Below are 55779 nucleotides of genomic sequence, written 5' to 3' on the forward strand. Positions count from 1 at the left end.
GCCAAGGTCCGGGCGGCCGCCCGGACCTTGGCTCAATCGCTCTAATCCCACGAAATCTCTCTCGTGTAGATACAAGGTGGCGCCGCGCAGCGGGGACGGAGTGGGGGAAGCCGTTCATGAAACGCGCAGCCGCCGAAAAACAGGCACAACTCGGCGAGCGAGAAAACTCAGGCAAGGCGACAATCAAGCCGAAGCGCTGCTTTGGCTTGAGTTAAAAGCCCGCAAGCTTGGCGGTTACAAGTTCACGCGACAGTTCTCTATCGAACCATACTACGCTGACTTCGCTTGCCGCGAAAATTGGCTTGTCGTGGAAATCGACGGGCACCAACACGCCGGCAGTTCATATGACCGCCACCGCGACGACTTCATGCGCGCTCAAGGCTATTCGATCCTGCGTGTTTGGAACCATGACGTCCTGAAACATCGCACGTCGGTCTGTGAAACCATCCTCGCCGCGCTTGATGGCAGGCTGGCCGAGAACATCGCTGCATCCGATCTCCGCTTTGTCTTCACACCCCGCTCACCCGATTCAATCTCTTCAAAAACGGACCTATCTAGATGAAATCTCACGTAAAAGCGGTTGTCATCGGCGGCGGCGTCGTCGGCTGCTCGGTTCTCTATCATCTGGCCAAGGCCGGCTGGACCGACATCATGCTGATCGAGCGCTCGGAGCTCACCTCCGGCTCGTCCTGGCATGCGGCGGGAGGCTTCCACACGCTGAACGGCGACCCCAACGTCGCCAAACTGCAGGCCTATACGGTGCAGCTCTACAAGGAGATCGAGGAAATATCCGGCCAGTCCTGCTCGCTGCATTTGACCGGCGGCGTGATGATGGCCGACACGCCGGAGCGCATGGATTTCCTGCGCCTTGCCCATGCCAAGGGCCGCTATCTCGGCATGGACACAGAGCTGATCACCCCGTCCGAAGCCAAGGCTATGTTCCCACTGATGGACGAGACCAATTTCGTCGGCGCCATGTGGGATCCGGTGGAAGGCCATCTTGATCCGTCGGGCACCACCATCGCCTACTCCAAGGCGGCAAAAAAACTCGGCGCCGAGATCGTGCTGCGCAACCGCGTCGTCGAACTTACGCAGGAGGTCGACGGCACCTGGAACGTCGTCACCGAACAGGGCACGGTGAAGGCCGAGCATGTCGTCAATTGCGGCGGCCTGTGGGCGCGCGAGATCGGCCGCATGGTCGGCGTCGAGCTGCCGGTTCTGGCCATGGAGCACATGTATCTCTTGACCGAGCCGATGCCGGAGGTCGAGGAGTTCAACAAGTCGACCGGCCGCGAAATGATCGGCGTGCTCGACTTCAAGGGCGAGATCTACACCCGCCAGGAGCGCAACGGCATCCTGCTCGGCACCTATGAGAAGGCCTGCAAGCCGTGGTCGCCGGTCAACACGCCGTGGGATTTCGGCCATGAATTGCTGCCGCCCGACCTCGACCGCATCGCGCCGTCGCTGGAAATCGGCTTCAAGCATTTCCCCGGCATCGAGAAGGCCGGCATCAAGCAGATCATCAACGGCCCCTTCACCTTCGCGCTCGACGGCAACCCGCTGGTCGGCCCGGTGCAGGGCCTGACCAATTTCTGGTGCGCCTGCGCCGTGATGGCCGGCTTCAGCCAGGGCGGCGGCGTCGGCTTGGCGCTGTCGAACTGGATGGTCCATGGCGATCCCGGCTTCGACGTCTGGGGCATGGATGTCACCCGCTTCGGCGAATGGGCTGGCCTGCGCTACACCAACGCCAAGGTGCGCGAAAACTATTCGCGCCGCTTCTCCATCCGCTTCCCCAATGAGGAACTGCCGGCAGCACGCCCGGCGCAGACGACGCCGCTCTACGACACCATGCTGGCCAACAACGCCGTCATGGGCGACTCCTGGGGCCTCGAAACGCCGCTCTGGTTCGCACCTGAAGGCAGGGAACCCAGGGATATCATCTCCTTCCACCGCTCCAACGATTTTGGGCCGATCGGCGAGGAAGTGCGCGCCACGCGTGAGCGTGTCGGTGTCACCGAGATCGCCAATTTTGCCAAATACGAAGTCTCGGGACCCGCGGCCGAGGATTTCCTCAACCGGCTGATGACCAACCGCATGCCGAAGACCCGCCGCATCGTGTTGACGCCGATGCTCAACGAGTTCGGCAAGCTGATCGGCGACTTCACCATCGCCAAGGCGGCAGAAGACCGCTTCATGATCTGGGGCTCGTCGGCGGCGCAGAAATACCACATGCGCTGGTTCGAGAAGCACCTGCCGAAGGACGGAACGGTGCGCATCCACCGCTTCGACCAGACCCTGGTCGGCCTGTCGATCGCCGGGCCGAAATCACGGGACTTGCTGCAGAAACTGGTCGATGTCGACGTCTCGACAAAAGCCTTCCGCTTCATGGATTTCCGCGAGATGGCGGTTGGCGGGGCGCCCTGCATGGTCAACCGCATCACCTACACCGGCGACCTCGGCTATGAAATCTGGATGGCGCCGGCCTACGAGCGCCTGGTTTACAAAGCGATCAAGGACGCCGGCGAGGAATTCGGCCTTGTCGATTTCGGCATGCGCGCTCTGCTCTCCATGCGCCTCGAAAAGAATTTTCCGACTTGGTTCCGCGAGTTGCGGCCGATCTACGGACCGTTCGAAGGCGCGATGGACCGCTTTATCAAGCTCGAGAAGAACGACTTTATCGGCCGCGAGGCCGCCGCCAAGGAACAGGCCGAGGGGCCAAAGCTGCGCCGCGTCTCCTTCATCGTCGATGCCGCCGACGCCGATGTCATGGGCGACGAGCCGATCTGGGCCAAGGTCAGCAAGGACTATGGCACGGTGGAAAGGCCGCATGGCTATGGCGCGCCGCGCTTCGACAAGGGCGGCAAGGAAATACGTGGCTCCAAGGCTACCGAAGGCGCTTCCGCCGTGCGGGGTATCGTCGATGGCGACTGGCGCGTGGTCGGCTGGGTCACGTCAGGCGGCTATGCGCATTATGTGCAGAAGTCGATGGCGCAGGGCTACGTCCCCGCAGCGCTTGCCGAGGACGAAAGTGCCGGGCTGTTCGAGATCGAGATCCTCGGTCACCGGCGCCCGGCCCGCATCAACGTCGAAGCGCCTTTCGACCCGAGCGGCGAGAAGATGCGGACCTGAGGTTCGACCATGGACAGCGCGGGGCCGAAGGGCAGCTTTGGCCGGCATCGCAAGATCATGCCGTTCGAAGCCGACTCGATCGAAGCCTTGCGCGACGCCTCCCGCCAGAAGGCGGCTTCGCTCAACCAGCATGTGCTGGGCTACGGTGCGCAGGCCGAGGCTGAATGGGCCGCGGCAGGCATTGCCGCTCCCGACCTCCCCGCGATGCGCCACTACCGGCTGGAGCGTATCCGCGCCGAGCTGAAGCGGCGCGGCTATGCCGGCGCCCTGCTCTACGACCCCGTCAACATCCGCTACGCCACCGACTCGACCAACATGCAGCTGTGGGTGGCGCACAACCCGACGCGGCATTGCTTTGTCGCCACCGACGGCCCGGTGGTGCTGTTCGACTATTTTTCCTGCGAGCACCTGTCCGATCATTCCGGCGTCGTCGACGAGGTGCGGCCGGCGGTGTCGTGGATGTACCTCTATAGCGGCGAGTTGACCGAGCAAAAAGTCCGCCGCTGGGCCGCAGGAATAGCCGATCTGGTGAAAGAGCATGGCGGCGGCAACAGCCGCATCGCCGTCGATCACATCAACCCGGAAGGCGTCGAGGAACTGGCGCGGCTTGGTATCTCCATCGGCAATGGCGAAGCGGTGATGGAAAATGCGCGGCTGATCAAGTCGCCTGACGAAATCCTCGCCATGCGCCGCGCCATCGTCGCCTGCGAGGCGGCGATGGGCGAAATGGAACAGGCGCTGAAGCCTGGCATTTCCGAAAATGAGTTGTGGGCGGAACTGCATCGCGGCAACATCGCGCGCGGCGGCGAATGGATCGAGACCCGGCTGCTGACGTCAGGCCCGCGCACCAATCCGTGGTTCCAGGAATGCTCGTCACGCAAGATTGTATCAGGCGACCTCGTCGCCTTCGACACCGACCTGATCGGCCCCTACGGCTTCTGCGCCGACCTGTCGCGGACATGGCTGTGCGGCGATGCAAAGCCGACCAATGAACAGCGCGACCTGTTCCGTATCGCCGCCGATCAGATCGAGCACAACACGGCACTGATGCAGCCGGGCATCTCGTTTCGCGACCTCGTCGAGCGCTCGGCCGTGCCACCGGGAGACTGCTTCCCGACGCGATACGGCGTGCTCTATCATGGCGTCGGCCTGGCCGACGAGTATCCGACACTACCGCATGCCAGCGACTGGACATCGGACACGCCGGACGGCGTGCTGGAACCGGGCATGGTCCTGTGCGTGGAAAGCTATATCGGCCGGCTTGGCGGGCGCGAAGGCGTCAAGATCGAGGAACAGATCCTGATCACCGAGACCGGCAACGAACAGCTCTCAACCTACCCGTTGGATGCGAGGCTGCTCGGCTAGCCCGGCAAGGGCCTCGCGCAACGCCCCAACCGTCTTTTCCGGTGTCACCGCGGCGGTGATGTAAGGCAGGCCTTTGCGCCGCCCGGTCCAGCCGATGACCACCACCTTTTTCGCCGCCGGCTCGAAACGCTGCGCCAGTGCCCAGCTCTCGCAGTCGATGGCCGCTATATCGGCCTTGCCCTCGGCAATTGCCACGATCGAGGAACGGTGCCCACCGCTTTCGCTGCGCGAGGCAAAGAGGTCAAGGCTCTCGCCCATCGCCTCCAGGTCGCGCGTCAAACCGAGGAACCCCGACATCGAATCGAGGCTGTTGAAGGTGAAGCGCTTGCCACGGATGCGATCGAGTGGGACCAGCGGGCTGCCGTCGTTGGGCGAGGCTACCGACGGCGCGCCATCCGCCAGCATGACGATAGCGCTGGAATAGAGCTCGCCCTGCCCGCCTTCGTAGGCGTCGTAGCTTGGCTGGGCGACCACCTGCACATGCATGGACAGGCCGAGTTCCATCGGCCCCCAGCAGGTCTGCGCGAACAGCAGCGCCGGGTGCAGCCACAGTCTGTGAAAATCGAGTTCGTCCGGCGGCAATGTCGCTGGATCGGGTGCGATCAATGCACCGGCAGCATCACGAATTCCGCCCGGCACCGGCGGCAGGTCACCATTGCGACGCGCGATGGTTTCCGGCGCGTCAATGCCCTTTCCCCGGAAAGCATCGCGCAGCAGCACCCATTGCGCGTCGACCTCGCCGCGCACTTCGGGCCAATCATACATCGGCAACGCCGCAACCAATTCACTCATGCCGATATCAAATCATCATGTCTGGAAAAAGGATCGCAAAAACGCGGCGTCCAATCAGAATTGGCCGACACGGACCCCCGGATAGGCCGGATTATTCCTTGGGCGGCTCGGCGGGAACCGGCGCACTGCCAAGCCCGCTGATGCTGCGCGCCCTGATGCGCGGCTTGAAGGCCCTGCCCGGCTCGGCTTGACGCCGCAGCACCGGGTGCACGATCGGCTCTTTTGCCTTGAAGGCGTAAGCCTTGATCAGCGCGAAATAGTTCGGATAGGCATAGCCATTGTTCATCCGCAGCCATTCCTCACGGCGGTCACGAAACAGCTTGGGCAGCTTGTACCAGGCCACGGTCGGGGTCTTGTGGTGGACGAAGTGCAGATTGTTGTTGAGGAACAGGAACGACAGCGGCGAACGCTCGACGATCACCGTGCGACCTTCCGGATGTTCCGACCATTGATGCTCGGCGAACGTGCGGATCGAGATCAGCGACTGGCCGAGCCAGACCGGCACGAGAATGTAAAGCCACAGCGGGATGCCGAAGCCGAACTGGACGATCGGCAGCACGACGGCAAGGCCGATCGCGTGCAGCAGCCACGCCTTGCGGATCGCCTTGTCGCCGGCGAACATCTGCTTGGCGTCGTCGATGAAGAAGCCGACGCAGGACAGCCACGGGCCGAGCACGAAGCGGCCGGCCATGGTGTTGTTGATCTTGAGCAGGAATTTCATCGTCGGCGGCAGCTCGTCATGCTGCCAGAGCGCCTGGTAATAACTCTCTGGATCGTCCAACGGGTCGGTCAGCCGCTCGTCGGCGTGGTGGCGCAGATGGATGGTCTTGAAGCGGCGGAACGGCCAGACCAGACCGATCGGCAGGAACACGAAGGCTTCGTTCACCCGCGCGTTGCGTGTCGGATGACCGTGCAGCACTTCGTGCATGATCGACGATTGCAGTGCAGCGGTGAAAGCCAGCACGGCGAGCGCCAGGACGGGATAGGATGGCCAGAGCAGAAAACCGGTGGCGAGCCATGTTGCGTAGCAGAAGAAGGCGAGTATCACGGTCGGCCACTCGATGGCCGGTACGCTGTGTCGCCTGATGCTCTTGCTCGTCATGCTATCGACCACTGTCCCTCAGTCGCCGGAACCCCAATTGGTTCCTGACAGCATTGTGTCAGGAGAAATGATTCCACTCAACGAGACAAGGTACACAAACTGTTGCGATTGCGCATTTTTGACCGCACATGTTATACATTGTAAACAGTTCTAGAGATTCATTTACGCCTGAGGCGCGCTCGGAAGCGATTCGGCGCAAATTTTTCCTCAATCGAGGTGGAGCACGCACATGGACAAGCGCGACCTGTCGACGATCTTCCGCGAACGCCTGAAAATGCTCTTGACACGCTCCGACCTGAACCAGTCGGCCTTCGCGACCGCGGTCGGCATCGACCGCTCGGCGCTGTCGCAGCTGCTGTCCGGCGCCTCGACCCGCCTGCCCCGCGCCGAAACGCTGCTCAACATCGCCGCCGAGTTCAAAGTGTCGCTGGACTGGCTACTCGGTCTCAGCCAGGACGAGGGCCTCACCGGCGAAATCCGCGAGAGCCTGGAGATCGAGGAGGCACCCGACGGCTTCGACCGCACCCTGCTGGCCAAATGGCATGCCGAGGCGGCCGGCACCAAGATCCGCTACGTGCCTGCCGGCATTCCCGATCTTCTGCGCACCGAAGCGCTGGTCGACTACGAAGCCGGCATCACCAACAAGAGCCGCCTGGCGCAGGCCGGAGAAACGCAATACCGCATCGACTACAACAGGCGCCCGGAAACCGACATGGAAGTCTGCATGCCGCGCCACACGCTGGAGATCTTCGCCCGCGGGCTGGGTGTCTGGGACCGTTTCCCCGAAGCCGACCGGCGCGCCCAGTTGCTGCACATGGCGACGCTGCTCGACGACCTCTACCCGACCTTCCGGCTGTTTCTCTATGATGGGCGGATGCGCTATTCGATCCCCTACACCATCTTCGGCCCCTATCGTGCCGCCATCTATGTCGGCGACATGTATCTGGTGCTCAACGCCACCCAGCCGATCCAGACGCTGATCCAGCATTTCGACAATCTGATCCGGGCTGCCGACATCAATGCGCACGAGGCGTCCGGCTTTGCGCACAGGCTGGCCGGCATGTCGTTCCCAACAGGCACTGTCTGATTTTCGGCAGCCAAGATCACCACCGCGCCATGGCTCAAGGCGCCGCATGGGCGAACTCCGTCCTAGCTATTCATTGACTACACATAAAGACTTCTTTATATCCTTATCCGACTTCGAACATGAAAGCCAATCCGATGACGACCACCAACCCGATCGATGCGCTGCTGGCTGAAAAGGGCGTGCTGCTGGCCGATGGCGCCACCGGCACCAATCTATTCGCCATGGGTCTGGAGGCCGGCGAGGCGCCCGAACTGCTGAACGAGACGGCGCCCGACACCATCACCAGCCTGCACCAGAATTTCGTCGATGCCGGCGCAGACATCATCCTCACCAATTCGTTCGGCGGCACCCGTCACCGTTTGAAGCTTCACCATGCGCAGGACCGCGCGCATGCGCTGAACAAGCGCGCCGCCGAGCTTGCTCGTGCCGTCGCCGACAGAGCCGGCCGCAAGGTGATCGTCGCCGGTTCGGTCGGCCCGACCGGCGAATTGCTGGTGCCGCTGGGCGCCATGACCTATCACGAGGCGGTCGACGCCTTCGCCGAACAGATCGAGGGTCTCAAGGCCGGCGGCGCCGAAGTTGCCTGGATCGAGACGATGTCGGCTCCCGACGAGATCCGCGCCGCCGCCGAGGCGGCCATCCGCGTCGGCTTGCCCTACACCTACACCGGTTCCTTCGACACCGCCGGCCGCACCATGATGGGTCTGCTGCCGAAGGATATCCACGGCGTCACCGACGGGCTGTCGCAGGCGCCGCTCGGCGTTGGCGCCAATTGCGGCGTCGGCGCCTCCGACATCCTGGCCTCGCTGCTCGACATGATCGAGGCGAAGCCGGAAGCGACGGTGATCGTCAAGGGGAATTGCGGCATTCCCGAATTCCGCGGCACCGAGATCCATTATTCCGGCACACCCGAACTGATGGCCGACTATGTCAGGCTCGCCGTCGATGGCGGCGCCAAAATTATCGGCGGCTGCTGCGGCACCTCGTTCCAGCACCTCGCCGCCATGCGCAAGGCGCTCGACGCGCACACCAGGGCGGATCGTCCGACGGTTGCCGCGATCGTCGAACGCATCGGTCCGATGCGCAACAAGGTGGCGACGGAAAACACCGCCGAGACCAGCGAAGCCCGCCGCGAGCGCCGCCGCAGCCGGGCCTGACCCATCGGTTTTCGACTATTCGCTGTTGTCGGCGTAGCTCGACTGCGCCGACTTGAAGTCGACCACATTGTCGCCGCGCATCGTCATCAGCGCGCCTGAAGCGCTGGGGTCGGTGATCTGTTCCAGCATGATGCGGAACCGGTCGTTGGTCAGTGCCGACAGGGCGGTATGGCGCGCCTGCGCGACATCGTCACTGATACGCCTGGATTCCGATGATGGGGCCGATGAAACCGCCGAGGCGTCTGGCGCTGGGGGTATCGAGTTGGCGATAGTCCTGATCTGCAATTTCGGCTCCCTCAAGCCCAGTACACCTGTCCTGCGTAACAAGGAGAGGGTTGCCATCCAGTACCGGAAATGCCGCGCAATTTAACGACCCGGAAAATCCGCGAAAAAAGGCCGGCAAGATTTCCCTCGCCGGCCTGCCTCACCCGCCCGTAGGTCGGTTTCCCCTGTCAGAACGATCCCATCTGAAAGAAACCGGCCGTCATCACCACTACCGGTTACCGCCCAGCGCCGAGGCAAGGCGCACAAGTGAAAGGAACTCGGACCTGTACCCAAACGGGTCGGCTCCTCGAGCGGCAGTGGCGATCTCCATGATCTTGTCGTAGCCGAACTTCGCGGTCGCATCCTCGTCGCGCAGCTTCTGGCCGAAGGCGGCAACCGCGACGGAGAAGCGCTGATCGGCGCTGGCCTGGTCGAAGGACGAAATCTCGTTGGCCGAGGTCACCGGCGTGGTGATCAGCTTCGAGACGTCTTCATTCGGCAGCTTGTAGCGGATCTTGACGAAGGCATATTCGTCCGCGTTGGCGACGCCGCCATTGTCCACCGACGCCTGGCCGTAGCGCAGCGGATCGATCTGCTCGCCGCCGCTGCCGTTTGGCGTGATTTCATAGATCGCGGTAACGGAATGGCCCGAACCAATGTCGCCGGCATCGACGCGGTCATTGTTGAAATCCTCGCGGTTCAAGGCGCGGGTCTCGTAGCCGATCAGGCGATATTCCGAGACCTTGTTCGGGTTGAACTCGACCTGGATCTTCACGTCCTTTGCGATAGTGAACAACGTCGACGAAGCATCCTCGACCAGCACCTTTTCGGCCTCGGCCAGCGTATCGATATAGGCGGCGGTGCCGTTGCCGTTCTGCGCGATGGTCTGCATCATCTGGTCGTTCAGATTGCCGCGGCCGAAGCCGAACACCGACAGGAAGACACCGCTCTTGCGCTCGCTTTCGATCAGCCGCTTAAGGTCGTCGTCATCGGTCTGGCCGACATTGAAGTCGCCGTCGGTGGCGAGCATCACCCGGTTGACGCCGTCCTTGACGAAGGATTTTTGCGCCAGCCTGTAGGCTTCCTTGATGCCCGCCTCGCCGGCCGTGCTGCCGCCGGGCGTCAGATTGTCGATGGCGCTGAGGATCTTGTCCTTTTCGGACGCCTTGGTCGGCTCCAGGACTGTGCCGGCGTCACCGGCATAGGTGACGATCGAAATGGTGTCGTCGGCCTTCAGCTTGCTGACCAGCAGCCGGAAGGCCGATTTGAGCAGCGGCAGCTTGTCCGGCTCGTCCATCGAGCCCGAGACATCGATCAGGAACACCAGATTGGCCTTCGGCTGCTCGGTCGGCTTGACGTCAAAACCCTTGATGGCGACATGCATCAGCCTGGTCTGCGTGTTCCACGGCGTCGGCATGACGCTGACGGTCGAGTTGAACGGCGTCGAGGCGGAGTCCGGCCCCTTCCAGTCATAGGGGAAGTAATTGATCATCTCCTCGACGCGAACAGTATCGGCTTGCGGCAGAGTGCCTTGCTTCAGCGAACTGCGCACGAAGGAATAGGAGGCCGTGTCGACGTCGATCGAGAAGGTCGAGACCGGGTCCTCGAGTGCCGCATGCACCGGATTGGTCTTGAAATCCTCGATACGGTCGCGATTTTCCTCCTGCGGCAGCATCTGGTCGGCCGGCGCCATGGCCGGCTGTTGCGGCGCCATCAGCTTCGACTCCGCCGCCATGCGGGCTCGCGAGGTGCTGGGTACACTTGCAGCGCCATCCAGTGCGAATTCACCTGTCGGTGCCGGTGGCGCAGGCTCGGCCAGCACACCGCGCTCCAGCGCATTTTGTTGTGCAGCGCCCCCAGCAACGGTCGATTCGGATTTCTGCGGCGAGGCCGGCGCCACAAGCGCATCGGTGGCGTCGGGGCTTTCCACATCGGCGTCCGACTTCTTGTCCTTCTCCAACTCGCCGCGAGCCGGCTTCGGCTCGGCGGTCGTCGGCTTCACCGTCGTCGGCTTGTCGGCCAGCGTCTCGCTGATCTTCTCGTCGCCGCCGAATTTGGGCGGCTGTTCCCTCAGCAAATGGAAGGTGGCGTATCCGGCGATCGGCAGGGCGACGAGCCCGGCAAGGGCCGGCGTGGCAATAAGTTTCTTTTGCATGATCTCGCTCCAGAGCTTTTGTGCTCGCTCTGTGAGACGAAGCCCGCCAACCGATCCTTGGGAGACAGCAGAAATATTTTCCTGATCATAGGCGCGCAGGGCGGCCTCGAAGGCACGTGCCTTGGCATCCTTGGCGGGCGCCAGTGCTGCGATATCGCGCAGTCTGTTGAGTTCATTGTCGTCGACCATGGTCACACTTCCCCGGCCGCGCGCATCAGCGTCTTCAGCCGTTTCTTCGCTTCATGGATGTGCCAGGAAACCGTCGTCTCCGAGATCGCCATCGCCTCAGCGGCGGCCGCATGGCTCAGGCCCTCGCCATAGACCAAAAGCACGGCGTCGCGCTGCTTGTCCGGCAATCGCCGGACGGCTGCCCACAGCGCTTCGGCAGGGTCTTCCGGTTCGACCGACGCCTCGCCCGAGATCAATGCATGGACGCCATAGGCCTCGGTCTTGACGGTCTCGCGGGCGGACTTTCGCATCATGTCGCGCGCGGCGTTCATCGTCACGGAATAGAGCCATGTCGTGAAAGCGCCGCCGCCGCGATAGTCGCGGATCGCCTTGCCCAGCCTGACGCAGACTTCCTGGGCGATGTCTTCGGCATCGGCCTTCCTGCCGCACCAGCGATAGGCGGCGCGATAGACGAAGTCATAGTGCCTTTCCAGCAATGTGCTGAAGGCCCCTCTGTCTCCGCCCTTCGCCCGCCCGATCAGTTCGGCGTCGGAGGCTTCGCTCTCATCCAGCATCATAGCCATCATTTGCCTGTTGGACGAAGGCTAATGGCTAATCCTTGGGGCAATGGAAAGATTTTTTTGGAAACCGCCGGATCGTGACCGCCGACACCCCGCTTGACACATCCATATCTCGGCGGTTATACGTCAATCAATAGCCACAGGGTTATCGATCCCAGATGACGAACGCTCACGATGTCCTCTTCAGAACGCTCTCCGATCCGACGCGTCGGGCAATCTTCGAGCGCCTGTGCCGGCAAGGCGAGCAGACGGTCGGTGCCCTGACGGCTCAGTCGGGGGTCTCGCAGCCGGCGGTGTCGAAGCATCTCGGCGTGCTCAGGCAGGCCGGGCTCGTGCGTGACCGCCATCAAGGACGGCAGACCCATTACAGCGCCCAGCTCGCAGCACTTTCCCCGCTGACCGACTGGACGAACCAGATGAATGCGTTCTGGCAGAGCCGGTTCGATGATCTCGAAAATTTGCTCAAAAGAATGGACCAATGACCAACATCGCGACCGAAACGCGCTCCGTCATCGTCGAACGTGAGATCCCCTATCCGCCGGAGAAAATCTGGCGCGCGCTGACCCAGCCGCATCTCATCGAGGAATGGCTGATGAAGAACGACTTCCAGCCAGTCGTGGACCACCGTTTCAAGCTGCGAAAGGAACCGCAACCTGACGTGAGCATCGTTGTCGACTGTCAGGTAACAGCCGTCGAGCTGAACAAGACACTGTCCTACACGTGGCAGGCCTATGGCCTTGAGAGTGTCGTCACCTGGACTCTCCTGCCGACCAGCACGGGCACCCGGTTGCGCATGGAACAGTCCGGCTTCCGGCCGGATCAGGAGCAGGCGTATCGGGGCGCGACGAGCGGGTGGCGGCAGTACTTTACGAATCTGAGTCAGGTCCTGGCGCGGATAGATTGAAACCCGCCGGTGCGGATCGGTGGTTCGCGTCGGCTGTTTTGACAGGAGGAACTATTGGACTGGAACATGTGGGTTCGGCAAATTCATCGCTGGCTGTCGATCATCTTTACGCTGACCGTCATCACCAACTTCGCCACCATGGCATTCGGGCAGCCTCCCGCCTGGGTGGTCTACTCGCCGCTCCTGCCGCTCTTCCTGCTGCTGTTCAGCGGCCTGTACATGTTCGTGCTGCCCTATGCCGCCAAGGGCCGCGGCGCGCAGTGTGTCGGCGGATAGGAGTGGGGCAGAATGGCCAAGACGCAGCGGCAATCGACCAAGGCCAAGGCTGCGCCAGTGCTGCTCTCGGGCGGCAACCCGCAAATCGCCAAGGGCGATGGTGACGCCCCGGTGCAGGCCTATATCGCTGCGATGCCGGGTTGGAAGCGCGGCCTGGGCGAACGCCTCGACGCGCTCATCGAGCGCAACGTGCCGGACGTCCGCAAAGCCGTGCGATGGAACTCGCCCTTCTACGGCATCGAAGGCCAGGGCTGGTTCGTGTCGTTTCATGTCCTCACCCACTATTTGAAGGTGACCTTCTTCAGTGGCATCTCATTGCAGCCGATCCCACCTGGCGGCACGGCCAAGAGCAAGGATGTGCGCTGGATCGACATCCGCGAAGACCAGTTCGACGAGGCGCGGATGGCGGACTGGGTGAAGCAGGCCGCCGCCCTGCCCGGCTGGATCCCGTAGCGGCCGCAACGACGACTGCGACAGAAATTCGAATTCTTTCCTGCCGAAAGGCGGGGCCAAAGACGACAGAGGAAAATGAGCGATGAAGATCAAGCTGACCAGCGTGTATGTGGACAACCAGGAAAACGCACTGCGCTTCTACACCGACGTGCTGGGCTTCACCAAAAAGGCCGATTTCAGCAATGGGCCTTATCGCTGGCTGACCGTGGCCTCGGCCGAAGAGCCTGATGGGACCGAACTGCAGCTCGCGCTCAACGACAACCCGGCCGCCAAGGCCTATCAAGAAGCCATTTTCAAGCAGGGTCAGCCCGCGATCATGTTCTTCACCGACGACGTCAAGGGCGACTACGAGCGCATCAAGGCGAAGGGCGGCGCGTTCACCATGCCGCCGACCGAAGTGACCGGTTCGACCATCGTCCAGATGAACGACAGCTGCGGCAATCTCGTTCAGATCACCCAACTGACGCGCTGGTGACAGGCAGCGGTTGAACGCGTCGAGGCACAGGAAGGCACCCAATGACCCCCTCGCAACAAATCGACCAATTGATCGCCGGCCTCTCGGACTGGCGCGGCGAGACGCTCGCCCGCATCCGCAAGACCATCCTTGCAGCCGACCCGGACATCGTCGAGGAGTGGAAGTGGATGGGCAGCCCGGTATGGTGTCTCGACGGCAACATCGTGGTCGGCAACGCCCACAAGGACAAGGTGAAGCTGACCTTTTCCCATGGCGCCAGCCTGCCGGACCCCGACAAGCTGTTCAACAACGGTTTCGGCGGCAAGGTGTGGCGGGCAATCGATATCCTTGAGGGCGATAGGCTCGATGAGCGTGCTTTGAAAGACCTCGTCCGCGCAGCGATCGATTACAACCAGGCCAAAAAGAAGAAGAAGGCGACTGCTGGGACGAAGCCACGGACGTAAGTCTAGGCCGCCTGCCCCGCCACCCAGCCCGATGACCATGCCCACTGGAAATTATAGCCGCCCAGCCAACCCGTGACATCGACGACTTCGCCGATGAAAAACAGGCCCGGCACGGATTTCGCCTGCATCGTCTTCTGGTCCAGCCCGTTGGTGTCGACTCCGCCCAGCGTCACTTCGGCGGTGCGGTAGCCCTCCGAGCCGGCAGGCTTGATGCGCCAGTCATTGACTGCGGCAGTTATGGTTTTCATCTGGGCGTCGGAAAGATCGGCAAGGTTGCCGTCGATCCCGGTGCGCTCGGCGATCGACTGCGCAAGCCGCTTCGGCAGATGATTTGCCAGCACCGTCTGTACCGCTTGCCGCCCATTGCTTCGCTTGGCCACCCGAATGAGGTCCGCCACGTCAACTCCCGGCAGCATGGCGATGCGGATTTCATCGCCCTCGCGCCAATAGGAAGAGATCTGCAGGATGGACGGTCCGCTGACGCCGCGATGCGTAAACAGCATCGCTTCGGAAAACCGCGTCTTGCCGCAGGCGACTTCCGCGTCGACGGCGTTGCCGGCCAGCGGCGCCAGCCGTTCGAGCGTGTTTGCGTCGAAGGTCAGCGGAACGAGCGCCGGCCGCGTTTCGACAACAGCAAGGCCGAACCGCTCGGCAAGCTCATAGCCGAAGCCGGTCGCCCCCATCTTGGGGATCGACTTGCCGCCGCAGGCCACGACCAGCGACTGGCAAGTGACCAAGCCTGTGGAGAGGGTGAGCGCAAACCCCTCCACGGTTTTGCGGACATCCTCAACGCTGGCCGAGAGCGCCAGCTCCACGCCCCTGCCCTGCATTTCCGAGACCAGCATGTCGATGATCTGGCGTGCGGAGCCATCGCAGAACAGCTGCCCAAGTGTCTTCTCGTGATAGGCAATGCGGTGGCGTTCGACGAGGGCGATGAAATCGCGCTGCGTGTAGCGGCTGAGCGCCGAAATGCAGAAATGCGGATTGCCCGACAGAAAATTCTTCGGGCTGGCATGGATGTTGGTGAAATTGCACCGGCCGCCGCCGGAGATGCGGATCTTTTCGCCAGGCATTGCCGCATGATCGAGGATCAGCACCGAACGGCCGCGCTTGGCCGCCTCCACGGCGCACATCATTCCAGCGGCACCCGCGCCGATGATCACGACATCATAGGATTGCATCAGGCTATTCGTTCCCGCTCGACCCACTCACATGGGGCCGCGCCACTTGTGCTGCCTGATACCGCGAACGGGACGGGCAGCCAACAGGCAAGAACAGCCGCGGAAGGCTTAGATCAGCGTCTCGGCGAACAACGTCGTCAGCCGCTTCCAATGACGTTCGGCACCCGCGGCGTTGAAAACGCTATGATCGGGCACGCACCAGCCATGCGCCATCCCGGCATAGTTCTCGATGACATGATCGACTTCAGCGACCCGCAGCGCTTCGGCCAGCCGCGCCGACTGTTCCGGCGGGAAACTCCTGTCGACGCCGGATGTGCCGACATAGACGCGCCCCTTGATGGAGGCTGCCTTGCGATGCGGGCTGTCGGCGGCGTCGCTGGCCAGATTGCCGCCATGGAAGCTTGCGGCCGCTTTTATCCGGTCGGGATAGGTTGCAGCCGCATTCAATGATCGACCGCCGCCCATGCAATAGCCGACGGTGCCGATCGGCCCGGTGATGCCCTCGGCAGCAAGCGCATCGAGGAACGCATCGCCGTCGCTGATGGTCATGTCCTGTGTCGTGCCGCTGACCAGCGCCATCAGCGGGATTTTGGTCTTTTCCTCGGCGAACGCGGTCTTGGCGTCGAACGGCCCGTAGGGCGCATTGCGGTAGAATAGGTCGGGCACCAGCACCGCATAGCCTTCATTCGCCAGGCGGTCGGCCATACTGTCGAGCGCCGGCCGCGGACCGAAGGCGTCCTGATAGAGAATGACGCCGGCCTTGGCAGGAGATGCGTTTGCCGAGCGGAAAAGCCCAGCATTGGCAACACCATCCCTGGTCTTGATCTGAAGGTCGTGTTTCGTCATCGCCCGCTCCGTTCGACTGATGCGCGATACATAGCCGCGCAAGCCTATACGGCAAGGCGTTCCCTGAACCCGGCAGTCAACATTTCGTGCAGGATTGCGTGACGCTATTGCTCGCCCTCGCGCACGGTCCGCGCGCCGACATGCAGCGCACGGCCGGCACCGAGCCCCATGATGGCTACGCCAAGCCCGAGCGCGACGAACAGGAACGCCGTCCCCGAAAAACTGCCGGTCCAATCGCGGATCAGGCCCACCAGCAGCGGGCCGAATGCCGCCAGTACATAGCCGACGCCTTGCGCCATGCCTGAAAGATGCGCGGCGACATGCGAATCCGGCGAACGCAGCACGATCAAGCTCATGGCAGCCGCGATCAGGCCACCCTGCCCGATGCCTTGCAGGACCGCCCAGAACAGCACCGTCGACGTCGGCGCAAAGAGAATGCCGAGCAGCGCGATCACCGCTATGGCAACGAGCGCCACATTGATGCCGCGCTGGTCCTTCAGCCGCATCGCAAAGGATGGCACGGCGAGGCACGTGATGACCTGCGCCATCACCGACACCGAAACCATCGCGCCGGCGGTGGCCGCGTCAAAGCCGCGCTCGCGCAGGATCGGCGCCAGCCAGCCGAAGATGCAATAGGCAAGTGCCGACTGCAGCCCCATGAACAGCGTCACCTGCCAAGCCAGGCGATCGCGCCAAAGCCCGACGACGTGAAAGCCGCGATGACTGACCTGCCGACGGCTGCCCAGCGCCTGCGGGATCCAGATCAGCAGCACGACCAGCGTCGGCACCGCCCAGGCAGCGAGCGCTCCCGACCATGAACCGGTGACAAAATGCTCGATCGGCAGCGTGAAGCCGGCAGCGGCAGCCGAGCCGGCGCAGAGCGCCATGGTGTAGAACCCGGTCATGATAGCGGCCCTGTCGGCGAAATCGCGCTTCACCAGGCCCGGCAGCAGCACATTGCCGATGGCAATCGCGCCACCGGCCAGGAATGTGGCGACAAACAGCAGGGGAACCGTACCGAACCAGCGCAGGCCGGTTCCCAGCACCAGCAAGGCGAGCGCCCCGAGCAAAGTGCGCTCGGCTCCATAGCGCTGCGCAAGCCTTGGCGCGAAGGGCGCGAACAGGCCGAGGCACAGGACGGGCAGCGTCGTCAGCAGGCTGGCGCCCGTCGTCGAAAGACCGGTTGCCTGCATCACCTCGGGCAACAGCACCGACAGGCTGGAAAACAGCGGCCTCAAGCTGAAGGCGATCAGCACAAGGCTTGCGCCAAGCATGATGCGCGCCGCACGGCTGCGCAGTTCAGGCGGCTGCGGCATGGGCAGGCTGTCGGCCTCGGCATCGACGAGTTCCAGACCCTCGACCTCGGCCTTCGGATCAGGCTGACGAAAACTCTGGTTCATTGCGAAAGCAGTCTTTCAAGTTGGGCAAGCACCGGCGCCATGAAGGCTCGGACGGCGGCAACGGCGCGCTCGGGATCGCTCGCGGCAATGGCGTCGACGATTGCCGCATGCGCCTGGTGGTCCGGTTCGGGCAGATCGCCGTCGATGGTGGCATGGATGGTCTCGGTGATGGCGGCGGTGAAGAAGTCATAGAGCTCCATCATCGCCCTGTTGCCGGACGCCGCGACGACGGATTTGTGGAAAGCAAGATCGCGCCGGATGAAGGCTTCGCTTCCGCCGTCGGCGACGGTGCCGCGCGCGGCAAGCAATTGCCGCATCCGCTCGAGGTCGGCTGGCGTGTGACGCAAGGCGGCGAGCCTCGCGGCCTCGAGGTCCAGCGCCGCCCGCGCCTCCCACTGATCGCGCAAGCCGCTGCGTTTGACCCGGTCAAGCGCGGCAGAAGTATCGACGGCGGAGCGCACATAGGTGCCCGAGCCCTGACGCGTATTCAGCAACCCCTGCGAGACCAGCACCCGCACCGCCTCGCGGACGGTGCCCCGACTGACCGACAGAAGGTCGGTCAGAGCTGCCTCGTTGGGGATACGCTCGCCGACACCCCAGCGGCCCCTGACGATTTCAGCCCGCAGGCTCTCGGTGGCGCTGTCGGTGAGATTGGTTCGGATAGCAGGTTGCATCGGCCTATTCATCAAGTCATCAGATGACTTGATGAATAGGCTTGGTTCTAACTGCCGTCAAGATGCTCGAAGCGAACGAGCACCACGCAATGGGAATGGATCAGTTGGTGGCGCGTGCGAAGCTCGCCATGTGGTAGGCCTGAACCTCCGGCGGATAGCGATACTCCGTGCCATAGGGGCACGCATTGCGATCAAGGCAGCCGCCGCTGCGGCAAGGCGAGCCGCCGGCTCCACGCACATGCGCCAGGCAGGATTGATAAGCAAATCCTTGCGCGGAATAAGCGTCGACCGGGCAGGATTTCAGGCAGGGTTTCTCGACGCAGCTATCGCAAAGATGGGCCCCCGGCTCAGCGGCTTGAACCGGAAGCTCGTCGTCGAACAGCAGCGCACCGCGATAGGCGTGCCAGAGCCCATAGTGCGGATGCATGAGGATGCCGAGCGGTGACGGCTTCAGCCCCTCCGCCCGCATCGCCCATTGCTGGAACGGCAGATAAGGCTTGTCCGACGGAGAAATCGCCCGTGCGCCAAAATCCTGCGCCACCGCGCCGATCACCTCACGCGACCAGGTGTCGAGCGGATTGGCGATTTGCTCCGGCTGGCTTTCGCGCCAACGCAGGAAATACGGCCAGGGTGCCGCGCCCGCCTGCCCTACCAGCAGGACGGCCGCTGCCGGCGCACCAGATGATCCCGTTGGCGGCGCATTGCCTGTTGTAAAATTGAAGCCGCCGCGAAGAACAAGGCCGTTGGCGTGAAGCGCCGCAGCAATGCGGTCAACGCTGCCGGCGGGCGCAATCATTCCTTCTTGACCGGATCGGAGAACGCGCTCCGCCAGACTTCCTTGTGGATGATGTTGGCGACTTTAGCCCCGCCTGACTCGGGCTCCTTTCAAGTGAAGGCGTCGGGCATCGACCCCTTCTTCTTGGCGATGAAGTCCTGCAACGCTTCGTCGATGCTCGGATCGAGATACGGCGCCTCGTAGCTTTCCAGCCAGCGGCGGGCAAGTTCGTTGGCACGCTGCGGCGCTGTCTTCTCGCCTTCGGCCAGCCACTGCTCGTAGGAATTGTTGTCGGCGATGTTGGAGCGGTAGAAGGCGGTCTGGAAATTGGCCTGGGTGTGGTCGCAGCCGAGATAGTGGCTGCCCGGGCCGACCTGGCGGATGGCGTCCATCGCCTGGCCGTTTTCCGACAGATCGACGCCCTCGGAAAACTTCTGCGTCATGCCGAGCTGGTCGATGTCCATCATGAATTTCTCGTAGCAGGACGCCAACCCGCCCTCGAGCCAGCCGGCCGAATGCAGCACGAAATTGGTGCCGGCCAGGATGGTCGAGTTCAGCGTGTTGGCGCTTTCATAGGCCGCCTGAGCATCCGGAACCTTGGACGCGCAGAGCGAGCCGCCGGTGCGGAACGGCAGGCCCAGCCGACGCGCCAGCTGCGCGGCGCCATAAGACACCAGCGACGGCTCCGGCGTGCCGAAGGTCGGCGCTCCCGACTGCATCGAAATCGACGAGGCGAAGGTGCCGAACAGCACCGGCGCGCCGGGACGGATCAACTGCGTGAACGAGGCGCCGGCCAGCACTTCGGCCAGGACCTGCGTTAGCGTGCCGGCCACCGTCACCGGGCTCATCGCGCCCGCAAGGATGAACGGCGTGACGATGCAGGCCTGGTTGTGGCGCGCATAGACTTTCAGCGCGCCGAGCATGGTCTCGTCGAACACCATCGGCGAGTTGGCGTTGATCAGGCTGGTCAGCACCGTGTTGTTCTCGACGAAATCGTCGCCGAACACGATCTTGGCCATGGCGACGGTGTCTTCGGCGCGTTCCGGCGCGGTCACCGAGCCCATGAACGGCTTGTCGGAATATTTGATGTGGCTGTAGATCATGTCGAGGTGGCGCTTGTTGACCGGCACGTCGACGGGCTCACACACCGTGCCGCCCGAATGGTGGATCGACGGCGCCATATAGGCGAGCTTCACGAAATTCTGGAAATCCTCGATCGTCGCATAACGCCTGACGCCATCGAGGTCACGCACGAAGGGCGGACCGTAGACCGGCGCAAAGACGGTGGCATTGCCGCCGATCTGCACCGAACGCTCGGAATTGCGCGCATGCTGGGTGTAGACGGACGGCGCGGTCTTGAGCAGCGAACGGCACAGCCCCTTCGGAAAGTGCACGCGCTCGCCCTTGACGTCGGCGCCGGCCTCTTTCCACAGTTGCAGCGCTTCCGCGTCATCACGGAAGATGATGCCGATCTCCTCGAGCACCGTGTCGGTGTTCTTTTCGATCAGCGCCAGGCCTTCCTCGTCCAGCACCTCGTAAACGTTGATCTTGCGTTTGATGTAGGTGAGCTGCGTACCCGGGCCACCGCCCGAACGTGCTGCCCGCCGGGCTGCAGCCCCGCCGCTGGCGCCACGCCCACGTCGCGCGTTTGACGCTTCCTGATCGACTGCCGCGTGTTCGCTCATGGTGGTTCTTCCCTGAATCTGTTCTTGTCTGGAATCCATAGCGGCTGCATCTCGCCGCTTCTTGCCAGATCGTAGCCATGCACCCTATTCGAAACGGCCCGCCAGCGCCAACGCCTGTCGCAAAATCGACAAGAATTCCAAGAGAGTTACGGTCGCTTTCCTTTTGCGGGAAGTCGCAAATCAGCTATGGATACATGCCCTCAGCGGGTTAGGTATGAACGCGAAGATGTGTGCCTTGCGACATGGTCGCGATGCCGGCAGGAGCTCGATACAAATGTCCGACGACGAGATCATCCTTTCCGAACTTTCCGACGACGAGTTGGTGCAGCAGATGCACGACGATCTCTATGACGGGCTGAAGGAAGAGATCGAGGAAGGCACCAACATCCTGCTCGAGCGCGGCTGGGTGCCCTACAAGGTGCTGACCGAGGCACTGGTCGAAGGCATGCGCATCGTCGGCGAGGATTTTCGCGACGGCATCCTGTTCGTGCCCGAAGTACTGTTGTCGGCCAATGCGATGAAGGCCGGCATGTTCATCCTGCGTCCGCTGCTCGCCGCCACCGGCGCGCCGAAGCAGGGCAAGATGGTCATCGGCACCGTCAAGGGCGACATCCACGACATCGGCAAGAATCTCGTCGGCATGATGATGGAAGGTGCTGGCTTCGACGTCATCGATCTCGGCATCAACAATGCGGTCGAGAAATATCTCGATGCGATCGAACAGCACCAGCCGGACATCATCGGCATGTCGGCACTGCTGACCACGACCATGCCTTACATGAAGGTCGTCATCGATACGATGAAGGAAAAGGGCATCCGCGACGATTATGTCGTGCTGGTCGGCGGCGCGCCGCTGAACGAGGAATTCGGCAAGGCCGTCGGCGCCGATGCCTATTGCCGCGACGCTGCGGTGGCCGTGGAGACCGCGAAGGACTACATGAAGCGCAAGCACAATTTGCGGGCTTCGGCCTGATTGGCCGTTTCGGCATGGATATCAAGAAAGCCGCGCCTTGCAGCGCGGCTTTTTTGTTCCCAGATGAAGAAGGCCGAGCGCGGATCAGGGATTGTTGACGGTGTCCTCGACCGCATTGGCAGTTGATTTGACGTCCTTGCCGACGCCGCGGACGGTGTTCGCACAGGCCGTGAGGGCCAGGGCGCAGGCCAGAATGGCAATTGGCGTGATGCGTAGCAGTTTCATGGACGGTGTCTCCCTCAATAGATAAATTAGCCCCACAGCAACGAAGGCCGGCTCGACTGGCTCCATGGTCAAGACGCAAAAAACGAAACCGAATCAAGACGACAGGCTGCTGGTTATCGCCTGTGGGATGATTGCGCGCGAAGTTCTGGCCGTCAAGGAACAGCTCGGACTGGATCACCTCGACCTGACCTGCCTGCCGGCGGAATTCCATTTCTATCCCGACCGCATCGCCCCGGCCATGGACAAGGCAATCGAAAAGGCCAAGGCGGAAGGCTACGTCAACATCTTCGTCGGCTATGCCGATTGCGGCACCGGCGGCCTGCTCGACCGTATATGCGAGAAGCACCGTGTCGAGCGCATGGCCGGGCCCCACTGCTTTGCCTTCTATCAAGGCATGGAAGCCTACGCGAAAATCGCCGACGACGACATGATGTCGTTCTACATGACCGACTTCCTCTGCCGGCAGTTCGACGCCTTCTTCATGAAGCCGCTTGGCCTCGACAAGCACCCGGAGTTGATCACGGACTATTTCGGCAACTACGAAAAGCTGATCTACCTGGCCCAGACCAACGATCCGGAACTCGACAAGGTCGCCGAAAAAGCCGCAAAAATGCTTGGTCTCGTCTATGAACGCCGCGCAACCGGCTACGGCGACCTGACGGCCGGAATGGCGCAGGCGGCTGCACACGCCTGAAGCAATTCTTGACCCGCCATGCTCCAACCCTGGATGACAGGCCATCGAGAACGGGTAAGTTGTGCGCCACAAGGCAACAGACCCTCCAGCCATTCGAACGTGGAAACGCACCGATGACACCTCGCCTCTTGATAGCCGCACTCGGTCTCCTCTGTTTCGCCCTGCCCGCTCATGCCGATGGCGAGATACAAAAACTGATCACCCCAGCCGACAAGGCACGGCTCGACAAATATGGCGAGACCCGCAAGGCAGCGCTCGCCGAGGCGAAGGCGGGCGACCCGGCCGAGGTCAAGCAACTCGACACCTTGCTGGCAAAACCGCTGGTGGCCTTCTCCGACAAGGACCTGACCGGCAGCTGGCGGTGCCGCACCATCAAGGCCGGCGGATCTCTGCCGCTCGTCATCTATGGCTGGTTCAAATGCAAAGTGACTGACGACGGTTCCGGCTGGCGGCTGGAAAAGATCAGCGGCTCGCAACGCACCAAGGGCCGTTTCTTCGACGATGGCGAGAAACGCGCGATCTATCTCGGCTCCTTCTATGTCAACAACGATCCGGCAAAGCCCTATGGCAGCGGCCCGCAAACCGACCAGGTCGGCTATGCCTTCCGTAACAGCGCCAAGGAATGGCGCATCGAATTCCCGGCGCCCTACTATGAATCGAAGCTCGATATCATCGAATTCAAGCGCTGACCGGGCATCGAAGAGCTGATCACCAAGGATTAACCCGGACGCCCTAGCATCCGCCCATTGTCGAGAACGGGTTGCTTGGAGGGGGCAAGATCCATGGCAGCATCAGAATCCAGTACGCGTCCGATCGTGGTCGTCACCGGCGGCGGCCAGCATGTCTGGGCTATGATCAATGCAATCGCCGATCGCGTCGGTCCTGTCAGCGTTGTCCTCGAAACACCTGAATCCAAAAAGCGATTGCTGCGTGGCCGGGCTCGCCGCCAGGGCTGGATCTCCGCCATGGGCCAGCTTGGCACGATGGTGCTGAGCAGGTTGGGCAAGCGATTCCTGGCCGGCCATAGCGCGCGATTGATTGCCGAGGAGAAGCTGGAGGTTGAGCCGCGACCAGGCCAGGAGATCATCCAAGTAGCCTCGGCCAATGGGCTTGAGTGCCTGCAGGCGATTCAGAAGATCCGGCCAGGCGTTGTGCTGCTCAACGGTTGCCGACTAATCTCGGCTGAGATGCTGAGCAAAATGCCCTGCCCGGTGCTCAACTACCATGCGGGCATCACGCCGAAATATCGCGGCATGAATGGCGGCTATTGGGCTCTGGTATCAGGCGATGCGCAGAATTTCGGCACGACTGTCCACCTCGTCGACGCTGGCGTCGACACTGGTGGCGTGCTGAAGCAGGCGCGCGGCAGATCTAAAAAAGGCGATACCATCTCAAGTCACGCGCTACGCCAGACGGCGTTCTCACGCGACATCTGCGTCGAGGCCGTCAGCGATGCACTGGCTGGAAAACTCACGACGATCGATCCCGGCCTGCCTTCGAAGCTGTGGTATCATCCGACGATCTGGTTCTACGTCTGGACGGGCCTCAGAACCGGCATCTGGTAGCGAGTTCCTCGCCCGTATCCGCATGCCGCACGCTGGCTCTTCCGGCGCGTCGAACCTGCCGCCAGCACACGCCGCAAACGAATAAACCCACCTTTCATTTTACGACATCCAAATGCGTCGCTTTTGAATGCGCGCGCGTCGTCCCATAACAAGCGGCCCCACTGCGCTTCCGGCAATGCTCGCAGATCGAGGAGTGAGAATTCATGGCCGATCTGATCGTCGTCTACTGGCGCGACATCCCAGCCCAAATCATCGTCAAGAAGGGCCGGCAGAACGCCAAGCGCGAACTGCCGCTGCGCTTCACCGAGGCGATCGACATGTGCGCGATGCGCACTGGCGCCGGCGGCACCGACGATTATCTGGCCGAATGGCGCAAGGCCGATCCCGTCCCGGTCGGCGACGACCTCGAAGCCGAGGTCGAGAAGGCATTCAACGATATCGACACGAAATACGACCGCGAGCGGCTGGTCGCCCTGGTCAAGGCAGGCGGCAAAGAAAATGTCTGAAACCATTCCTGCCAAGGATGGCCAAAGGGTTGTCCAGCCGGTTACCCAAGCCACTCTGGTCAAGAAGGCAGCGCCGAAATCCGACTACAAGCCGGCCGACGTGTCGCCGCAGCGGCGCGTGCAGCGTTCCTTTGCGGTTCGGCTGTGGTCGATCAGGCATTCGCGTCTGCTCGAATGGTTCTACGCCAAATTCGCCGACATGTTTCTGCTCCTCCATCCCCTCTGGAAGGGCATAGGCTACGGCCGCGTCGAAGGACCGATCAAATTCGTCGAGAAGCGCGTCAAGGGCTTCATGTTCGACTGCCGCATGTGCGGCCAGTGCATCTTGTCCTCGACCGGCATGTCGTGCCCGATGAACTGCCCCAAGCAATTGCGCAACGGCCCTTGCGGCGGCGTCCGCGCCAACGGCAATTGCGAGGTCGAGCCCGATATGCCCTGCGTCTGGGTCAAGGCCTGGGAAGGCTCGCAAAACATGGTGCACGGCGACAGGATCCTGACCGTGCAGAAGCCGGTCGACCAGTCACTGCGCGAAACCTCGGCCTGGCTGCGGGTGACCGCGCAGGCGGCCACCGCGCGCGAAGCGGCCGCTGCCGCCAAGAATGGGGCGGCAAACACCGGGGCATCGGCATGATCGGCCGCCAGCGCGACGAGAATCCGGCCGGCATCGATCTGCCGCTCGATCCCCTGCCCGGCCATACTTCGCGCGGCCGGCTGGAGCGCGTGCTTCGGCGCGGCGAGTTCGCGGTGACGACCGAGCTCAACCCGCCCGACAGCGCCGATCCGGAAGACGTCTACAACAGGGCAAAAATCTTCGACGGCTGGGTCGACGCCATCAACGCCGTCGACGCATCGGGCGCCAATTGCCACATGTCGTCAGTCGGCATCTGCGCGTTGCTGACCCGCATGGGCTATGCGCCGATCATGCAGATCGCCTGCCGCGACAAGAACCGCATCGCCATCCAGGGCGACGTGCTGGGCGGGGCCGCGATGGGCGTCGCCAACATGCTGTGCCTGACCGGAGACGGTGTGCAGGCTGGCGACCAGCCGGGCGCCAAGCCGGTATTCGATCTCGACTGCATGTCGCTCTTGGAAACCTGCCGCATCATGCGCGACAACGGCAAGTTCCTGTCCGGCCGCAAGCTGACGACGCCGCCGCAGCTTTTCCTGGGTGCTGCGATCAACCCGTTCGCGCCGCCGATCGATTTCCGGCCGCATCGCCTGGGCAAGAAGATCGCCGCCGGCGCGCAATTCGTACAGAGCCAATATTGCTTCGACGTGCCGATGTTCCGCACCTACATGCAAAAGGTGCGCGACCTCGGCTACACCGAAAAATGCTTCATCCTGGTTGGCGTCGGCCCGTTGGCCTCGGCCAAGACGGCCAAATGGATCCGCTCCAACGTGCCTGGCATCCATATCCCCGATTCTGTCATCAAGCGGCTGGAAGGCGCCCAGGACCAGAAGAAGGAAGGCAAGCAGCTCTGCATCGACATCATCAACGAGGTGAAGGAAATATCAGGCGTTTCCGGCGTCCATGTGATGGCCTACCGGCAGGAGGAATATGTCGCCGAGATCGTCGATGAATCGGGCGTGCTCAAGGGCCGCCAGCCGTGGAAGCGTGAGATTCGCCGCGACGACCAGATGGTCGCCGATCGGCTCGAGCACATACTGCACGACGACATTACCGAAACGCAGGTGGATATGGTGAAGACCGCGCACTGACGGCGCGGACGGCCACCCATTCGCTTGAACGAAAACAGACAACGATATAAAGAAATCTTTATATCACGGCGGAGAGACTTCATGACCCGTACCATTGTCGCCTCGGCGACACGAGAAATCATCATCGGCTTCGACCAGCCGTTCTGCGTGATCGGTGAACGCATCAATCCGACCGGCCGCAAGAAGCTGGCCGCCGAGATGATCGCGGGCAATTTCGAGACCGTCATCAGGGACGCATTGGAGCAGGCAGCCTGCGGCGCCACCATGCTCGACGTCAACGCGGGCGTCACCTCGGTCAATCCGAACGAGACCGAACCCGGCCTCTTGGTGCAGACGCTGGAGATCGTGCAAGGGCTTGTCGACCTGCCGCTGTCGATCGACAGCTCCGTCACCGCCGCGATCGAAGCCGCGTTGAAGGTCGCCAAGGGCCGCCCGCTGGTCAACTCCGTCACCGGCGAGGAAGAAAAGCTCGAAGCCATCCTGCCGCTGGTCAAGAAGTACAATGTGCCTGTCGTCGCCATCTCCAACGACGAGACCGGCATTTCGATGGACCCGGACGTGCGCTTTGCCGTCGCCAAGAAGATCGTGCAGCGCTGCGCCGATTTCGGCATCCCCGCGCATGACGTCGTCGTCGACCCGCTGGTCATGCCGATCGGCGCGCTGGGCGATGCCGGCCGCCAGGTCTTCGCGCTGCTGCGACGCCTGCGCGAAGAGCTCAAGGTCAACACCACCTGCGGCCTGTCCAACATCTCCTTCGGCCTGCCGCATCGCCACGGCATCAACGCCGCCTTCATCCCGATGGTGATCGGCGCCGGCATGACGTCAGCCATCATGAACCCGGTGCGTCCGCAGGAAATGGAAGCCGTGCGCGGCGCCAATGTGCTGAACGGCACCGACGAGAACTGCACCAACTGGATCCGTACCTACAAGGACTATAAGCCGGCAGAAGGCGGCCAGGCCGTTGCCGCCCCGACGCAGGTCAATGCGCCGGGCGACGGCGCCGGCAATGGCGGTCGCCGCCGTGGAGGTCGTGAAGCCCGGATGGGCCGAGGATAAGCGCGCAATCGTGAACTCACCTGCAAACATCACCGATCCGCTCGTGCTTTTCATGCCGTCCGGCAAGCGCGGGCGGTTTCCTGTCGGCACGCCGGTGCTTGATGCCGCGCGCCAGCTTGGTGTCTATGTCGAAAGTGTGTGCGGCGGACGCGCCACCTGCGGGCGCTGCCAAATCGAAGTGCAGGAAGGCAATTTCGCCAAGCACAAGATCACCTCCTCCAACGACCACATCACGCCCAAGGGTGCCAAGGAAGAGCGCTATGAGCGCGTCCGCGGCCTGCCCGAACGGCGCCGCCTCTCTTGCTCGGCGCAGATCCTCGGCGACCTCGTCATCGACGTGCCGCAGGATACGGTCATCAACGCGCAGACCATCCGCAAGGATGCCGACACCAGGGTGATCGCCCGCGATGCGGCGATCCGCATGTGCTATGTCGAGATCGAAGAACCCGACATGCACAAGCCGCTCGGCGATCTCGACCGGCTGAAGATCGCGCTGATGCACGACTGGGGCTTGAAAAGCCTTGATTTCGATTTTCATCTGCTGCCGCAGGTGCAAGGCATCCTGCGCAAGGGCAACTGGACGGCGACCGCCGCCATCTACAAGGATGCCGACTCAGAGACAGCGCGCGTCGTGGCGCTGTGGCCCGGCCTCAAGAACGAAGCCTATGGGCTGGCTTGCGACATCGGCTCGACCACCATCGCCATGCATCTGGTATCGCTGCTGTCGGGCCGCGTCGCCGCCTCGTCCGGCACGTCGAACCCGCAGATCCGCTTCGGCGAGGATCTGATGAGCCGCGTCTCCTATGTGATGATGAACCCGGATGGTCGCGAAGGCATGACGGTTGCCGTGCGTGAGGCGATCTCGGGCCTGGTCGACAAGGTCTGCGCCGAAGGCAATGTCCAGCGCAACGACATCCTGGACAGCGTCTTCGTCGGCAATCCGATCATGCACCATCTGTTCCTCGGCATCGATCCGACCGAGCTTGGCGGCGCGCCCTTTGCGCTGGCCGTTTCGGGCGCCGTGCATATCAAGGCATCCGACATCGGCTTGAAGCTCAACCAGGGCGCCAGGCTCTACATGCTGCCTTGCATCGCCGGCCATGTCGGAGCGGACGCGGCGGCGGTGACGCTGTCGGAAGGCCCGCATCGCCAGGACGAGATGATGCTGATCGTCGATGTCGGCACCAATGCCGAGATCGTACTCGGCAATCGCCAGCGGGTGGTTGCGGCTTCCTCGCCCACCGGCCCTGCCTTCGAGGGTGCCGAAATCTCCGGCGGCCAGCGGGCAGCACCCGGCGCCATCGAGCGCGTGCGCATCGACCCAGACACGCTGGAGCCGAAATACCGCGTCATCGGCTCGGAACTGTGGTCCGACGAACCGGGCTTCCTGGAGAGCGTCCAGGCAACCGGCGTCACCGGCATCTGCGGTTCCGGCATCATCGAGGTGGTGGCCGAGATGTATCTCGCCGGCATCATTTCCGAGGACGGCGTCATCGACGGCGGGCTTTCGGCCCGTTCGCCGCGCGTCACCGCCAACGGCCGCACCTTCTCCTATGTGCTGAAGGAAGGCTCCGCCGCATTGACGGAAGATGGGCCGAAGATCACCATCACCCAGACCGATGTGCGCGCCATTCAGCTTGCCAAGGCAGCGCTTTATGCCGGGACCAAGCTGTTGATGGAAAAGCAGAACACCGAGCATGTCGACCGCATCCATTTCGCCGGCGCCTTCGGCTCCTTCATCGATCCGAAATACGCCATGGTGCTCGGGCTGATCCCGGATTGCGACCTCGACAAGGTCTCGGCCGTCGGCAACGCCGCAGGTGCCGGCGCCCGCATGGCGCTGCTCAATCGCGGCTACCGCCGCGAGATCGAGGACACGGTCAGCAAGATCGAGAAGATCGAGACGGCGCTGGAACCGAAATTCCAGGAGCATTTCGTCTACGCCATGGCGCTGCCCAACAAGGTCGATCCGTTCCCAAAACTGTCGGCAGCGGTGAAACTGCCGCCGCGCAAGACGGTCAGCGAGGACGGTGTTGCCGGCGACGCTGCTCCGCGACGGCGTTCGCGCGAAGGCCACGCCGCCAGGCGTGGACGGGAATAAGCGGCCGCGCCCACCGCCTTTCCAAACTCATTTGCATGCAAATGTTTCCGGATCGCTTGATCCGGAAACCAAAACGCTGTTTTCGTGAAATTCGCCAGATACATGGCAGGCGCATTCAACCGGCATCGAATGGCAGGCTGGAGATATCTTTCAGCCGTCGCAACGCTCCAGAGGAGACAACGATGTCAATGCTCGAAAGCCTCGGCCGCTATGGCACGGCCATCAAGAATGCTCACGACCGCAGCAAGGCGCGGCGCTTGTTGAACAGCCTGCCGCCTGAGATTCAGAAGGACATCGGCTGGCCGGTGTCGCCGCGGTCCAGCGAAAAGGCAGCACTCATCAACACCATCTGGAGCGCCGCGCGCTGATGACCTTCGCCGACAAATGCAAATTGCTCGGCATGCGCCGGGGATCTCGCATGTCCCCGGCGACCACCAGCAACCGGCTGCGTGCCGCACTTTTGCCGCGCCGCTGAGCACCGCGGCGCGGATCACACCACCGTGTAGATACGGCGCGAATCTTGACATTTTCGGCCACGGCACGATCTTCGAAGATAGTGGGGGTTCTCTTAGTCGGCTTTGGCCGAAGTTCGCGTATCCGCATGCCAAGTTTGAAAAGCCATGTCGTGTCTTTTGTCCTGCGGCACAGCCGCAAGCAGGCATTTGCCAGTCCGGAAAATCTGCAGCGCTGGATCGCGGCCGCGCGCAAGACCGAGAACCACCGGCCGCCCGCCTCGCTGCACCAGCGTCTCGACATCGAGATGCATACGGTCGATGGCTTCCCCGTCTACGAAATCGCACCCAGGACCGGCGAAAAGAAGCGGATTCTCTACTTGCACGGTGGTGCCTATGTCTTTGAAATCACACCCTATCATTGGCACCTAATCGCCGAGATGGCGGATCGGCTGGGCTACGGGATCACGGTGCCGATCTATCCAATCGCTCCCGAACACGATTTCCATGCCATGTTCGGAATGGTTGGCGATGTCTACCGGCAGATGCTCACCGAGACGGAAGCCGAAGACATCGTCTTCATGGGCGATTCCGCCGGCGGCAATATGGCTGTGGTGTTGACCATGATGGCCGCCGAAGAAGGACTGCCCCTACCGTCGCGGCATGTGCTCATTTCGCCGGGTCTCGACGTGTCGCTCACCAATCCCGCAGTGTTCGAGGCGGAACGCAACGACCCTTGGCTGGGCATAGCTGGCGGACGAGAGGCAATTCGCCTGTACAGTGCCGGCATCGATCCCAGCGATTGGCACATCAGCCCGGTCTATGGAGATTTGTCCGTGCTGCCAAGAACGCTGCTTTTGACCGGCTCGCGCGATCTTTTGACTCCCGACAATCTGATCTTCGCCGAAAAAGCCCGCGCAGCCGGCGTTGAAATCGATCTTGTCTATGAGGAAGGCATGTTCCACGTCTGGCCGCTGATCGACATGCCGGAAGCGCGGCGCGCCCGCGAGCGCATCGTCGAATTTCTCGGGGAGAGCCGGATCGTACAAGATACGAGATTAAGGCCTGAACAGCGCCCAGCCGAAGCGGCGGAGTAGCTTATATAATCGTCCTTACCAGCCGGTCAGAACTTGCCGGTTTCCCGAAACACTTCGAAGGTCGCGCGAATGTGGTCGGCAACGGCCTTGACCGGGGCACTGGCATCCGGCGCCACAACCATCGCCAGATTGTAGGTCCCGATGTCGGGCATGCCGTCCTTCGGGCAGAGTTCGACCATGTCATTGCCGAGGAACGACTTCGGCAATGGCGCCACGGCGAGATCGGACATGATCGCGGCGCGCTGGCCGGCCGTGTGTGCGCTCATATAGGCGATGCGGTAGTTGCGGCCCTCGCGGCCAAGCGCGTCGAGCGCCCCGGCACGCCAGGCGCAGCCCTCTTCCCAAAGCGACACCGGCAAGGGCTCGCGCAAATGCGCGCAGCCGCCCTTGGCGCCGGCCCAGACGATCGGCTCGGTCAGCAGCACCTCGGCGCCGAGCGCGCTGGTCTTGTAGGAATTGGTCAACAGCGTGATGTCGAGCGCCCGGTCGTCCATGCGCCGGCGCAGATTGCTGCTCTGGTCTATGGTGACGTCGACGGCGATCGACGGATGCGACTGCGCGAAACGCTTCAACACATGCGGCAGCACGCGCTCACCGTAATCGTCCGGCGAGCCAAGCCGCACCACACCGACAATCTCGGGAATGATGAACTTCGACACCACCTCGCGATTGATGGACAGCAGCCGGCGGGCATAGCCGAGCAGCATCTCGCCGTCCGTCGTCAGCGACACCGAGCGAGCGTCGCGCGCGAACACGGAGCGGCCGAGGATGTCCTCCAGCTTCTTGATCTGCATGGAAACGGCCGACGGCGTGCGGAACACGGCATTGGCGGCGGTGGTGAAGCTGCCGGTCTCGGCAATCGCCACGAACGTGCGCAAAACATCGAGATCGAGCAGTGGCAGCGGATGATTGAGCGGGGCGTTCATGGCAACCGACCTTCAATTTTTCTGATACAAAACATCATTCCATTTCGTTTGATTGAACATCAGAATGGGAGGATAGTCAACTCCATCGAAGCAGTAGCTGCCACAAGCAGCCATGAAACGACCTCGACACAGACCTGCATTCGACACGAAATGAAGTTGAAACAAACCCGCAGTAGCCAACTCGCTGTCTGGCACTAGCCAACCCAAAGGAGAAAGAGATGTCTATCCTGTCGTCCCTTGGTCGCATCGCGACCGAATTCAGCGCGGCACGCGCCCGCTACCAGACCGAGCGCGCTATCCGCTCCCTGCCGATCGAACTGCAGAAGGACATCGGCTGGCCTGAAGCTTCCGATACCAAGACCGGTACTCGCAACGGCGTCGGATCCTGGGCTGGAGCAAAGTAGATCGTGTGTACCATGTGCTGAAGGCCTGCCGCGCAGCCCGCCCGGCAGGCCTTCTCTGTTTTACTTGTATTCAACTGAGCTTTGGAGCCATGTCGCCGGCGCATGACGCATATGAGAAAGCCGCATAGCGGCTCCTGTTTCCAATTAATGCCTTGTAAATAATCGTAAATTTTGGGCACCTTGCTCAAATCTGTCGCTATCGATGTCGCATTTCATATCAAGCGCTTCGCTTTTGCGATTTAGTTTCTGCTTACACAAGCCTATATCGGCGCCAGCAAACGAGCTGCCCCACTCCATCAAGCGAAGGCGACCCGTCTAAGCAACAAATGGAGATGATTATGAAGCTTTTTGCACGCCTCTTTGCCCGCCGCGAAATGAACCTGACCACCGCTCTCGAGCGTCAGCGTCTTGCCAACACCATGCCCGGCCAGACCGGCGCCATGAATGCGGCGCGCCTCGGCTTCATCGCCTGAAGATTTCTAGAGGCAGCGCATCCCTGCCGCTGCTTTAAAACTGCAACGCCGCCTGGCTCCAGCCAGAGCGGCGTTTTGTTCTGCGCGCAGGCCGTACGTTGCCCGTCCCTTGAACAGTTCGTGCCACTTCCAGGGCTCGCTGCACGCCGATTGCCCATTTGCGACCCATGTCGCAAATTTAATCTTGTCGTAGCGGCGTAGCCGATTGACAGACATGGTTTTTCCTGATGTCGCTATGCTATTCGCGACATCCTGTTCGCGCCATGGCTGTGTGAGGTTCCCTTGAACGCGGTAAAGCATCCGATCAAGCGATCGTTTGTATTCTTCCTTATTCCCGATTTCACCATGATCGCTTTTGCGACCGCGCTCGACCCGCTGCGCTCGGCCAATCGCATGCTCGGCTACGAGGCCTATCGCTGGCGCCTCGCCAGCATCGACGGCAAGCCGGTGCGCGCCTCGAACGGGGTCGAATGCGCGGTCAACACGTCGCTCGAGGATGAGCGCAAGAAGATGGCAGGTCCCGACCGGCCGAACATGGCCATCGTCTGCAGCGGCATCAATGTCGAGCGCTACCAGAACAAGTCCGCCTTCGCCTGGCTGCGCGAGGAATACAATCGCGGCGTCGCCGTCGGCGGCCTGTGCACCGGCGCGCATATACTCGCCGCCGCCGGGCTTCTGTCCAACAAGCGCTGCGCCATCCACTGGGAGAACCTGCCGGGCTTTTCCGAAGCGTTCCCGAAGGCCAATGTCTTTGCCGACCTCTTCGAGATCGACCAGAATATCTACACCTGCGCCGGCGGCACCGCCGCGCTCGACATGATGCTGAAGCTGATCGGCGACGACTTTGACGAGAACCTCGTCAACCGCGTCTGCGAGCAAGTGCTGACCGACCGCGTACGCAGCCCCACCGACCGCCAGCGCCTGCCGTTACGCGCCCGCCTCGGCGTCCAGAACTCAAAGGTGCTGACCATCATCGAACTGATGGAGGGCAATCTGTCGGAGCCGCTGTCACTGATCGAGATCGCCGACCATGTCGACCTGTCCCGCCGCCAGATCGAGCGGCTGTTCCGCACCGAGATGGGCCGCTCCCCCGCCCGCTATTATCTCGAAATCCGGCTCGACCGCGCCAGGCATCTCTTGATCCAGTCCTCGATGCCGGTGGTCGAGGTGGCGGTCGCCTGCGGCTTCGTCTCGGCCTCGCATTTCTCCAAATGCTACCGAGAACTCTACGCCCGCTCGCCGCAGCAGGAGCGCGTCGACCGCAAGCAGATGCTGGCGGCCTGATCCGATACGCCCACGGACAAACAGGCTAGTGTCATGATATCGTCAGGCAGCGGCGTCCCGCTGCCTGAAACCAACCTCAGTAATCGTCGCAGGTGCATTCCGCCGAGGAGATACGGTCGTTCCAGTCACTGCCGCCCAAATTGCGGATCCTGCGCGTGATCTCGATCGAGCGGCCGCCCATCCGAGAATCCTCATAGGCCACGAGCGTGCAGCCGCGGCGAACGATCACCGACGACACACGGTCATTCCAGAACTGGCCGCCACGAAAATTTACGGAATCCTCGGCACCCATGCCGATGGACCGCCCGCGAAAATTCCCGTTCTCGAACATGATGCAGGCAGCCTGGTTGTATTGGGCGCTGGCGACGTCGGCATACAGCAAGGACGCGACCGCGGTCAGGATGGCAAGACGTCTCATCGGTGTTTCCTCGGTTTGGCAGCGTTCCTGGCTGGATCACGCGGCCTGCCCAGTTTGCCACTGCTTCGGTAGCGGAGGCAAGCCTGGAGCTTAAGCCCGAGCAGATAGGCAGTGGGAGCCGGTTCGGTCAAAGATCACGCTCAATGGGAAGAGCTTTAGCGGCTGTCGAACATCCAGCTCCGGTTTCGCCACATTTTCTCGCCGACCAGACAGTCGGTGGTGGACCTCTCCTGTGCCAATATCACCGGCGGATGGGCGGCTTCTTCCGCCGCCCATTGCGGCGAGGCCGGGCCGGCGAGTTCCAACACCAGCTTGCGGCGAATGGCTTCGGGAAACTGCGTCCAGTCATTGACCGGGATCATGAAGGCTCCGGGACCACCAATGACGCAGTCGCTGTAGTAGCGATCGAGATTGCTGACGTCGTAGGCGCCGGTGAAGCCGCCTCGCGTCATCAGCGGCAGGCCGTTGATGACGATGCCTTGCTTGATCAGCTCGTCGCGGGTCAGGTTGACCGGCGCGCCCTGATTGTTGGGGCCGTCGCCCGAAATGTCGATGACCCGCTTCGTGCCTCGGTAGCCGCTTTCGGCGAACAGGTCGTTGCCGAACTCCAGCGCTCCGGAGATCGAGGTGCGCCGCGCGCTGTTGGGCGGCTGCGCCGACAACTGCGCAACCACGCGCTCGGCGTCGGTGCGGCTGGCGATCACCGTCCACGGCACGATGACGCGCTGCCAGGTGGTACCGGCCCATTCGACATAGGTGACGGCGATCTTGCCATGGGCGCCGTCGGCAATGGCCTGCAGCACATTGTCGTGCGTCAGCGCGGCTGCGTAGCCATGACGCTGGATCTCGAGCTCGTCCGGTGACATCGACAGCGAGACATCGACGGCCAGCACCAGCTCGACATCGACGGGCTCGTCAGCAAGGGACGCCGGCGCCAACCAAAACGTCAGCGCGAACGCGGCACAGCCCGAAAGCAAATGTCTAGCACAGGCAAAAGCAGACATTCCGCAAGGGTAAGCGAAAGCAGCCCGTTTAAAAAAGGAAAAGCCCGACCAAGGCCGGGCTTTGCGTTCTCAAATTCTGCTGCTTCAACTGCGCGGCTTCAAATTCTCCGGATCATAAAGCGGCTTGTAGCCGACAGCGGCGACTTCGACCGGATATGTCTCGCCGAAATACTCGATGGTGAGCTTGCGGCCTTCCTGGGCGTAGGCCCATGGCAGATAGGCGAGGCCGATGTTCTTGCCGATGGTCGGGCCATAGGCCATCGACGTGGTGAACGACCGGCGGCCGAGTTCGTCGACCAGCGTCTCGCCGGTCTTCGGGTCCATCACCGGCATCGTGCCGACAGGATAGCGGGCAACGCCTTTGGAATCGACATTACTGGTCATCACCAGCGTGCACAGCATGGCCGGTTGGTGCTCGCGGGCGCGGTATTCGACATGTTTGGCCTTGCCGCAAAAGTCGTTCTCCTTGACCTTCGGACGCGCAAGATCGGCTTCGAGCAGGTTGTACTCGGTCAAAAGGTCGGCGTTCTGCAGGCGCAGGCTCTTTTCCATACGGCGGGTGTTGGCATAGGTCTCAACGCCGAAGGGCATCACGCCGGTCGAGCGCAGCGCGTTCCAGACAGCGAGACCGTCCTCGTAGCGCATATGCAGTTCCCAGCCCTGCTCGCCGACATAGGAGATGCGGAAAGCGCTGACATCCTTGCCGCCGATCCGGACCGGCTTGATCGCCGCGAATGGGAAGTTCTCAACAGAGAGCCCGTCCGGATTCTCGACCACCTTCTGCAACGTCGCCCGGGCGTTCGGCCCCCAGATGCCGATGGTGACATATTTCTCGGTCACGTCGGTGATGGTGACGTCGAAACCTTTGTCCTGTGCCGTGCGGCGCATGTACTGGAAGTCGCGCGGACCGGCGTCGGCGCCATCGATCAAACGACAGCGGTCGGCCATGCGGATGACGGTGAAGTCGGCGCGCACCATGCCTTCCTCGTCGAGGAAGTGAGTGTAGATGCCCTTACCGATGTTGTTGTCGCCGCCGATCTTGGCCGCGCACAGCCATTCCAGCAGCGCGACATGGTCGGGACCCTCGATGTCGTACATAGCGAAATGCGACAGGTTGACGATGCCGCAATCCTCGCTCATGGCGAGATGTTCGGCATTGGAGACGCGCCAGAAATGGCGGTTGTCCCATTCGTTCTCACGCACCGGCACCCGGTTGCCGTATTTTTCCAAGAGATGCTCGTTGGCGGCGTAGCCGTGGGCGCGCTCCCAGCCGCCAAGCTCCATGAAATAGCCGCCGAGTTCCTTCTCGCGTTCCCAGAACGGCGAGCGCCTGATGTTGCGGGCTTTCGAGAACGGCTCGCGCGGATGCACCGCCGGATTGTAGACCTTCATCGCCGTCTCGGTGCAGCGATCCCAGATGAATTGCTCCTTGGTCTGGTGCGGATAGAACCGTGCATAGTCGATGGCATGGTGATCGATCGCGGTGCGGCCGTCGGTCATCCAGTCGGCGATCAGCTTGCCCATGCCGGGACCATCCTTGACCCAGATGGCGACGGCATACCAAAGGCCCCGCACCTTCTGGCTTTCGCCCATGGACGGGCCGCCATCCGCGGTCACCTGCAAGAGACCGTTGAAGGAATGGCTCTCATTGTAGCCGAGTTCGCCGAGGATCGGCGTCAGTTCCATGGCGCGTTCGAGCGGTGCCAGGATCTGCTCCATGTCGAGGTCGCGCTGTGAGGGCGAAAGCCGCGCCTGGTCCTTCTCCAGCAGGTCGCGCGGATGGCAAAGGCGCGGATTGGTCTCTTCGTAGTAACCCCACTCGATCTGCCCGCCCTCGGCGGTCTTTGGATCGCCGGTGTCACGCATATAGGCCGAGTTGCCCTGGTCGCGCAGCAGCGGCCAGCCGATCTCCTTGCCGGTGCCGGCAAACTCGTTGTAGGGGCCGAAAAAGGTCAGCGGATGGTCGATCGGCATGACAGGCAGATCCTCGCCGACCATTTCCGCGATGAGCCGGCCCCATATGCCGGCGCAGACGATGACATAGTCGGCCTCGATGGTGCCGCGATCGGTCACCACGCCTGAAATGCGGCCGTCCTTGACGACAAGCGACCGAGCCGGCGTGTTGGCGAAGGATTTGAGCTTGCCCGAGGCTTCCGCCTGGTCGACCAGCTTGCCGGCGACCGTCTGCGAGCGCGGGATGACCAGACCGGCATCGGGATCCCACAGGCCGCCCTGCACCATCGCCTCCTCGATAAGCGGAAATTTTTCCTTGATCTCGGCCGGTTCGATCAGCCGGGCGCGCGTGCCAAACGCCTTGGCCGACGCGATCTTGCGCTTGATTTCTTCCATGCGGCTGTCGTCGCCGACACGTGCGACCTCAAGCCCGCCGATGCGCGCATAATGGCCCATCTTCTCGTAGAAATCGATGGAGTAGAGCGTCGTCCAGCACGACAGGAAATCGTGGCTGGTCGTGTAGCAGAAGTCAGAGGCGTGCGCCGTCGAGCCGATATCGGTCGGGATGCCTGATTTGTCGATGCCGACAATGTCATCCCAGCCACGTTCGATCAGATGATGGGCGATCGATGCGCCGACGATACCGCCAAGGCCGACGATGACGACCTTCGCCTTTTTCGGAAACTCTGCCATTGCCCGCGACTCCAAAGTGATAAAGCGGGCGGACTATAGGGCGGAGCGGCAGCACGATTGAAGCCTGTTTGCGACATTGGCAAAAAGCCGAGCGACCCGACGGCAGAATGCTTCACACCGGCGCCTGGGGCGGTTCGCTTTTCGGTGGGCTAACTCAGGCGAAGGCCCAGATGTCCTCGGCCTGGAAACCAACCTGATAGCCTGATGTCTTCAGCTTGACCACGACCTGGCCGATCTCGGCGGCCGGCAGCGCGCCAACCTCGACCTTGATCATGCCGGGACGGTAGCGCTTGAGGTCGAGCTGTTCGAAGACGATCCAGTCGGCGCCCTCGCAATCGACGAGGAAAGCGTCGATATGGCTGATGCCGTTGCGGTCGAGCAGCGTCTGCAAGGTCTCGGATGGCACCTCGATGTCCCTGAGGTGCGGTGCGAACTTGTTGAAGTTGGTGTCAGCCTCGCCCCAGGCATTCTTGCCCGACATCAGATTGGTGTCGGTGACCGACGAGCAGCCGATGAATTCGATGGGCAGCGTGCCGGCCTCGAGCGCGGCGGCATCGAAGGTGTGGACGGTGATCGTGCCCTTGGTCTTGGTAACGGCGACCGGCTCGATGATAAACCGGCTGGTGTCGGGGTAGTTGGCGCGCAGCCGTTTCTGATTGTACGGGATCGGTTCGACCAGCATCGCGCGCGCCCCGGTTATCCGGTGCAGCCACGGCGTGACGTCATCGAACAGCGCACCGTCGCAGGCGCCGACATTGACCATCTGGAACGGCCGTCCCGCCCCACCAAACCGCGCCTTCAGCGCCGCCCTGGCCAGGAATTTCGTGCCACGCAGCGACGGCCCGCGATCGAGAACGCCACTTGGAAGACCAAGCGACAGGGCAACGCGCGCCAGGCTGGAAAGCGAACTCATGACTTGTCTCCGGAAATGGCGTGCAAGGCGGCGGGACGCTTGCCGCGAGCCGCGGCCGCCCACAACGCCATGAACGGCGTCGCCAGCAGCAGGAATGGCGGGATCAGATGCGGGAAATAGATGCGCGTGTCGTGGATCGGGAAGACGGTGAACTTCGCCAGCGCACCGAGCACCAGCGCCGCAAACAGGATGCCGGCGCGGCGATCGAGACGGAAGCCGGCGCGGGAGGTGGCAAACCAGCCGGCCAGTGCCAGCACCGACACGCCGACCCAATTGTTCAGGCTGACCGCGCGCAACAGCGAGGCGGCAAACGCCCTAAGATAGGCGGTGACCGAGAATGGCGGTTCGAACCCGTCCATATTGTAATGCTGCTCGATGCTGGAGAACCACAGATGCGGCCACCAGCCGGGATGATGAGCCCAGTGCGAAATGGCGAAATAGGCGACGAAGGACGCGGCAAAGCCGGCCAGCGCGCCCCATGCCTTCTGCCGGAAGGCGACCAGCAACACCGCGAAAACAGCAAGGAAAACAATATTGTCCGGCCGCACCATAAAGGCGAGGAAGAGCAGGATCGCGGTTGCCACCTCGCGACCGCGGACATAGGCGTAAAGCCCGCCCAGCAACAGCGCCGAGCACAACAGGTCTGGCGTCGAGGCCCGCGCCGCATCGCCGAAATCAGCCATGATCAGCACCGCGCCGACCAAAGGCGCCAAGGCCAGCGCGCCCTCGGAGCGCAGCCAGAGCAACGTGATCGTGCCAAACAGCAGCACGGAGAACACTGAGACCAGTCGCATTGCCTCGACCGGCGACATCACCGCGCTCAGTGTCGACAGGATCTCGGCATAGAGGAACTTGATCCGGTACATGCCGAGCAGTGAATGGAAGTCGGCGGCATTCTCCGTCATGTGACTGCGGAAGCCGCCTCCATCGTCGGTCAGCGCCTTATAGTCGCCTGCGGACACGCCCGATTTGACAGTGTTGTAGGCATAGTCATGCAGCGCCTGCGCATCGGGATAGGTGCCTTCCTCCGATATAGCGAGATAGGGCAGCATGTCCCAGTTGGCGTCGGGCATCACCCAGGCGGTGAACGCTGTAAAAAGAATGTAGAGCGCGAAGGTCGCCGCGCCGATCGGTGCTGCCAGCCGCGCATAAGTCCCCTCGCCCCACGCCAGACCGGCTCCGATGAGGCGGTCGAGCGGGTTTTGTGGATCGGGCGACTTGGTCAGCATCGTTGTACCCAGCGAACTCGCTTAACGAACCTGGCTTTTGACGAAATCCTTGACGATCGACACGATGCCGCGCGACAGCAGGCTGTCGAAGGCGTCGACGAAGCGGTCGACATGCTCGCGCTGGCAGATCAGCGGCGGCTCGAGCCGGATGACGTTGCGGTTGTATTCGGTGAAGGCGACCAGCACATCGTAGTCGCGCAACAGCAGCGCCCCGATGAAGCCCGACAGCGAACCCTTCAGCTTGTCGTCGAGCACGCTGACGATCGGCCGCAACACCATCGGCAAGGTCTGCGAGAAGTCGTGGAACTCCAGGCCGATCATAAAACCCCTGCCGCGCACCTCCTTGATGATCTTCGGGTACTTTTCCCTGAGCGTCTGCAGGCGCTGCAGCAAATAGTCGCCGGTGATGGCGGCATTGTCGATCAGCCCTTCATCATAGAGTACATTGAGCCCCTCGATCGAGGTGACGCAGGCCTCGCCCATGCCGCCGAAGGTCGCCATGGCATGGATCATCGCCGTTTTCGGCGTGCCATAGGCCTTCATGTAGACCTCGCGCCGCGCGATCATCGCGCCGACCGCCGCCTTGCCGGCGCCAAGCGATTTGGCCAGCGCCGTCACATCGGGAATGACGCCGTAATGCTCGAAGGCATAGAAGCGGCCTGACCGGCCATAGCCGCACTGCACTTCGTCGGCGACCCACAACACGCCATACTGGTCGCACAGCGCCCTTAGCTTCTGCCAATATTCAGCAGGCGCCTGGATGATGCCGCCGCCGCCCTGGATGGTTTCCAGCACGATGACGCCGACCTCCGGGTCGGAACGGAACAGGCGCTCGACCGCCTCGATGTCGGCAAACGGGATGCGGACCGTGTTTTCGGCCACCTTGAAGTCGGCGCGGTAGAGCTGGCCGTCGGTGATGCCCAGCACGCCCTTGGTCTTGCCGTGGAAGGAATTCTCGGCATAGACGATCTTCGGTCGCTTCGGACCGGCGGCGCGCTCGGCGAGCTTAACCGCCGCTTCCATCGCCTCCGAGCCGGACGAACCCAGAAACACCATGTCGAGATCGCCGGGCGAGCATTTGGCGATGTTGTGCGCAAGTGCCGCCGCATATTGCGACATGAAGGCGATGGCGATTTCCTGGCGCTTCTCCTCCTGGAATTTCTTGCGTGCTTCCAGGATGCGCGGATGATTGTGGCCGAAGGCCAGCGATCCGAAACCACCGAAGAAGTCGAGGATCTTGCGGCCGTTCTGGTCGATGTAGAACATGCCTTCGGCACGCTCGATCTTGATCTTGTGGAAGCCGAGCAGCTTCATGAAGTGCAGCTGGCCGGGGTTGAGATGCGCCTTGAACAGGTCGGTCATGCGGGCGACGTCCATCGCCTTGGCCTGCTCGACGCTGATCAAATCGGGCTTGGCGATGGTCGCTGGCGACAGCGACGGCGCGCTGACCATGGTGCGCAAATTGGTCTGTTCGGGCTTGGCCATGACGGTCATTTCAATCTCCTGTCTGCACGCACGACCAGGATCGGGCGCAACGAAAGCTGTTTTGCGAGCCGCTATTCGGCGGGCACATGTTTGGTGGCGACTGCGTGGCCGGCTTTCTTTGCGCGGTACTCGCTATAGGCGGCGATCAGCATGTCCTCGTCGCGATATTGCGGCACCCAGCCGAGCTGGCGCCCGGCCTTGGACACGTCGAGCACGCAGTCCTCGTCGGCGATCAGATACTGTTCCGGGTCCATGATCGGCATGTTGAAGAGGTCGAGCAGGTCGAGCGTGCGCTTGACCGCCCAGCCCGGTGTCGGGATCAGGATCGATTTCGAGCCGGCATGCCGGATCAAATCGCCGAGCAATTTCTTGACCGGCGGCGGGTTGAGCGAACCCAGATTATAGGCCTCATTAGGCACACCGGCCTTCCAGGCCGCGCGCGCGGCCTCGGCGCAGTCGAACACCGAGATGAACTGATAGGGGTTCCTGCCCGAACCGATCATCGGCACGGGAAGGTTCCAGTCGATCAGCTTGAACAGCTTTTCCAGGATGCCGAGCCGGCCTGGGCCGATGATCAGGCGCGGGCGAAACAGCGAGATCGACATGCCGCGCTTGCGCCATTCGGCCGCCAACTCCTCTGTCTTCTGCTTCGACCAGCCATATTCGCCCAGCGGCGCCACCGGGTGCTCCTCGGTCATCGGCTGCGTGACCGTGTGGCCGTAGATCATGTCGGTCGTGTAGTGGACGAGTTTTGTCGCACCGGCTCTGTCCATGGCCTGCATGATGTGCTCGGTGCCGTGGAAATTCACCGGGAAAAAGAAATCGTGCCGCTTGGCCCGCACCTGGATCGGCGACAGCATCTTGGCCGACAAATTGTAGACCATATCATCGGCCTTCAGCCCGACCGCCGCGACCGACGCCGGATCGGTGACGTCGCATTGGATAAAGCGGACGGTGCGGTACTGCGGCAGGTCGCTCTTGACGACGTCGGCGACGACAACCTCTTCACCATCGGCCACAAGCTTCGGAGCAAGGTGGCGGCCGACGAAACCGTCACCGCCGAAAATCACATGTCTCATCGAATGATCTCGTTTGCTTGGATCTTGTCGGGCATGATGGAAGCGGTCTGGTCCTCATGCCCTTGCTTACCCAAATCCCGGCCACTTTGCGCGATCAGCACCGTGCCGACGCAGATGAAGGCGATGCCGGCGATCCGCCAGCCATTGAGGTCCTCGCGGAAGACGAAATAAGCGAAGATGGCGACGGCAACATAGGCGAGGCTGAGGAACGGATAAGCGAAGGAGAGCTCGACCTTGGACAGCACATAGAGATGCGAGGCCATCGAGATGACGAAGGTGCAGAGGCCAAGGAACACCCAGGGGCTGAAAACGATCTGCAACAGCTTGACGAGCGGATTGACGCCCTCGAACGAGATCGGCCCGAGCGACATCATGCCTTGCTTCAGCATCAGCTGTGCGGCGGCATTGGTCATGACCGTAAAGAGAATGAAGACGATGTATTTCATGTGTTCCGAGCCACCCCTTCATGCTTCCTATTACAAACCAGCAAACATTTCGTGAAGCCACAAGAATGTTTTGAGTGAATCATGGATTTAACGATCGATAACCAAGAATTACTCAAGTTATATCTATTCCGCTGCCTCGGCTACGCAGCGCCGCGTGTCGAGCTTCCTTGCCGTCCGCGCCCAGAAACTCGATAGGAAGGCGGGATCGCGAAGCAACTCCAGCCGCGGCCATTCGGGAAAGGACGAAGCGAAGATGTCTGCGCCCATACGAGCATCCTTGTAGGGATTGACGGCGCCGCCTGCCTCGACGGTGATGCGATCGAGTTCCCGCAACAAGGCCAGCGTCGCAGCCCCCCTGTTGGGGAAATCCAGCGTCAGCGTGTAGCCGGGACGCGGGAACGACAGCAGCGCCGGCGAGCGGATGGAGCCGAAGCGTTTCAATACGGTGAGGAACGAGCCCTGCCCGGCTTGCCTTGCAGCCGCAAGCAATGCCGGCACGGCCTCGCGCGCCGCCGCTTCCGGCACCACGCTCTGGTGTTGGAAAAGCCCTTTCGGCCCATAAAGCCGGTTCCAGTCGCGCACGCCGTCGAGCGGGAAGAAGAAGCCCTGGTAGCCAACCCGGCGCGGCGCCGTCGACCGCCCCTTCTTCCACCTGTAGGCGGCGTTAAAGGCGGTCAGGAACGGCCGGTTGAGCACATTGAACGGCGGCTGGACCGGCACCGAGAGATTGCCACCGGCGCGCGAGGCGGCATGCGAGCCGTGCTCGGCATGATTGCCTGTAAACAGCAACCCGCGACCGCTATTGCGGCCGCCGGCAAGTTGGTCGATCCAGGCGACCGCATATTCATTGGCCTGATCGGCCGCCTCGGCCAAACCGAAGAACTCGTCGAGATCGCGAAACGGCGTCGCCTTTTCGACGATGTCGAGCGAATGAACCCGCATCAACCGGATCGAGGCAGACAGGATGAGACCGGTCAGCCCCATGCCGCCGATCGTCGCCGCAAACAGGCGCGCATTGTCTGCTGCCGAGCAGCGATAGGTCCTTCCGTCGGACCTGAGCAGCGTGAAGCTCTCGACATGGCAGCCGAAGGTGCCGCGCCGGTGATGGTTCTTGCCATGCACGTCATTGGCGATGGCGCCGCCGAGCGTGACGAATTGCGTGCCTGGCACAACCGCCGGAAAGAAGCCGTAAGGGGCGGCGTGGGCGATGATGTCGGACAACAGCACGCCGGCATCCGCCTCGAGAACACCGGTTTCGGCGTTGAAGGCGTGGATGCGGTTCAGCGATCGCATATCGACGACCGCTCCGGCCTCGTTCTGGCAGGAATCGCCGTAGGAGCGGCCATTGCCATAGGCAAGCAGCGACGCCGGCTTGGCCCGACCGCCCTTCAGCAGCGCGATCGCCTCATCGGCCCCGATGGCGCGCGGCGCCGGCGGTGTGGCAAGGCCAAAGCTTGGGAAACGTCCGGCGGCCATGCCTACCAGCCCCCGATGACCAGCATCACCGCACCGATCAGCACCACGATCTGGCTGCGCCAGTCGCGGATGATGAACACGACCGGATCGTCATGCATCTCGTTGCGGCGCGCCAGGATCCAGACGCGCATGGTGAGATAAAGCACGATCGGCGCCAGCGGCCAGATCAGCCATGGATGCGGATAGAGCTCCCGCACCGCGACACTGTCCATGTAGAGCGCCAGCACCAGCGCCGAGGAGAAGGCCGAGGCCATGCCGGCCTGGGCGACGATCTCCTGGTCTTCGGTGCGATAGCCGCGGCCGGCAATGCGCTCGCCAGGCGGAATGGCGGTGGTGCGCAATTCGACGAAGCGCTTCACCAGCGCCAGCGACAGGAAGAAGAAGATAGAGAAGGCCAGCAGCCAGAACGAGACGTCGACGCCGGTCGCCGCCGCACCGGCCAGGACGCGGATCGTGTAGAGGCCGGCGAGCGTCAGCACATCGACCAGCAGCATGCGCTTGAACGACAGCGAATAGGCCGTGGTGACGACCATGTAGCCGCCAAGCACAGCCAGAAATTCGTGCGACAAGAACAGCCCGGTGCCGAAGCCGATCGCCAAAAGCATCGCAATCGCGCCAAGTCCGAACGGGATGGACAGCGCACCGCTGGCGAACGGCCTGTTGCGCTTGGTGAGGTGTTTGCGGTCGAGCGCGAGGTCAAAGAAATCGTTGAGGATGTAGATGGCCGATGCCACCGCACTGAACGAGACGAATGCCAGCAGGCATTGCCAGATCATGTCGGTGTTGAAATATTCGTGCGAGAGCACCATCGGCACTGCGATCAGCGAATTCTTCAGCCACTGATGGACACGCAGCATCTTGACGATGGTCCGCAAAGTCGGCTTCGGCGCCGGCATCGTCTCGGCGCCATGTGCCGCCTGCCAGCGCGCGGCATGGCGGTCGGGCGCGACGACGATCGCGTTGCGCGCTGCATCAAAGACTTGGAGATCGTGACGGCTGTTGCCGGCATAGTCGAAACCGCCATCACCATAGGCTGCGATCAGCGAAGCGCGCTTCCTGCCCGAGGTGAGATTGGCGAGACCATCGGTGGCCAGCACCTGGTCGAAAATGCCGAGATGGACCGCGATGGCATCGGCGAACTTGCGCGGCGTGCCGGTCGCCAGCACGATCTTGCGGCCTTCGGCATGCTCGGTCCGGAGGCGGCAAAGCAGCACCTCGCGATAGGGCAGCGATGCCGGATCGATGTCGATGCGCTGCGCGATTGCCTGCTTCAGCCGCGCCGGTCCGCCGGCGGCCCAGAAAGGCACGAGGAAGATATAGAGCGGGTTCTTCTTGAGAAGGATGAACAGCCCTTCCCACAACAGGTCGGTCGCGATCAGCGTGCCGTCGAGATCGACCGCAAGCGGTATTGCGTTCCTGTCCGACCGCGCATCCATGTCCTACCTGCCCGCGTAGAGTTGCGCGCCGCTTTTCGGCGTCTTGAGGCTGGTATAGCGGGCGATGACGTAGCGAACGTTAAAACGCACGGTTGCAGACGGCTGCCATGGGGGTATTTCCGGCGTCATTGTTAAACAACCGCTACCGGAAACGATAAAAGGCCGGGCAAATTCCCGGCCTCCGCAATCGTGACGCCAGGATTACTTGATGCGGGCGACACCGCCCGAAATCTCGACGGTTTCCGAACCGGTCAGGGCTTCGAGGTCGCCATTGGGCAAGGTGACGAAGCAGCCATTCGGGCAGAACTCAACCGTTTCGCCACCGGCCAACGCAAGGTCGGTCTTGCTGCCGCCCTCGGTGACGACCAGCGTTCGGGTCTCGGCGTCCTTGTTGACCGCGCTCGCGGCATGGACCGAGCCGATAGCGGCGACCAGGGCGACGGCAGCGACGAGAGACTTCCACATGGTGCAATATCGGTGTTCCCACCGCCTCTGTTGCATTTCGCAAGGCATTTTCGCCTTTGCATGGAGCTTATATGAGATGGAAGCTGAACCGCAACTGAATGCCCCATTCATGCCGCAATCGGCTTTCGATGGTTGAGACCCACCGATTCCCAGCCTAGTCCGGATCTGGCTTCCTGGTTTTGCGGGACTTGACTAGTCGCTTCTTCTCCGCCTCGGCTTCGGCCTTCACCTGCTCCTGTTCGGCGAAGTCGGCCTCGATCTTGTCGTCGTCTGTCGGCCAGGCCTTGGGCTTGTGGGCCTCGACCACGGCGCGTGGCGTCGAGGGCATCTCGATGTGTTCGCTGCTGAATTTTTCAAGCACGGCAAAACGGATGTCGTTCTGCGCGATGTTGCCGTTCATCACATCGGCCAGGAACACGCGGATCTCGAATTCCAGGGCGGCAGGGCCGAAATTGGAAAACAGCACGAAGGGTTCGGGGTTCTTCAGCACCATCGGGTGGCTGCGGGCGATCTCCAGCAGGACGGCATGAACCTGCTTGACGTCGCTGCCATAGGCGACGCCGACCTTGATGTCGATGCGGCCGAGCTTGTTGCGGTGCGTCCAGTTGCCGACGGCATTGTTGATCAGGTTCGAGTTGGGCAGGATCACCGATTGCCGCTGGAAGGTTTCGATCTCGGTGGCGCGCACGCTGATCTTCTTGACTGTGCCGCTGACATCGCCGGCAACGATCCAGTCGCCCACCTTGAACGGCCGTTCGGCCAACAGGATCAGGCCGGAAACGAAATTAGACACCACGTTCTGCAGGCCAAAGCCGATACCGAGGGAAAGAGCGCCGGCGACCAGCGCCAGGCTGGACAGGTCGATGCCCGCCGCCGAGATGCCGACCAGTGCCGCGAGCGCGACGCCGGCATAGCCGACCGCCAGCCGGATCGAGTTGCGCACGCCGGTATCGACCTTGCCACGCGCCATCACGGAACCGTCGAGCCAGCCCTGGAACCAGCGTGTCAGGAAATAGCCTATGACGAAGACGACGATGCCGGAGAGGATGCCGGTGACCGAGATCGTCACCGAGCCGATGTTGATCCCGGTTGCGAGCTTGTAGGCCCAGGCCTGGATATCGCCGGGCTGGAAACCCCACATCAGCAGGATCAACGGCAGGAACACCAGCACGATCATCACATTGATGGCAACGCTGACGACAAGGCCGAGCTGGTCGAGGGCTGTATCCTCGTAGCTGGATTTGGCCGACAGCCAGCGCCCGACGGTCGTGTTGGCGAAAGCACCCTCCTCGCCGATCGCCTGCGCCGACAGGAAGCCGATATAGGCGGTGATCAGCACGGTGCCGGTAACGACGACCTGCAACGAAACGAACAGAGCAAGGCCGATGTAACCGAGCAGCGCCGCGACGATGGTGAAAAGACCGAGCGCAAGCGCCGTATAGCGCAGCCATGCCGGCCAAGGCCGCCAGCTTCCGTCACGCGCCTTGAACGGCCTCAGCATCGCCATCAGGATCAGGATGACGCCGACGATGATGGTGGCGCCGAAACTGCGGGCGATGGTCAGCGACAGCGGCGAGCCCATTTTGTCGTTGATGACCGACAGGAAATAATTGACGCCGATGACCACGGCCATGGCGGTCGTCAGCCGCACCAGCCAGCGCGCCGGACCTGTCTCGACGGGGATAAGGCGCCAATTCGGCAGCCGCGGCTCGAGCGCCGCATTGGTCAATCGGTTGACGCAGAACACCACCCCGATGACGGCCGCGAGCGCATTCAGGAAGAGGCCGATGTCGCCACGCAACACATTGTAATAGTTGAAAAAGAACACCGTGGAGGCCAAGAACACGCCAACCGCCAGCGTCGGCAGCAAGGTCGACCAGAAGGCCACCGACAAGCGGCTGAGATAGGATGGATCCTCATTGGCAGGGTCGGCTTCGAACACGCGCCCGAACAGGCGCCGGCCACCGACCAGCAGCACCAGCGCCAGCCCGAGCGCCACGAAGGTTGCCGCCAGAATGGCCTGGAACTTGAACTTGAAAGCGAAGCTTAGCCATGACGACACCGCTTTGTAGAAATTGCCGAATTCGTCCCTGGCGTCCGAAAAGACCTGCGGGCTGAGCGCGTCGGACAGCACATAGCGCTTGGTGAGCACATTGCGGAACAGCTCGCTGCGCATGTTGCCGATCTTGTCGATCAGCCCGCTGATGCGGATCGAAAGCGATTGGGCTTGCGCAATGACGGCATTGATCTCCGCCTTTTCCGACACCAGCGCCTCGCGTTCGCCGCTGACGATGTCGGGCTCCGGCGGCTGACCCGCGGCAGGTGCCGCGCCAAGCTGCTCAAGACGGCTGTTGATCTCGCCAAGACGCGTACGGAAGGCCAGTGCGCTGTTCAGCGATTGCCGCGACAGCTCCTCGAGTTGCAAGCGGATATCGACAAGGCTGCTATCCTCCTCGCCGTCCTGCTGTATCTGCTTCTCGAAATTGTCGGTCTTGGTCGTCAGCGCCTGGATGATCTTCTGCTGGTCGGCGACCAGTCCGGCAGGCGCCTGGCCAAGCCCCTGTGCCACCGCATCGAACGACAGCGGCGCCGAGACGACAAGCGTGAGGATCAAAATGAGACGAAGCAATCGGAAAAGCATGATTTGTTGGCGACTCATCGGCGGCGAAGGCAATTTGAAAGCCTGTCCTTGATAAAGACGGCCCTATCATGGGGCAAGCCGTCGCATCGCGGACTCATCCGATCATTGACCTCACTGATCCTGACTCTCATTGAGCCCAGACCCCATTGATCCCCTGACCGATGCGTCGGCCAGTCGAAAGGCGATGGCGCAATATTGGCTTTGCCGGTGCGGCCTGCTCTATAGTCTGCCGCATCGCCCGAACCGGATGACATCAATGGCAGAGTACTCGGCCTTTTCGCTGCTCGCGAACGCGCTCAAGGGAAACAAGGATTGGAAGCCGGCATGGCGCAAGCCGGACCCGAAGGCGTCCTATGACGTCATCATCATCGGCGGCGGCGGTCATGGGCTGGCGACCGCCTATTATCTTGCCAAGGAACACGGCATCACCAATGTCGCCGTTGTGGAAAAGGGCTGGCTCGGCTCCGGCAATGTCGGCCGCAACACAACGGCGGTGCGCTCGAACTATCTGCTGCCGGCCAACACCCGCTTCTACGAACACTCGATGAAGCTGTGGGAAAACCTTTCGCACGAGCTCAACTACAATGTCATGTTCTCGCAGCGCGGCTGCCTGAACCTGGCGCACACGCCGGCCCAGTTCGACGACTATGCAAGACGCGGCAATGCCATGCGCCATCTCGGCGTCGATGCCGAACTGATGACGAAGGCTGAGATCAAACGTCTGATTCCGGCGCTCGACATCTCCGACAGCGCGCGCTTTCCGGTGGTTGGCGGCCTGATGCAGCGACGCGCCGGCACCGCCCGCCATGATGCGGTGGCCTGGGGCTATGCGCGCGGCGCCGACCGTCGCGGCGTCGACATCATCGAAAACTGCGAGGTCACCGGCTTCCTGCGCGACGGCGACCGCATTTCAGGCGTGACGACGTCCCGTGGCGACATCCGCGCCAGGAAGGTGGCCGTTGCGGTCGCCGGCAGCACCGGGCGTGTCATGCAGCTTGCCGGTATCGAGACAATGCCGATCGAGAGCCATGTGCTGCAGGCCTTCGTCACCGAATCGCTGAAACCCTTCATCGACACGGTCGTCACCTTCGGCATGGGCCATTTCTACATGTCGCAGTCGGACAAGGGCGGCCTCATCTATGGCGGCGACATCGACGGCTACAACAGCTACGCCCAGCGCGGCAATTTGCCCGTCGTCGACGAGGTGATGAGCGAAATGCTGGCGCTGTTTCCGGGCCTTGCGCGCGTGCGCATGCTGCGCTCCTGGGGCGGTGTTTGCGACATGTCGATGGACGGCTCGCCGATCATCACCACCGGCCCCCTGCCCGGCATGTATCTCAACTGCGGCTGGTGCTATGGCGGCTTCAAGGCGACGCCGGCTTCCGGCTGGTGCTTCGCCTGGACCATCGCCAAGGACCAGCCGCACGATCTCAACGCCCCCTTCACCCTCGACCGCTTCCACCGCGGCCTGGTGATCGACGACAAGGGCCAGGGTGCAAACCCGCGGCTGCATTAGGCATTAGGTAGAGTTCAATGTTGATCACTTGCCCCTATTGCGGCCCGCGCGACGTCATCGAGTTCACCTATCAGGGTGACGGCAACCGTGAGCGCCCCGACCCCGCCTCGCAGAATTTCGAGGCGTGGAACGCCTATGTCTATGACAGGCTGAACCCGGCCGGGGATCACAACGAGATCTGGCAGCATTCCGGCGGTTGCCGCACGCATCTGCGCGTCGTGCGCAACACGCTGACGCATGAGATTTCCAGCGTTGCTTTTGTGCGCGGTGATCATCAAGGGCGCGGCGATCATGGCTCCGCCGCGCGCCGCAAGGCGGAGGACAAGTCATGAGCCCGCGCCGCACCGACACCGGCGGCCGCATCGACCGGCTGAAAACCATCCGCTTCACCTTCGATGGCGCGGCCTACACCGGCCATGCCGGCGACACGCTGGCGTCAGCCCTGCTGGCCAAGGGCGTCACGCTTTACGGACGTTCGTTCAAATACCACCGCCCGCGCGGCCTGCTCACAGCCGGCGTCGAGGAACCCAACGCGCTGGTGACGGTGCTGAAGGGCGAGGTTCGTGAACCCAACATCCCAGCGACCATGGTCGAGATCCATGACGGCCTGGTTGCCATCAGCCAGAACCGCTTTCCCTCGCTTGCCTGGGACATCAACGCCGTCAACCAGCTCGGCGGCAAGATCCTGTCGGCCGGGTTCTACTACAAGACCTTCATGGGACCGGTGTTCGGTCCGCTCAAAGGCACGCGCTTCTGGATGTTCTGCGAACACTTCATCCGTCGCGCCGCCGGCCTCGGCAGCGCCGGATCGGCAAAGGACCCGGCCCGCTACGAACGCATGAACGCCTTTTGCGACGTGCTGGTGGTCGGCTCCGGCCCCGCCGGCCTGATGGCCGCCAAGGCTGCCGCCGATCAGGGCGCCCGCGTCATGCTGGCCGATCTCGAGCCGCGTTTCGGCGGCTCGGCCAACTGGTCCGATGAGACGATCGACGGCGCGCCGGCCGCAGACTGGGCCCGTCGCACCGTCGCCCAGCTCGAAGGCCGCGACAATGTCCGGCTTTTGCCGCGCACCACGGTGTGGGGTTATTACGACAACAACACGCTTGCCGCGCTCGAACGGGTCAGCGACCACAAGGATCAGCCAGGCAAGGGCGAGCCGCGCCATCGCTATTGGGCGATCCGCGCCAAATCCGTGGTCCTGGCCACTGGTGCGTTCGAGCGGCCGCTGGTCTTCCCCGGCAATGACCGGCCAGGCGTGATGCTGGCGCATGCAGCCGAGCGCTATGTCAACGAATTCGGCGTGCTGCCGGGCGAGCGGATCGCACTGTTCACCAACAATGACAGTGCCTATCGGGCGGCCGTCGCCTTGAAGAAGGCCGGTGCCGCGGTCGTCGCCATCGCCGATGTCAGGCCGGAACTTTCGCCGGAGACGCGCAAGCTGGCCGCGGAAGCGGAGGCCGAGATCTTCGCCGGCCATGCCGTCGTCGCCACCGAAGGCGGCAAGGCGCTGTCCGGCCTCAAACTGCAGCGCTTCGACATGATCAATGGCACGCTCATCGGTGATGCCCGCAGCATCCACGCCGATTGCCTGCTGATGTCGGGCGGCTGGTCGCCGACCATCCATCTGGCCAGCCAGGCCGGTGCCAAGGCGGAATGGAACGCCGCGCGGCAAGCTTTCCTGCCGCCAAAGCCGACACAGAGCTGGATTGGCGCCGGCGCTTTCACTGGCAGTTTTTCCACCGCCGAGGCCATCGCCGAAGGCCGCGCCGCCGGCCTCGCCGCCGCCGGTGGAACGAGCACGCCGGCCGTGCTGCCGACGGTCGAAGCAGCACCTGGCGATCCCGATCCGGCACCGGTGTTCGAGATCAGGGCCAAGGGCAAGAGCTTTGTCGATTTCCAGCACGACGTCACGGCAGAAGACGTGCGACTTGCACACCGCGAAGGCTTCGTCTCGGTCGAGCATCTCAAGCGCTACACCACGCTCGGCATGGCGACCGACCAGGGCAAGAGCTCCAACGTGCCTGGCTTGGCCATCATCGCCGAAGCGCTGGGCAAGCCGATCCCCGAGGTTGGCACGACACGCTTCCGGCCGCCTTTTGCGCCGGTGTCGATCGGCTCGCTGGCGGCGGAACGCTTCGGCGACCTGAAGCCCGAGCGACTGACGCCGATGCATGACTGGCATCTGGCCAATGGCGCGACGATGTATTCCGCCGGCCTCTGGTATCGCCCTATGATCTACGGGCTTTCAGGCGAAACGGTCGAGCAGGCCTATGTGCGCGAAGCCAAGGCGACACGCGAAAGCGCCGGGATCGTCGATGTCTCGACATTGGGCAAGATCGCCGTGCAGGGCCCCGACGCCGCCGCATTCCTCGACCGTGTCTACACCAACATGTTTTCGACGCTGGCCGTCGGCAAGGCACGTTACGGCCTGATGCTGCGCGAGGACGGCCTTGCCTTCGACGACGGCACCACATGGCGGCTCGGCGAGCAGGATTTTCTGATGACCACCACCACGGCCAATGCTGGCAAGGTGATGCAGCATTTGGAATATTTCCTCGACGTGATCTGGCCGGAGCTGAAAGTCCACGTCACCTCGGTGACCGACGAATGGGCAGGTGCCGCGATCGGCGGGCCGAGGGCCAGGCAGATCCTTGCCGCTTGCGTCACCGGCACCGGGGTCGACAATGCCACCTTGCCCTTCATGGGCATCGTGCGTGGCGATATAGCAGGCGTGCCGGTGATGATATGCCGGCTGTCCTTCTCCGGTGAAATGGCCTTCGAGGTCTATTCCGGCGCCGGCTTCGGCACCCATGTCTGGGAAGCGCTTGTTGAAGCCGGCAAGCCGTTCGGGCTGGTCACCTACGGGCTCGAGGCACTGGGCACCATGCGCATCGAAAAGGGCCATGTCACCGGCGCCGAGATCGATGGCCGCACCACGGCACGCGACCTGCATCTCGACTGGATGCTGTCGAAGAAGAAGCCTTTCATCGGCTCGGCGATGATGGACCGCGAAGGCTTGATCGCATCGGACCGCCTAGAACTGGTCGGCCTGATCGCCCTCGATAACCGGCCGCTCAACGGTGGCGCCCACATCGTCGAGGAGGTTGACGAAGCCAATCCGCACGACTCCATCGGCCATATTACCGCCTGCTGCTATTCGCCGGCGCTCGGCAAGCATATCGCGCTGGCGCTGGTCAAGGGCGGCAAGGCACGGCAGGGCACGCGCGCCCATGTCTCCGACCCCTTGCGCAACCGCTTCGGACCGGTCGAGATCGTCTCCAATCACTTCTTCGATCCGGACGGGAGCCGCATGCATGGTTGAGCGCCAATCACCCGAGCCCTTGTCGCCGCTTGAGCCCGAATTCCACGTCGGCTCGCACGGCAATTTCGAGCATGGCGTCGAGATCATCCTGACCGAGACGAGGCCGGGGTCGATCGTGCAGCTCGCCGCCTGGCCCGGCGAGGAGAAGAAGCTGATCGCGGCCATCCGCACCGTCACCGGGCTTGCCCTGCCCGATGGCGCCGGCGGCGGCCTGAGCGACGGCGTGAAGTCGGTTTTCGGCTTCGCGCCGGGAAAGTTCACGGTCGCCGACGAGGCCGAAGGGCTGGCAGCAGCCTTTGCCAAGGCGGTGCCCCCGGCCATCGGCACGGTGACCGACCTCTCGCACGGCCGCACCGCCATCCGCATTGCCGGGCCGAAGGCCGAATGGGTACTGGCGAAATTCTTCGCCATCGACTTTTCGCTGCCGGCCTTTCCCATCGGCGCCGGCCGTTCGACCACCCATCACGATGTCTTCGCCCAGATCCAACGCACCGGCGCCGACCAGTTCGACACCTATGTCTTCCGCTCGTTTGCACGCTCGTTCTGGAAGGCGCTCTGCCACGCCAGCGAGGAAGTCGGCTACGAGGTGCAGTAGGCGGCGGCGCCGAACGGTCGCATCGCTCCTGCTTCTGGCATCAAGGCCAGCCGGTTCTGCCGCTAGAGAATCTGGCCGCAGGCGCCCATGGTGCGAAAACGTGGCCGCCCAACCGGCCCAGGGATATGAAATCCCTTCTTCAAGAGTCGGCACATTCGTTTGGTTCGAACATCTCCATGACCGCAGAACTATCCGCCGGCGCCACGGATCGCGCCGATGTGCCGGCCAGAGCCTTGCTCCTGCTGCCGCTAACGGTCGCCTGCGGCGTGTTCATGACCAGCCTCGACCAGAATGTCGTGGTGACCGCGCTGCCGGGCATCAGCGAAAGCCTCGGGCGTCCGCCCAGCCAGCTCGGCCTCTTGATTACCGTCTATGTCGCCAGCCTGATCATCTCGATGCCGCTTGGCGGCTGGGCCGCCGACCGCTTCGGACTGCGCAACGTCTACTGCTTTGCCTTGCTGGTGTTCGCCGCCTCGTCGGCGCTCTGCGGGCTGTCCGACAACATCTGGACGCTGGTCGGCGCCCGCGCGCTGCAAGGCTTTGGCGGCGCCTTGATGGGCACGCTCGGCCAGGTCGTCATCCTGTCGACCTTTCCGCGCAGCCGAACGCTGAAGATCAACATGTACATCTCGCTGGCCGGCCAGTCCGGACCGTTGGTCGGTCCGCTCGTCGGCGGCGCGCTGACCACCTACATTTCCTGGCGCTGGATCTTCTTCATCAA

Annotated in this window: 55 protein-coding genes (1 of these 55 only partly in view); 30 read left to right on the plus strand and 25 right to left on the minus strand. The window is 62.6% G+C overall.

The features are described from left to right. Positions 1–100: 100 nt before the first annotated feature. The 3 genes from NKJ04_RS27175 to NKJ04_RS27185 are packed head-to-tail and all read left to right on the plus strand — an operon-like array spanning position 101 to position 4494. A complete protein-coding gene (locus tag NKJ04_RS27175; protein WP_352678262.1) occupies positions 101–562 on the plus strand; it encodes an endonuclease domain-containing protein in 462 nt (153 codons plus the stop codon). After that, positions 559–3129, plus strand: coding sequence for a GcvT family protein (locus NKJ04_RS27180; RefSeq protein WP_352678265.1), 2571 nt, complete (start codon positions 559–561; stop codon positions 3127–3129). Before NKJ04_RS27175 ends, NKJ04_RS27180 begins: the two co-directional genes overlap by 4 nt. A gap of 9 nt (positions 3130–3138) precedes the next feature. Continuing rightward, positions 3139–4494: a M24 family metallopeptidase gene (locus NKJ04_RS27185; RefSeq protein ID WP_352678267.1), complete on the plus strand. Its 1356-nt coding sequence runs from the start codon at positions 3139–3141 to the stop codon at positions 4492–4494. On the opposite strand, the gene NKJ04_RS27190 is transcribed toward NKJ04_RS27185, so the two are convergent. Beyond that, positions 4459–5286 (minus strand): phosphate/phosphite/phosphonate ABC transporter substrate-binding protein, encoded by an 828-nt coding sequence (locus NKJ04_RS27190; protein WP_352678270.1) that lies wholly within the window; start codon positions 5284–5286, stop codon positions 4459–4461. The two genes, NKJ04_RS27185 and NKJ04_RS27190, sit on opposite strands and share 36 nt — an antisense overlap. A 91-nt stretch (positions 5287–5377) precedes the next feature. Continuing rightward, positions 5378–6388 (minus strand): fatty acid desaturase, encoded by a 1011-nt coding sequence (locus NKJ04_RS27195; protein ID WP_352678273.1) that lies wholly within the window; start codon positions 6386–6388, stop codon positions 5378–5380. 229 nt (positions 6389–6617) lie between these two features. On the opposite strand from NKJ04_RS27195, the gene NKJ04_RS27200 reads away from it, so the two are divergent. After that, complete coding sequence (locus NKJ04_RS27200) at positions 6618–7475, plus strand: helix-turn-helix domain-containing protein (RefSeq protein WP_023812292.1); 858 nt, start codon at positions 6618–6620, stop codon at positions 7473–7475. Between the two features lie 134 nt (positions 7476–7609). Continuing rightward, positions 7610–8632: a betaine--homocysteine S-methyltransferase gene (gene bmt / locus NKJ04_RS27205; protein ID WP_352678355.1), complete on the plus strand. Its 1023-nt coding sequence runs from the start codon at positions 7610–7612 to the stop codon at positions 8630–8632. Between the two features lie 15 nt (positions 8633–8647). Here the strand turns inward: bmt and NKJ04_RS27210 are convergent, their stop codons facing one another. From NKJ04_RS27210 to NKJ04_RS27220, 3 genes are all read right to left on the minus strand, one after another. Next, positions 8648–8917 carry a hypothetical protein gene (locus NKJ04_RS27210; RefSeq protein WP_023812294.1) on the minus strand — a complete coding sequence of 90 codons (270 nt, stop codon included), beginning with the start codon at positions 8915–8917 and terminating at the stop codon, positions 8648–8650. Between the two features lie 208 nt (positions 8918–9125). After that, complete coding sequence (locus NKJ04_RS27215) at positions 9126–11240, minus strand: YfbK domain-containing protein (RefSeq protein WP_352678276.1); 2115 nt, start codon at positions 11238–11240, stop codon at positions 9126–9128. A 2-nt stretch (positions 11241–11242) separates the two neighbouring features. Continuing rightward, the gene (locus NKJ04_RS27220) at positions 11243–11803 is read right to left on the minus strand and encodes an RNA polymerase sigma factor (protein WP_352552469.1); all 561 of its coding nucleotides are present in this window, start codon (positions 11801–11803) and stop codon (positions 11243–11245) included. A gap of 155 nt (positions 11804–11958) precedes the next feature. Between NKJ04_RS27220 and NKJ04_RS27225 the strand changes: the two genes are divergently transcribed. The 6 genes from NKJ04_RS27225 to NKJ04_RS27250 all read left to right on the plus strand — a co-directional run bounded on the left by NKJ04_RS27225 (position 11959) and on the right by NKJ04_RS27250 (position 14351). Further along, positions 11959–12282 (plus strand): ArsR/SmtB family transcription factor, encoded by a 324-nt coding sequence (locus NKJ04_RS27225; RefSeq protein ID WP_352552471.1) that lies wholly within the window; start codon positions 11959–11961, stop codon positions 12280–12282. Beyond that, positions 12279–12704, plus strand: coding sequence for an SRPBCC family protein (locus NKJ04_RS27230; protein WP_128303959.1), 426 nt, complete (start codon positions 12279–12281; stop codon positions 12702–12704). The genes NKJ04_RS27225 and NKJ04_RS27230 overlap by 4 nt, the downstream gene beginning before the upstream one ends. 54 nt (positions 12705–12758) lie before the next feature. Next, complete coding sequence (locus tag NKJ04_RS27235; protein ID WP_352678280.1) at positions 12759–12980, plus strand: hypothetical protein; 222 nt, start codon at positions 12759–12761, stop codon at positions 12978–12980. 12 nt (positions 12981–12992) lie between these two features. Further along, positions 12993–13433, plus strand: a complete 441-nt coding sequence (locus NKJ04_RS27240) for a DUF1801 domain-containing protein (RefSeq protein WP_352678282.1) — start codon at positions 12993–12995, stop codon at positions 13431–13433. Positions 13434–13515: 82 nt separating this feature from the next. Further along, a complete protein-coding gene (locus tag NKJ04_RS27245) occupies positions 13516–13908 on the plus strand; it encodes a VOC family protein (protein ID WP_128303956.1) in 393 nt (130 codons plus the stop codon). Positions 13909–13949: 41 nt separating this feature from the next. Continuing rightward, positions 13950–14351 carry a DUF1801 domain-containing protein gene (locus NKJ04_RS27250; protein ID WP_128303955.1) on the plus strand — a complete coding sequence of 134 codons (402 nt, stop codon included), beginning with the start codon at positions 13950–13952 and terminating at the stop codon, positions 14349–14351. Between the two features lie 2 nt (positions 14352–14353). Here NKJ04_RS27250 and NKJ04_RS27255 read toward each other — a convergent pair whose 3' ends face one another. The 6 genes from NKJ04_RS27255 to NKJ04_RS27280 all read right to left on the minus strand — a co-directional run bounded on the left by NKJ04_RS27255 (position 14354) and on the right by NKJ04_RS27280 (position 20912). Next, positions 14354–15532 carry a BaiN/RdsA family NAD(P)/FAD-dependent oxidoreductase gene (locus NKJ04_RS27255; protein WP_352552477.1) on the minus strand — a complete coding sequence of 393 codons (1179 nt, stop codon included), beginning with the start codon at positions 15530–15532 and terminating at the stop codon, positions 14354–14356. A 108-nt stretch (positions 15533–15640) separates the two neighbouring features. Further along, the gene (locus tag NKJ04_RS27260) at positions 15641–16378 is read right to left on the minus strand and encodes a dienelactone hydrolase family protein (protein WP_352552479.1); all 738 of its coding nucleotides are present in this window, start codon (positions 16376–16378) and stop codon (positions 15641–15643) included. 104 nt (positions 16379–16482) lie between these two features. Further along, positions 16483–17778: a CynX/NimT family MFS transporter gene (locus NKJ04_RS27265; protein ID WP_352552480.1), complete on the minus strand. Its 1296-nt coding sequence runs from the start codon at positions 17776–17778 to the stop codon at positions 16483–16485. Beyond that, positions 17775–18452, minus strand: coding sequence for a FadR/GntR family transcriptional regulator (locus NKJ04_RS27270; protein WP_352678285.1), 678 nt, complete (start codon positions 18450–18452; stop codon positions 17775–17777). Before NKJ04_RS27270 ends, NKJ04_RS27265 begins: the two co-directional genes overlap by 4 nt. Before the next feature lie 100 nt (positions 18453–18552). Continuing rightward, complete coding sequence (locus tag NKJ04_RS27275; RefSeq protein WP_352678287.1) at positions 18553–19248, minus strand: 4Fe-4S dicluster domain-containing protein; 696 nt, start codon at positions 19246–19248, stop codon at positions 18553–18555. A gap of 89 nt (positions 19249–19337) precedes the next feature. Further along, positions 19338–20912 carry a trimethylamine methyltransferase family protein gene (locus tag NKJ04_RS27280; RefSeq protein ID WP_023812310.1) on the minus strand — a complete coding sequence of 525 codons (1575 nt, stop codon included), beginning with the start codon at positions 20910–20912 and terminating at the stop codon, positions 19338–19340. Between the two features lie 274 nt (positions 20913–21186). On the opposite strand from NKJ04_RS27280, the gene NKJ04_RS27285 reads away from it, so the two are divergent. Further along, on the plus strand, positions 21187–21885 hold the full coding sequence (locus NKJ04_RS27285) for a cobalamin B12-binding domain-containing protein (RefSeq protein ID WP_352678289.1): 699 nt from the start codon (positions 21187–21189) through the stop codon (positions 21883–21885). 84 nt (positions 21886–21969) lie between these two features. Here the strand turns inward: NKJ04_RS27285 and NKJ04_RS27290 are convergent, their stop codons facing one another. Then, entirely contained in the window at positions 21970–22110 is a 141-nt protein-coding gene (locus tag NKJ04_RS27290; protein WP_352678292.1) for an EncA/B family entericidin, read from the minus strand. Between the two features lie 64 nt (positions 22111–22174). On the opposite strand from NKJ04_RS27290, the gene NKJ04_RS27295 reads away from it, so the two are divergent. From NKJ04_RS27295 to NKJ04_RS27340, 10 genes are all read left to right on the plus strand, one after another. Beyond that, positions 22175–22804, plus strand: a complete 630-nt coding sequence (locus NKJ04_RS27295; protein WP_352678295.1) for a DUF1638 domain-containing protein — start codon at positions 22175–22177, stop codon at positions 22802–22804. Positions 22805–22917: 113 nt separating this feature from the next. After that, a complete protein-coding gene (locus tag NKJ04_RS27300) occupies positions 22918–23493 on the plus strand; it encodes a DUF4893 domain-containing protein (protein WP_352678297.1) in 576 nt (191 codons plus the stop codon). Between the two features lie 93 nt (positions 23494–23586). Continuing rightward, entirely contained in the window at positions 23587–24369 is a 783-nt protein-coding gene (locus tag NKJ04_RS27305) for a formyl transferase (protein WP_352678300.1), read from the plus strand. 203 nt (positions 24370–24572) lie between these two features. Next, positions 24573–24875: a virulence factor gene (locus tag NKJ04_RS27310; RefSeq protein WP_023812316.1), complete on the plus strand. Its 303-nt coding sequence runs from the start codon at positions 24573–24575 to the stop codon at positions 24873–24875. Further along, positions 24868–25506, plus strand: a complete 639-nt coding sequence (locus tag NKJ04_RS27315; protein WP_352678303.1) for a methylenetetrahydrofolate reductase C-terminal domain-containing protein — start codon at positions 24868–24870, stop codon at positions 25504–25506. Before NKJ04_RS27310 ends, NKJ04_RS27315 begins: the two co-directional genes overlap by 8 nt. Beyond that, positions 25503–26594, plus strand: a complete 1092-nt coding sequence (locus tag NKJ04_RS27320) for a methylenetetrahydrofolate reductase (RefSeq protein ID WP_023812318.1) — start codon at positions 25503–25505, stop codon at positions 26592–26594. Before NKJ04_RS27315 ends, NKJ04_RS27320 begins: the two co-directional genes overlap by 4 nt. Positions 26595–26675: 81 nt before the next feature. Further along, positions 26676–27650 (plus strand): methyltetrahydrofolate cobalamin methyltransferase, encoded by a 975-nt coding sequence (locus NKJ04_RS27325; protein ID WP_023812319.1) that lies wholly within the window; start codon positions 26676–26678, stop codon positions 27648–27650. Beyond that, on the plus strand, positions 27601–29751 hold the full coding sequence (locus tag NKJ04_RS27330; protein ID WP_352678306.1) for an ASKHA domain-containing protein: 2151 nt from the start codon (positions 27601–27603) through the stop codon (positions 29749–29751). Before NKJ04_RS27325 ends, NKJ04_RS27330 begins: the two co-directional genes overlap by 50 nt. Positions 29752–29939: 188 nt before the next feature. Beyond that, complete coding sequence (locus NKJ04_RS27335) at positions 29940–30119, plus strand: hypothetical protein (RefSeq protein ID WP_348629751.1); 180 nt, start codon at positions 29940–29942, stop codon at positions 30117–30119. A gap of 233 nt (positions 30120–30352) precedes the next feature. Continuing rightward, the gene (locus NKJ04_RS27340) at positions 30353–31300 is read left to right on the plus strand and encodes an alpha/beta hydrolase (RefSeq protein ID WP_023812323.1); all 948 of its coding nucleotides are present in this window, start codon (positions 30353–30355) and stop codon (positions 31298–31300) included. A gap of 26 nt (positions 31301–31326) precedes the next feature. Here NKJ04_RS27340 and NKJ04_RS27345 read toward each other — a convergent pair whose 3' ends face one another. After that, positions 31327–32226 carry a LysR substrate-binding domain-containing protein gene (locus NKJ04_RS27345; RefSeq protein WP_013531163.1) on the minus strand — a complete coding sequence of 300 codons (900 nt, stop codon included), beginning with the start codon at positions 32224–32226 and terminating at the stop codon, positions 31327–31329. 218 nt (positions 32227–32444) lie between these two features. On the opposite strand from NKJ04_RS27345, the gene NKJ04_RS27350 reads away from it, so the two are divergent. From NKJ04_RS27350 to NKJ04_RS27360, 3 genes are all read left to right on the plus strand, one after another. Next, positions 32445–32630, plus strand: a complete 186-nt coding sequence (locus NKJ04_RS27350) for a hypothetical protein (RefSeq protein WP_032930657.1) — start codon at positions 32445–32447, stop codon at positions 32628–32630. A gap of 338 nt (positions 32631–32968) precedes the next feature. Beyond that, entirely contained in the window at positions 32969–33103 is a 135-nt protein-coding gene (locus tag NKJ04_RS27355) for a hypothetical protein (RefSeq protein WP_023812324.1), read from the plus strand. 345 nt (positions 33104–33448) lie between these two features. Beyond that, positions 33449–34387 carry a GlxA family transcriptional regulator gene (locus NKJ04_RS27360; protein ID WP_352678310.1) on the plus strand — a complete coding sequence of 313 codons (939 nt, stop codon included), beginning with the start codon at positions 33449–33451 and terminating at the stop codon, positions 34385–34387. Positions 34388–34463: 76 nt separating this feature from the next. On the opposite strand, the gene NKJ04_RS27365 is transcribed toward NKJ04_RS27360, so the two are convergent. The 12 genes from NKJ04_RS27365 to NKJ04_RS27420 all read right to left on the minus strand — a co-directional run bounded on the left by NKJ04_RS27365 (position 34464) and on the right by NKJ04_RS27420 (position 49625). Further along, on the minus strand, positions 34464–34805 hold the full coding sequence (locus NKJ04_RS27365) for a peptidase inhibitor family I36 protein (RefSeq protein WP_352678313.1): 342 nt from the start codon (positions 34803–34805) through the stop codon (positions 34464–34466). Between the two features lie 155 nt (positions 34806–34960). Beyond that, positions 34961–35809 (minus strand): DUF1194 domain-containing protein, encoded by an 849-nt coding sequence (locus tag NKJ04_RS27370; protein WP_352439861.1) that lies wholly within the window; start codon positions 35807–35809, stop codon positions 34961–34963. Positions 35810–35893: 84 nt separating this feature from the next. Next, the gene (locus NKJ04_RS27375) at positions 35894–38455 is read right to left on the minus strand and encodes a GcvT family protein (RefSeq protein ID WP_352439860.1); all 2562 of its coding nucleotides are present in this window, start codon (positions 38453–38455) and stop codon (positions 35894–35896) included. Positions 38456–38609: 154 nt separating this feature from the next. Then, the gene (locus NKJ04_RS27380; protein ID WP_352678316.1) at positions 38610–39368 is read right to left on the minus strand and encodes an FkbM family methyltransferase; all 759 of its coding nucleotides are present in this window, start codon (positions 39366–39368) and stop codon (positions 38610–38612) included. After that, positions 39365–40597 (minus strand): hypothetical protein, encoded by a 1233-nt coding sequence (locus tag NKJ04_RS27385; protein ID WP_352678318.1) that lies wholly within the window; start codon positions 40595–40597, stop codon positions 39365–39367. The genes NKJ04_RS27380 and NKJ04_RS27385 overlap by 4 nt, the downstream gene beginning before the upstream one ends. Before the next feature lie 21 nt (positions 40598–40618). Further along, positions 40619–42049, minus strand: a complete 1431-nt coding sequence (locus tag NKJ04_RS27390; protein WP_245273256.1) for an aspartate aminotransferase family protein — start codon at positions 42047–42049, stop codon at positions 40619–40621. Positions 42050–42153: 104 nt separating this feature from the next. After that, on the minus strand, positions 42154–43161 hold the full coding sequence (locus NKJ04_RS27395) for an NAD-dependent epimerase/dehydratase family protein (RefSeq protein ID WP_128304388.1): 1008 nt from the start codon (positions 43159–43161) through the stop codon (positions 42154–42156). Then, on the minus strand, positions 43158–43607 hold the full coding sequence (locus NKJ04_RS27400; protein WP_023812332.1) for an EamA family transporter: 450 nt from the start codon (positions 43605–43607) through the stop codon (positions 43158–43160). Before NKJ04_RS27400 ends, NKJ04_RS27395 begins: the two co-directional genes overlap by 4 nt. Before the next feature lie 123 nt (positions 43608–43730). Continuing rightward, positions 43731–45083 carry an FAD-binding oxidoreductase gene (locus tag NKJ04_RS27405; RefSeq protein WP_352678321.1) on the minus strand — a complete coding sequence of 451 codons (1353 nt, stop codon included), beginning with the start codon at positions 45081–45083 and terminating at the stop codon, positions 43731–43733. A gap of 2 nt (positions 45084–45085) precedes the next feature. Continuing rightward, entirely contained in the window at positions 45086–46519 is a 1434-nt protein-coding gene (locus NKJ04_RS27410) for a UbiA family prenyltransferase (RefSeq protein ID WP_023812334.1), read from the minus strand. A 201-nt stretch (positions 46520–46720) separates the two neighbouring features. After that, the gene (locus tag NKJ04_RS27415; protein WP_023812335.1) at positions 46721–46984 is read right to left on the minus strand and encodes a hypothetical protein; all 264 of its coding nucleotides are present in this window, start codon (positions 46982–46984) and stop codon (positions 46721–46723) included. Between the two features lie 154 nt (positions 46985–47138). Beyond that, positions 47139–49625, minus strand: coding sequence for a mechanosensitive ion channel family protein (locus NKJ04_RS27420; RefSeq protein ID WP_023812336.1), 2487 nt, complete (start codon positions 49623–49625; stop codon positions 47139–47141). 256 nt (positions 49626–49881) lie between these two features. Between NKJ04_RS27420 and NKJ04_RS27425 the strand changes: the two genes are divergently transcribed. The 5 genes from NKJ04_RS27425 to NKJ04_RS27445 all read left to right on the plus strand — a co-directional run. After that, entirely contained in the window at positions 49882–51141 is a 1260-nt protein-coding gene (locus NKJ04_RS27425; RefSeq protein ID WP_023812337.1) for a sarcosine oxidase subunit beta, read from the plus strand. A 17-nt stretch (positions 51142–51158) separates the two neighbouring features. Beyond that, a complete protein-coding gene (locus tag NKJ04_RS27430) occupies positions 51159–51473 on the plus strand; it encodes a sarcosine oxidase subunit delta (RefSeq protein WP_023812338.1) in 315 nt (104 codons plus the stop codon). Beyond that, the gene (locus tag NKJ04_RS27435) at positions 51470–54463 is read left to right on the plus strand and encodes a sarcosine oxidase subunit alpha (RefSeq protein WP_352609508.1); all 2994 of its coding nucleotides are present in this window, start codon (positions 51470–51472) and stop codon (positions 54461–54463) included. Before NKJ04_RS27430 ends, NKJ04_RS27435 begins: the two co-directional genes overlap by 4 nt. After that, complete coding sequence (locus NKJ04_RS27440; RefSeq protein ID WP_352609505.1) at positions 54456–55058, plus strand: sarcosine oxidase subunit gamma; 603 nt, start codon at positions 54456–54458, stop codon at positions 55056–55058. The genes NKJ04_RS27435 and NKJ04_RS27440 overlap by 8 nt, the downstream gene beginning before the upstream one ends. 176 nt (positions 55059–55234) lie before the next feature. Then, positions 55235–55779: the start of an MFS transporter gene (locus NKJ04_RS27445; RefSeq protein WP_352439855.1), read on the plus strand. Its footprint extends 898 nt past the window's final position; only the first 545 of its 1443 coding nucleotides appear in the window; the start codon lies at positions 55235–55237; its stop codon lies beyond the right edge, outside the window.

This window comes from Mesorhizobium sp. M0618 (assembly GCF_040320765.1).
In the GTDB taxonomy this organism is placed as follows: Bacteria; Pseudomonadota; Alphaproteobacteria; order Rhizobiales; family Rhizobiaceae; genus Mesorhizobium.

What these genes read in the sequence shown, in the direction of transcription:
- NKJ04_RS27430 (WP_023812338.1), top strand. Translation starts at nt 51,159, where the DNA reads ATGTTGATCACTTGCCCCTATTGCGGCCCGCGCGACGTCATCGAGTTC.
- NKJ04_RS27295 (WP_352678295.1), top strand. Translation starts at nt 22,175, where the DNA reads ATGGTCAAGACGCAAAAAACGAAACCGAATCAAGACGACAGGCTGCTG.
- NKJ04_RS27260 (WP_352552479.1), bottom strand. Translation starts at nt 16,378, where the DNA reads ATGACGAAACACGACCTTCAGATCAAGACCAGGGATGGTGTTGCCAAT.
- NKJ04_RS27200 (WP_023812292.1), top strand. Translation starts at nt 6,618, where the DNA reads ATGGACAAGCGCGACCTGTCGACGATCTTCCGCGAACGCCTGAAAATG.
- NKJ04_RS27325 (WP_023812319.1), top strand. Translation starts at nt 26,676, where the DNA reads ATGACCCGTACCATTGTCGCCTCGGCGACACGAGAAATCATCATCGGC.
- NKJ04_RS27390 (WP_245273256.1), bottom strand. Translation starts at nt 42,049, where the DNA reads ATGGTCAGCGCGCCGTCGCTGTCGCCAGCGACCATCGCCAAGCCCGAT.
- NKJ04_RS27360 (WP_352678310.1), top strand. Translation starts at nt 33,449, where the DNA reads ATGATCGCTTTTGCGACCGCGCTCGACCCGCTGCGCTCGGCCAATCGC.
- NKJ04_RS27355 (WP_023812324.1), top strand. Translation starts at nt 32,969, where the DNA reads ATGAAGCTTTTTGCACGCCTCTTTGCCCGCCGCGAAATGAACCTGACC.
- NKJ04_RS27270 (WP_352678285.1), bottom strand. Translation starts at nt 18,452, where the DNA reads ATGCAACCTGCTATCCGAACCAATCTCACCGACAGCGCCACCGAGAGC.
- NKJ04_RS27310 (WP_023812316.1), top strand. Translation starts at nt 24,573, where the DNA reads ATGGCCGATCTGATCGTCGTCTACTGGCGCGACATCCCAGCCCAAATC.
- NKJ04_RS27300 (WP_352678297.1), top strand. Translation starts at nt 22,918, where the DNA reads ATGACACCTCGCCTCTTGATAGCCGCACTCGGTCTCCTCTGTTTCGCC.
- NKJ04_RS27215 (WP_352678276.1), bottom strand. Translation starts at nt 11,240, where the DNA reads ATGGTCGACGACAATGAACTCAACAGACTGCGCGATATCGCAGCACTG.
- NKJ04_RS27395 (WP_128304388.1), bottom strand. Translation starts at nt 43,161, where the DNA reads ATGAGACATGTGATTTTCGGCGGTGACGGTTTCGTCGGCCGCCACCTT.
- NKJ04_RS27240 (WP_352678282.1), top strand. Translation starts at nt 12,993, where the DNA reads ATGGCCAAGACGCAGCGGCAATCGACCAAGGCCAAGGCTGCGCCAGTG.
- NKJ04_RS27335 (WP_348629751.1), top strand. Translation starts at nt 29,940, where the DNA reads ATGCTCGAAAGCCTCGGCCGCTATGGCACGGCCATCAAGAATGCTCAC.
- NKJ04_RS27440 (WP_352609505.1), top strand. Translation starts at nt 54,456, where the DNA reads ATGGTTGAGCGCCAATCACCCGAGCCCTTGTCGCCGCTTGAGCCCGAA.
- NKJ04_RS27220 (WP_352552469.1), bottom strand. Translation starts at nt 11,803, where the DNA reads ATGGCTATGATGCTGGATGAGAGCGAAGCCTCCGACGCCGAACTGATC.
- NKJ04_RS27435 (WP_352609508.1), top strand. Translation starts at nt 51,470, where the DNA reads ATGAGCCCGCGCCGCACCGACACCGGCGGCCGCATCGACCGGCTGAAA.
- NKJ04_RS27420 (WP_023812336.1), bottom strand. Translation starts at nt 49,625, where the DNA reads ATGCTTTTCCGATTGCTTCGTCTCATTTTGATCCTCACGCTTGTCGTC.
- NKJ04_RS27245 (WP_128303956.1), top strand. Translation starts at nt 13,516, where the DNA reads ATGAAGATCAAGCTGACCAGCGTGTATGTGGACAACCAGGAAAACGCA.
- NKJ04_RS27380 (WP_352678316.1), bottom strand. Translation starts at nt 39,368, where the DNA reads ATGAGTTCGCTTTCCAGCCTGGCGCGCGTTGCCCTGTCGCTTGGTCTT.
- NKJ04_RS27290 (WP_352678292.1), bottom strand. Translation starts at nt 22,110, where the DNA reads ATGAAACTGCTACGCATCACGCCAATTGCCATTCTGGCCTGCGCCCTG.
- NKJ04_RS27320 (WP_023812318.1), top strand. Translation starts at nt 25,503, where the DNA reads ATGATCGGCCGCCAGCGCGACGAGAATCCGGCCGGCATCGATCTGCCG.
- NKJ04_RS27255 (WP_352552477.1), bottom strand. Translation starts at nt 15,532, where the DNA reads ATGCAATCCTATGATGTCGTGATCATCGGCGCGGGTGCCGCTGGAATG.
- NKJ04_RS27330 (WP_352678306.1), top strand. Translation starts at nt 27,601, where the DNA reads ATGGCGGTCGCCGCCGTGGAGGTCGTGAAGCCCGGATGGGCCGAGGAT.
- NKJ04_RS27375 (WP_352439860.1), bottom strand. Translation starts at nt 38,455, where the DNA reads ATGGCAGAGTTTCCGAAAAAGGCGAAGGTCGTCATCGTCGGCCTTGGC.
- NKJ04_RS27190 (WP_352678270.1), bottom strand. Translation starts at nt 5,286, where the DNA reads ATGAGTGAATTGGTTGCGGCGTTGCCGATGTATGATTGGCCCGAAGTG.
- NKJ04_RS27345 (WP_013531163.1), bottom strand. Translation starts at nt 32,226, where the DNA reads ATGAACGCCCCGCTCAATCATCCGCTGCCACTGCTCGATCTCGATGTT.
- NKJ04_RS27365 (WP_352678313.1), bottom strand. Translation starts at nt 34,805, where the DNA reads ATGAGACGTCTTGCCATCCTGACCGCGGTCGCGTCCTTGCTGTATGCC.
- NKJ04_RS27425 (WP_023812337.1), top strand. Translation starts at nt 49,882, where the DNA reads ATGGCAGAGTACTCGGCCTTTTCGCTGCTCGCGAACGCGCTCAAGGGA.
- NKJ04_RS27350 (WP_032930657.1), top strand. Translation starts at nt 32,445, where the DNA reads ATGTCTATCCTGTCGTCCCTTGGTCGCATCGCGACCGAATTCAGCGCG.
- NKJ04_RS27265 (WP_352552480.1), bottom strand. Translation starts at nt 17,778, where the DNA reads ATGAACCAGAGTTTTCGTCAGCCTGATCCGAAGGCCGAGGTCGAGGGT.
- NKJ04_RS27275 (WP_352678287.1), bottom strand. Translation starts at nt 19,248, where the DNA reads ATGATTGCGCCCGCCGGCAGCGTTGACCGCATTGCTGCGGCGCTTCAC.
- NKJ04_RS27185 (WP_352678267.1), top strand. Translation starts at nt 3,139, where the DNA reads ATGGACAGCGCGGGGCCGAAGGGCAGCTTTGGCCGGCATCGCAAGATC.
- NKJ04_RS27180 (WP_352678265.1), top strand. Translation starts at nt 559, where the DNA reads ATGAAATCTCACGTAAAAGCGGTTGTCATCGGCGGCGGCGTCGTCGGC.
- NKJ04_RS27225 (WP_352552471.1), top strand. Translation starts at nt 11,959, where the DNA reads ATGACGAACGCTCACGATGTCCTCTTCAGAACGCTCTCCGATCCGACG.
- NKJ04_RS27285 (WP_352678289.1), top strand. Translation starts at nt 21,187, where the DNA reads ATGTCCGACGACGAGATCATCCTTTCCGAACTTTCCGACGACGAGTTG.
- NKJ04_RS27405 (WP_352678321.1), bottom strand. Translation starts at nt 45,083, where the DNA reads ATGGCCGCCGGACGTTTCCCAAGCTTTGGCCTTGCCACACCGCCGGCG.
- NKJ04_RS27315 (WP_352678303.1), top strand. Translation starts at nt 24,868, where the DNA reads ATGTCTGAAACCATTCCTGCCAAGGATGGCCAAAGGGTTGTCCAGCCG.
- NKJ04_RS27280 (WP_023812310.1), bottom strand. Translation starts at nt 20,912, where the DNA reads ATGAGCGAACACGCGGCAGTCGATCAGGAAGCGTCAAACGCGCGACGT.
- bmt (WP_352678355.1), top strand. Translation starts at nt 7,610, where the DNA reads ATGACGACCACCAACCCGATCGATGCGCTGCTGGCTGAAAAGGGCGTG.
- NKJ04_RS27340 (WP_023812323.1), top strand. Translation starts at nt 30,353, where the DNA reads ATGCCAAGTTTGAAAAGCCATGTCGTGTCTTTTGTCCTGCGGCACAGC.
- NKJ04_RS27305 (WP_352678300.1), top strand. Translation starts at nt 23,587, where the DNA reads ATGGCAGCATCAGAATCCAGTACGCGTCCGATCGTGGTCGTCACCGGC.
- NKJ04_RS27415 (WP_023812335.1), bottom strand. Translation starts at nt 46,984, where the DNA reads ATGTGGAAGTCTCTCGTCGCTGCCGTCGCCCTGGTCGCCGCTATCGGC.
- NKJ04_RS27400 (WP_023812332.1), bottom strand. Translation starts at nt 43,607, where the DNA reads ATGAAATACATCGTCTTCATTCTCTTTACGGTCATGACCAATGCCGCC.
- NKJ04_RS27385 (WP_352678318.1), bottom strand. Translation starts at nt 40,597, where the DNA reads ATGCTGACCAAGTCGCCCGATCCACAAAACCCGCTCGACCGCCTCATC.
- NKJ04_RS27370 (WP_352439861.1), bottom strand. Translation starts at nt 35,809, where the DNA reads ATGTCTGCTTTTGCCTGTGCTAGACATTTGCTTTCGGGCTGTGCCGCG.
- NKJ04_RS27230 (WP_128303959.1), top strand. Translation starts at nt 12,279, where the DNA reads ATGACCAACATCGCGACCGAAACGCGCTCCGTCATCGTCGAACGTGAG.
- NKJ04_RS27250 (WP_128303955.1), top strand. Translation starts at nt 13,950, where the DNA reads ATGACCCCCTCGCAACAAATCGACCAATTGATCGCCGGCCTCTCGGAC.
- NKJ04_RS27410 (WP_023812334.1), bottom strand. Translation starts at nt 46,519, where the DNA reads ATGGATGCGCGGTCGGACAGGAACGCAATACCGCTTGCGGTCGATCTC.
- NKJ04_RS27195 (WP_352678273.1), bottom strand. Translation starts at nt 6,388, where the DNA reads ATGACGAGCAAGAGCATCAGGCGACACAGCGTACCGGCCATCGAGTGG.